Annotated in this window: 56 protein-coding genes and 1 riboswitch (1 of these 57 running past the window's edge); of the genes, 12 read left to right on the top strand and 44 right to left on the bottom strand. The window is 61.7% G+C overall.

Annotated features, from left to right (window positions below; all coding sequences use genetic code 11):
• The 10 genes from LQK83_RS02830 to ccoN all read right to left on the bottom strand — a co-directional run.
• Positions 1 to 838, bottom strand: the 5' portion of a protein-coding gene (locus tag LQK83_RS02830; protein ID WP_230835763.1) for an MBL fold metallo-hydrolase. The gene continues 14 nt to the left of window position 1, outside the view; the window shows 838 of its 852 coding nt (coding positions 1-838); it begins with the start codon at positions 836 to 838; its stop codon lies off the left edge, out of view.
• Positions 831 to 2,252, bottom strand: a complete 1,422-nt coding sequence (gndA, locus tag LQK83_RS02825; RefSeq protein WP_230835762.1) for an NADP-dependent phosphogluconate dehydrogenase — start codon at positions 2,250 to 2,252, stop codon at positions 831 to 833. The genes LQK83_RS02830 and gndA overlap by 8 nt, the downstream gene beginning before the upstream one ends.
• Before the next feature lie 77 nt (positions 2,253 to 2,329).
• Positions 2,330 to 2,485, bottom strand: coding sequence for a cbb3-type cytochrome oxidase assembly protein CcoS (ccoS, locus tag LQK83_RS02820; RefSeq protein WP_230835761.1), 156 nt, complete (start codon positions 2,483 to 2,485; stop codon positions 2,330 to 2,332).
• Positions 2,482 to 4,776, bottom strand: a complete 2,295-nt coding sequence (locus LQK83_RS02815; RefSeq protein WP_230835760.1) for a cation-translocating P-type ATPase — start codon at positions 4,774 to 4,776, stop codon at positions 2,482 to 2,484. The genes ccoS and LQK83_RS02815 overlap by 4 nt, the downstream gene beginning before the upstream one ends.
• A 24-nt stretch (positions 4,777 to 4,800) precedes the next feature.
• A complete protein-coding gene (locus tag LQK83_RS02810) occupies positions 4,801 to 5,292 on the bottom strand; it encodes a FixH family protein (protein WP_230835759.1) in 492 nt (163 codons plus the stop codon).
• Positions 5,292 to 6,908, bottom strand: coding sequence for a cytochrome c oxidase accessory protein CcoG (gene ccoG / locus LQK83_RS02805; protein WP_230835758.1), 1,617 nt, complete (start codon positions 6,906 to 6,908; stop codon positions 5,292 to 5,294). Before ccoG ends, LQK83_RS02810 begins: the two co-directional genes overlap by 1 nt.
• A 209-nt stretch (positions 6,909 to 7,117) precedes the next feature.
• Complete coding sequence (ccoP, locus tag LQK83_RS02800; protein WP_230835757.1) at positions 7,118 to 7,981, bottom strand: cytochrome-c oxidase, cbb3-type subunit III; 864 nt, start codon at positions 7,979 to 7,981, stop codon at positions 7,118 to 7,120.
• Between the two features lie 3 nt (positions 7,982 to 7,984).
• On the bottom strand, positions 7,985 to 8,137 hold the full coding sequence (locus LQK83_RS02795; protein WP_112629338.1) for a cbb3-type cytochrome c oxidase subunit 3: 153 nt from the start codon (positions 8,135 to 8,137) through the stop codon (positions 7,985 to 7,987).
• Between the two features lie 12 nt (positions 8,138 to 8,149).
• On the bottom strand, positions 8,150 to 8,881 hold the full coding sequence (gene ccoO, locus LQK83_RS02790; protein WP_230835756.1) for a cytochrome-c oxidase, cbb3-type subunit II: 732 nt from the start codon (positions 8,879 to 8,881) through the stop codon (positions 8,150 to 8,152).
• Positions 8,882 to 8,893: 12 nt separating this feature from the next.
• Positions 8,894 to 10,516: a cytochrome-c oxidase, cbb3-type subunit I gene (gene ccoN / locus LQK83_RS02785; protein WP_230835755.1), complete on the bottom strand. Its 1,623-nt coding sequence runs from the start codon at positions 10,514 to 10,516 to the stop codon at positions 8,894 to 8,896.
• A gap of 197 nt (positions 10,517 to 10,713) precedes the next feature.
• Between ccoN and LQK83_RS02780 the strand changes: the two genes are divergently transcribed.
• A complete protein-coding gene (locus tag LQK83_RS02780; RefSeq protein WP_230835754.1) occupies positions 10,714 to 11,214 on the top strand; it encodes a hemerythrin domain-containing protein in 501 nt (166 codons plus the stop codon).
• A 129-nt stretch (positions 11,215 to 11,343) separates the two neighbouring features.
• Here LQK83_RS02780 and LQK83_RS02775 read toward each other — a convergent pair whose 3' ends face one another.
• The 8 genes from LQK83_RS02775 to hemN form a co-directional block, all read right to left on the bottom strand.
• Entirely contained in the window at positions 11,344 to 12,267 is a 924-nt protein-coding gene (locus LQK83_RS02775) for a glutaminase (RefSeq protein WP_230835753.1), read from the bottom strand.
• Between the two features lie 136 nt (positions 12,268 to 12,403).
• Positions 12,404 to 13,354, bottom strand: coding sequence for a lipid A biosynthesis lauroyl acyltransferase (locus LQK83_RS02770; protein WP_230835752.1), 951 nt, complete (start codon positions 13,352 to 13,354; stop codon positions 12,404 to 12,406).
• 4 nt (positions 13,355 to 13,358) lie between these two features.
• Positions 13,359 to 14,387: a zinc-binding dehydrogenase gene (locus LQK83_RS02765; protein ID WP_230835751.1), complete on the bottom strand. Its 1,029-nt coding sequence runs from the start codon at positions 14,385 to 14,387 to the stop codon at positions 13,359 to 13,361.
• Between the two features lie 52 nt (positions 14,388 to 14,439).
• The gene (locus LQK83_RS02760) at positions 14,440 to 15,723 is read right to left on the bottom strand and encodes a beta-ketoacyl-ACP synthase (protein WP_230835750.1); all 1,284 of its coding nucleotides are present in this window, start codon (positions 15,721 to 15,723) and stop codon (positions 14,440 to 14,442) included.
• An 11-nt stretch (positions 15,724 to 15,734) separates the two neighbouring features.
• Positions 15,735 to 16,925, bottom strand: a complete 1,191-nt coding sequence (locus tag LQK83_RS02755; RefSeq protein ID WP_230835749.1) for a beta-ketoacyl-ACP synthase — start codon at positions 16,923 to 16,925, stop codon at positions 15,735 to 15,737.
• A gap of 11 nt (positions 16,926 to 16,936) precedes the next feature.
• Positions 16,937 to 17,413 (bottom strand): 3-hydroxyacyl-ACP dehydratase FabZ family protein, encoded by a 477-nt coding sequence (locus LQK83_RS02750; protein ID WP_230835748.1) that lies wholly within the window; start codon positions 17,411 to 17,413, stop codon positions 16,937 to 16,939.
• A 58-nt stretch (positions 17,414 to 17,471) separates the two neighbouring features.
• Positions 17,472 to 17,756 carry an acyl carrier protein gene (locus LQK83_RS02745; protein WP_181366801.1) on the bottom strand — a complete coding sequence of 95 codons (285 nt, stop codon included), beginning with the start codon at positions 17,754 to 17,756 and terminating at the stop codon, positions 17,472 to 17,474.
• 106 nt (positions 17,757 to 17,862) lie between these two features.
• Complete coding sequence (hemN, locus tag LQK83_RS02740; protein WP_230835747.1) at positions 17,863 to 19,227, bottom strand: oxygen-independent coproporphyrinogen III oxidase; 1,365 nt, start codon at positions 19,225 to 19,227, stop codon at positions 17,863 to 17,865.
• Between the two features lie 220 nt (positions 19,228 to 19,447).
• On the opposite strand from hemN, the gene LQK83_RS02735 reads away from it, so the two are divergent.
• Positions 19,448 to 20,173, top strand: a complete 726-nt coding sequence (locus LQK83_RS02735) for a Crp/Fnr family transcriptional regulator (protein WP_230836268.1) — start codon at positions 19,448 to 19,450, stop codon at positions 20,171 to 20,173.
• Positions 20,174 to 20,203: 30 nt separating this feature from the next.
• Here LQK83_RS02735 and LQK83_RS02730 read toward each other — a convergent pair whose 3' ends face one another.
• The 5 genes from LQK83_RS02730 to cobA form a co-directional block, all read right to left on the bottom strand.
• A complete protein-coding gene (locus LQK83_RS02730) occupies positions 20,204 to 20,635 on the bottom strand; it encodes a L,D-transpeptidase (protein WP_230835746.1) in 432 nt (143 codons plus the stop codon).
• A 124-nt stretch (positions 20,636 to 20,759) separates the two neighbouring features.
• Complete coding sequence (gene cbiB, locus LQK83_RS02725; protein ID WP_230835745.1) at positions 20,760 to 21,740, bottom strand: adenosylcobinamide-phosphate synthase CbiB; 981 nt, start codon at positions 21,738 to 21,740, stop codon at positions 20,760 to 20,762.
• Entirely contained in the window at positions 21,737 to 22,735 is a 999-nt protein-coding gene (gene cobD, locus LQK83_RS02720; RefSeq protein ID WP_230835744.1) for a threonine-phosphate decarboxylase CobD, read from the bottom strand. The genes cbiB and cobD overlap by 4 nt, the downstream gene beginning before the upstream one ends.
• Positions 22,732 to 24,045, bottom strand: a complete 1,314-nt coding sequence (locus LQK83_RS02715) for a cobyrinate a,c-diamide synthase (RefSeq protein WP_230835743.1) — start codon at positions 24,043 to 24,045, stop codon at positions 22,732 to 22,734. Before LQK83_RS02715 ends, cobD begins: the two co-directional genes overlap by 4 nt.
• Complete coding sequence (gene cobA / locus LQK83_RS02710) at positions 24,042 to 24,881, bottom strand: uroporphyrinogen-III C-methyltransferase (protein ID WP_230835742.1); 840 nt, start codon at positions 24,879 to 24,881, stop codon at positions 24,042 to 24,044. The genes LQK83_RS02715 and cobA overlap by 4 nt, the downstream gene beginning before the upstream one ends.
• Positions 24,882 to 24,974: 93 nt before the next feature.
• On the opposite strand from cobA, the gene LQK83_RS02705 reads away from it, so the two are divergent.
• Positions 24,975 to 26,078 (top strand): cobalt-precorrin-5B (C(1))-methyltransferase, encoded by a 1,104-nt coding sequence (locus LQK83_RS02705; RefSeq protein WP_230835741.1) that lies wholly within the window; start codon positions 24,975 to 24,977, stop codon positions 26,076 to 26,078.
• Positions 26,068 to 26,760 (top strand): cobalt-precorrin-6A reductase, encoded by a 693-nt coding sequence (locus tag LQK83_RS02700; protein WP_230835740.1) that lies wholly within the window; start codon positions 26,068 to 26,070, stop codon positions 26,758 to 26,760. Before LQK83_RS02705 ends, LQK83_RS02700 begins: the two co-directional genes overlap by 11 nt.
• Before the next feature lie 100 nt (positions 26,761 to 26,860).
• On the opposite strand, the gene LQK83_RS02695 is transcribed toward LQK83_RS02700, so the two are convergent.
• From LQK83_RS02695 to LQK83_RS02655, 9 genes are all read right to left on the bottom strand, one after another.
• The gene (locus LQK83_RS02695; RefSeq protein WP_230835739.1) at positions 26,861 to 27,241 is read right to left on the bottom strand and encodes a helix-turn-helix domain-containing protein; all 381 of its coding nucleotides are present in this window, start codon (positions 27,239 to 27,241) and stop codon (positions 26,861 to 26,863) included.
• 11 nt (positions 27,242 to 27,252) lie between these two features.
• Positions 27,253 to 27,564 (bottom strand): type II toxin-antitoxin system HigB family toxin, encoded by a 312-nt coding sequence (locus LQK83_RS02690; RefSeq protein WP_230835738.1) that lies wholly within the window; start codon positions 27,562 to 27,564, stop codon positions 27,253 to 27,255.
• A gap of 69 nt (positions 27,565 to 27,633) precedes the next feature.
• Positions 27,634 to 28,593 (bottom strand): nucleoside hydrolase, encoded by a 960-nt coding sequence (locus LQK83_RS02685; RefSeq protein ID WP_230835737.1) that lies wholly within the window; start codon positions 28,591 to 28,593, stop codon positions 27,634 to 27,636.
• Between the two features lie 94 nt (positions 28,594 to 28,687).
• Positions 28,688 to 29,473, bottom strand: a complete 786-nt coding sequence (gene cobM, locus LQK83_RS02680) for a precorrin-4 C(11)-methyltransferase (protein WP_230835736.1) — start codon at positions 29,471 to 29,473, stop codon at positions 28,688 to 28,690.
• Complete coding sequence (gene cobJ, locus LQK83_RS02675; RefSeq protein ID WP_230835735.1) at positions 29,470 to 31,404, bottom strand: precorrin-3B C(17)-methyltransferase; 1,935 nt, start codon at positions 31,402 to 31,404, stop codon at positions 29,470 to 29,472. The genes cobM and cobJ overlap by 4 nt, the downstream gene beginning before the upstream one ends.
• Positions 31,401 to 32,141 (bottom strand): precorrin-2 C(20)-methyltransferase, encoded by a 741-nt coding sequence (gene cobI / locus LQK83_RS02670; RefSeq protein WP_230835734.1) that lies wholly within the window; start codon positions 32,139 to 32,141, stop codon positions 31,401 to 31,403. The genes cobJ and cobI overlap by 4 nt, the downstream gene beginning before the upstream one ends.
• A gap of 300 nt (positions 32,142 to 32,441) precedes the next feature.
• The gene (cbiE, locus tag LQK83_RS02665) at positions 32,442 to 33,683 is read right to left on the bottom strand and encodes a precorrin-6y C5,15-methyltransferase (decarboxylating) subunit CbiE (RefSeq protein ID WP_230835733.1); all 1,242 of its coding nucleotides are present in this window, start codon (positions 33,681 to 33,683) and stop codon (positions 32,442 to 32,444) included.
• Entirely contained in the window at positions 33,676 to 34,320 is a 645-nt protein-coding gene (locus LQK83_RS02660) for a precorrin-8X methylmutase (RefSeq protein ID WP_230835732.1), read from the bottom strand. Before LQK83_RS02660 ends, cbiE begins: the two co-directional genes overlap by 8 nt.
• Positions 34,321 to 34,322: 2 nt before the next feature.
• Positions 34,323 to 35,702, bottom strand: coding sequence for a sirohydrochlorin chelatase (locus LQK83_RS02655; RefSeq protein WP_230835731.1), 1,380 nt, complete (start codon positions 35,700 to 35,702; stop codon positions 34,323 to 34,325).
• Between the two features lie 335 nt (positions 35,703 to 36,037).
• Here LQK83_RS02655 and LQK83_RS02650 point away from each other — a divergent pair, with 335 nt between their 5' ends.
• From LQK83_RS02650 to LQK83_RS02640, 3 genes are all read left to right on the top strand, one after another.
• Positions 36,038 to 36,823, top strand: a complete 786-nt coding sequence (locus LQK83_RS02650; protein WP_230835730.1) for a TSUP family transporter — start codon at positions 36,038 to 36,040, stop codon at positions 36,821 to 36,823.
• A gap of 62 nt (positions 36,824 to 36,885) precedes the next feature.
• Positions 36,886 to 37,125, top strand: a complete 240-nt coding sequence (locus tag LQK83_RS02645) for a CopG family ribbon-helix-helix protein (RefSeq protein WP_230835729.1) — start codon at positions 36,886 to 36,888, stop codon at positions 37,123 to 37,125.
• Positions 37,126 to 37,130: 5 nt separating this feature from the next.
• Entirely contained in the window at positions 37,131 to 37,421 is a 291-nt protein-coding gene (locus tag LQK83_RS02640; protein ID WP_230835728.1) for a type II toxin-antitoxin system RelE/ParE family toxin, read from the top strand.
• Positions 37,422 to 37,449: 28 nt separating this feature from the next.
• Here the strand turns inward: LQK83_RS02640 and LQK83_RS02635 are convergent, their stop codons facing one another.
• Positions 37,450 to 37,875 (bottom strand): EamA family transporter, encoded by a 426-nt coding sequence (locus LQK83_RS02635; protein WP_230835727.1) that lies wholly within the window; start codon positions 37,873 to 37,875, stop codon positions 37,450 to 37,452.
• Positions 37,875 to 38,504: a cob(I)yrinic acid a,c-diamide adenosyltransferase gene (cobO, locus tag LQK83_RS02630; RefSeq protein ID WP_230835726.1), complete on the bottom strand. Its 630-nt coding sequence runs from the start codon at positions 38,502 to 38,504 to the stop codon at positions 37,875 to 37,877. Before cobO ends, LQK83_RS02635 begins: the two co-directional genes overlap by 1 nt.
• A 60-nt stretch (positions 38,505 to 38,564) precedes the next feature.
• On the opposite strand from cobO, the gene LQK83_RS02625 reads away from it, so the two are divergent.
• Together LQK83_RS02625 and LQK83_RS02620 are read left to right on the top strand one after the other, a co-directional pair.
• Positions 38,565 to 38,777 carry an AbrB/MazE/SpoVT family DNA-binding domain-containing protein gene (locus LQK83_RS02625; protein WP_230835725.1) on the top strand — a complete coding sequence of 71 codons (213 nt, stop codon included), beginning with the start codon at positions 38,565 to 38,567 and terminating at the stop codon, positions 38,775 to 38,777.
• Positions 38,777 to 39,151 carry a type II toxin-antitoxin system VapC family toxin gene (locus LQK83_RS02620; RefSeq protein ID WP_269065151.1) on the top strand — a complete coding sequence of 125 codons (375 nt, stop codon included), beginning with the start codon at positions 38,777 to 38,779 and terminating at the stop codon, positions 39,149 to 39,151. The genes LQK83_RS02625 and LQK83_RS02620 overlap by 1 nt, the downstream gene beginning before the upstream one ends.
• Positions 39,152 to 39,153: 2 nt before the next feature.
• On the opposite strand, the gene cobN is transcribed toward LQK83_RS02620, so the two are convergent.
• The 6 genes from cobN to LQK83_RS02590 all read right to left on the bottom strand — a co-directional run bounded on the left by cobN (position 39,154) and on the right by LQK83_RS02590 (position 47,344).
• The gene (gene cobN, locus LQK83_RS02615) at positions 39,154 to 43,239 is read right to left on the bottom strand and encodes a cobaltochelatase subunit CobN (protein WP_230835723.1); all 4,086 of its coding nucleotides are present in this window, start codon (positions 43,237 to 43,239) and stop codon (positions 39,154 to 39,156) included.
• Positions 43,240 to 43,249: 10 nt separating this feature from the next.
• Positions 43,250 to 43,558 (bottom strand): HigA family addiction module antitoxin, encoded by a 309-nt coding sequence (locus LQK83_RS02610; RefSeq protein WP_230835722.1) that lies wholly within the window; start codon positions 43,556 to 43,558, stop codon positions 43,250 to 43,252.
• A 5-nt stretch (positions 43,559 to 43,563) separates the two neighbouring features.
• The gene (locus LQK83_RS02605; protein WP_230835721.1) at positions 43,564 to 43,851 is read right to left on the bottom strand and encodes a type II toxin-antitoxin system RelE/ParE family toxin; all 288 of its coding nucleotides are present in this window, start codon (positions 43,849 to 43,851) and stop codon (positions 43,564 to 43,566) included.
• A 36-nt stretch (positions 43,852 to 43,887) separates the two neighbouring features.
• Complete coding sequence (gene cobW / locus LQK83_RS02600) at positions 43,888 to 44,934, bottom strand: cobalamin biosynthesis protein CobW (RefSeq protein ID WP_230835720.1); 1,047 nt, start codon at positions 44,932 to 44,934, stop codon at positions 43,888 to 43,890.
• A 5-nt stretch (positions 44,935 to 44,939) separates the two neighbouring features.
• Positions 44,940 to 45,452, bottom strand: a complete 513-nt coding sequence (gene cobU, locus LQK83_RS02595) for a bifunctional adenosylcobinamide kinase/adenosylcobinamide-phosphate guanylyltransferase (protein WP_230835719.1) — start codon at positions 45,450 to 45,452, stop codon at positions 44,940 to 44,942.
• A gap of 62 nt (positions 45,453 to 45,514) precedes the next feature.
• A riboswitch (cobalamin riboswitch) is annotated at positions 45,515 to 45,864 on the bottom strand.
• Positions 45,865 to 45,889: 25 nt separating this feature from the next.
• Positions 45,890 to 47,344 carry a cobyric acid synthase gene (locus LQK83_RS02590; protein ID WP_230835718.1) on the bottom strand — a complete coding sequence of 485 codons (1,455 nt, stop codon included), beginning with the start codon at positions 47,342 to 47,344 and terminating at the stop codon, positions 45,890 to 45,892.
• A gap of 517 nt (positions 47,345 to 47,861) precedes the next feature.
• On the opposite strand from LQK83_RS02590, the gene bmt reads away from it, so the two are divergent.
• A complete protein-coding gene (gene bmt / locus LQK83_RS02585; protein WP_230835717.1) occupies positions 47,862 to 48,869 on the top strand; it encodes a betaine--homocysteine S-methyltransferase in 1,008 nt (335 codons plus the stop codon).
• Between the two features lie 13 nt (positions 48,870 to 48,882).
• Here the strand turns inward: bmt and LQK83_RS02580 are convergent, their stop codons facing one another.
• Positions 48,883 to 49,878, bottom strand: coding sequence for a glycosyltransferase (locus tag LQK83_RS02580; protein ID WP_230835716.1), 996 nt, complete (start codon positions 49,876 to 49,878; stop codon positions 48,883 to 48,885).
• A 103-nt stretch (positions 49,879 to 49,981) separates the two neighbouring features.
• Positions 49,982 to 50,998: a hypothetical protein gene (locus LQK83_RS02575; protein ID WP_230835715.1), complete on the bottom strand. Its 1,017-nt coding sequence runs from the start codon at positions 50,996 to 50,998 to the stop codon at positions 49,982 to 49,984.
• 151 nt (positions 50,999 to 51,149) lie between these two features.
• On the opposite strand from LQK83_RS02575, the gene LQK83_RS02570 reads away from it, so the two are divergent.
• Positions 51,150 to 51,494, top strand: a complete 345-nt coding sequence (locus LQK83_RS02570) for a hypothetical protein (RefSeq protein ID WP_230835714.1) — start codon at positions 51,150 to 51,152, stop codon at positions 51,492 to 51,494.
• Positions 51,495 to 51,498: 4 nt separating this feature from the next.
• Here the strand turns inward: LQK83_RS02570 and LQK83_RS02565 are convergent, their stop codons facing one another.
• Positions 51,499 to 52,176 carry a ferredoxin gene (locus LQK83_RS02565; protein ID WP_230835713.1) on the bottom strand — a complete coding sequence of 226 codons (678 nt, stop codon included), beginning with the start codon at positions 52,174 to 52,176 and terminating at the stop codon, positions 51,499 to 51,501.
• 143 nt (positions 52,177 to 52,319) lie between these two features.
• Positions 52,320 to 53,903: a trimethylamine methyltransferase family protein gene (locus tag LQK83_RS02560; RefSeq protein ID WP_230835712.1), complete on the bottom strand. Its 1,584-nt coding sequence runs from the start codon at positions 53,901 to 53,903 to the stop codon at positions 52,320 to 52,322.
• 217 nt (positions 53,904 to 54,120) lie between these two features.
• Between LQK83_RS02560 and LQK83_RS02555 the strand changes: the two genes are divergently transcribed.
• Entirely contained in the window at positions 54,121 to 55,191 is a 1,071-nt protein-coding gene (locus LQK83_RS02555; RefSeq protein WP_230835711.1) for an AbrB family transcriptional regulator, read from the top strand.
• Positions 55,192 to 55,322: the final 131 nt, after the last annotated feature.

The raw sequence follows: 55,322 nt of genomic DNA, 5'->3' as shown, positions 1-55,322 counted from the left end.
CCAGCCCGTCACGCCCGACGATCAATGCGCCGACATAGGTCTCCGCCACGGCAGCCCGCCAATGCAGCTCCGTAAAATCCGGATCGTCGGCGGGGATCATGTGGTTCAGCGCGAGGCGCTTGACCCCGGCCATTGTCGCAATCCGCCCGACATCGGCGGCAAAGGTGTGAGACGCAATGAGGTGCTCCCGCAACCGTGAGCCGTTGCCGGTCCGGCGGATAATGCTCTCCAGCCCCTCCGGCAGCATCGCCTCGTGAATGAGAAGATCCGCGTCTCTGGCGAAATCCGCAAGCGGCGGATGAAAGGCCGTGTCACCGGAAAAAACGGCGACGCCGGAAGGCATCTCCACCCGGAAAGCGAAGCAATCGGCCAGCGGAGGATGCGGCACGCGCAGCGCCGTGACACGGAAACCGGGCTCATCGAGAACCGGCCCCTCGTCGATCTCCGTGATCCTGACCAGATCGGCAAGAACCGGCCTGCCCTCATCAACGATCCGCGTCGCGATATCGACCGTCAGCGATGCAAGGAAACCATGCCAGACATCGGCCGTGCCCTTCGGCCCATAGACTTTCACAGGCGTCGAAAGACCTGATGTCCAGGCGGTGTGGATGAGCCCGCCCAGCTCCAGCACATGATCGGAATGAAGGTGGGTCACCAGGATGTGACTGAGCCCCTTCAGCGACACGCCGGCATTGACGATGCCGCGCGAAACGCCGAGCGCGCAATCGACTGCGATCACGCGCCCGCCCGTCTCGATCAGGCTGGACGTCGGCGAAGGGCCGCCGGGTCGGATTGCCGGACCGCCCTTGGTGCCAAGGAGAACGATCCGCTCATTCATTCAGGCCGCTACCCCAGGGACCATGGTGGAAGTCCTTGCCGTCGAGACGATCGAAGCCATGCGCCCCGAAGAAGTCGCGCTGTGCCTGGATGAGGTTCGCCGTGCCGCGCGCCTGTCGGTAGCTGTCGAAATAGGACAGCGCCGAGGAGAGCGCAGGCACCGGAAGCCCGGCCGTGACGGCAGCGGCGACCACGCGGCGGAGCGACGGAAGCGCTTCCGTCAACATCGTCGAGAAGGCCGGCGTCATGATGAGGTTCTCGACATCCGGCATGTCCGTGAACGCGCTGGTGATCTCATCGAGGAACTGCGAGCGGATGATGCAGCCAGCGCGCCAGATCTTGGCGATTACCGGCATCGGCAGCGACCAGCCGAATTCCTTCGAGGCTTCCGCCATCACGGCAAACCCTTGAGCATAGGCGCCGATCTTGGCGGCAAACAGCGCCAGTTCCAGATCGTTCAATCCTGCGCCGTCCGCGTCGATCTTGCCTGGAGCCGAGCCGAAGATCTTCTCGGCGGCGACGCGCTGCGACCTCATGGAGGAGAGGACGCGGGCGGCCACTGCCGCCTCGATCGCCGTTGCCGGCACGCCGAGCTGCTGCGCCTCGATAACCGACCACTTGCCCGTGCCCTTCTGTCCGGCCTGGTCGAGGATCATGTCGACCATTGGGCCGTCGCCATGGGGGTCTTTCGCTGCCAGAACCTTTTCGCTGATCTCAATGAGATAAGAGTTGAGACGACCCTTGTTCCAGCCGCCGAAGATATTGCCGATCTCGGAGGCGGACTTGCCGGCGCCGTCGCGCAGCAGGCCATAAATTTCCCCGATCATCTGCATGTCGGCATATTCGATGCCGTTATGGATCGTCTTGACGAAATGGCCCGCACCATCCGCGCCGAGCCACGCGCAGCAGTCCTCGCCGTTGAACTTGGCGGAGATGGAGGTCAGGACCTTCTCGACACGCGCATAGCTTTCCGGCGTCCCGCCGACCATGATCGAGGGCCCATGGCGCGCGCCCTCCTCACCGCCCGAGACACCCATGCCGATGAAGGTCAGGCCCGTGCCGTCCAGCTCCTTGAAACGACGTCGCGTGTCGTGGAAATTGGCATTGCCGGCGTCGATGACGATATCGCCATTCGTCAGATACGGCTTCAGCGCCTCGATCTGGTCATCCACAGGCTGGCCGGCCTTGATCATGATGATGATCGGACGGGGCGGACGGATCGCCGCGATGAATTCTTCCATCGTGTGGCAGGGAATGATGCGCTCGGCGAGTGCGCCGGCCTCGGCGAAAAATTCGTCGGTCTTCTCGGTGGTGCGGTTGAACACCGCAATCTGGTTGCCTTTTTCGGCGATGTTGAGAGCGAGATTCGCCCCCATTACGCCCAGCCCGATGAGACCGATTTCTGCCTTTTCCATGGGGATCACTCCAATGTTTTTATTGGAGCCTTTTTTGGCACTCGATACCGCCCTGGGCAAGAGCAAATCGATTAAGTCTATGCCTCCGGTCGATCGTCGCCGTCGTCGAGCACGCGCCACGATGAGCCTTCGAGATCGTCGTATTGGCCGCTTTTCAGCGACCAGAGGAAGGTCGCGAGGCCCAATCCGCCCATCGCGAGCGCAATGGGGATGAGGTAGATCAACACATTCATGAGGCCACCGCCGGTGTCATGGGTGTCTCCTGTTGCGTCGGGGCGGTTGCCTTCACCCCGCTCAGCGACAGGCGCATGGCGTTGACCACGACAATGATCGAAGACGTCGACATGGCGATCGCGGCAATCAGCGGCGAAGCATAGCCCAGCAGCGCCAACGGCACGAAGACCACGTTATAGGCGATCGCCAGTGCGAAATTCTCCATGATCAGCCGCCCTGCCCGCTTCGAGACCTCAATGGCCAGCGACACGGCCGACAGGCTTTCATGCAGAAAGACGAAGTCGGCAGCCTGACGGCCGACATCGGAGGCCGTCGCGGGCGCCATGGAAACATGCGCCTCTGCCAGCGCCGGAGCATCATTGATGCCGTCGCCCACCATCAGCACCTTGTGGCCGTGTGCCGAGGCAGCCCTGATCTCCGCGACCTTGCCCTTCGGCGTCAGGGCCGAGCGCCAGAAGCCGATACCGAGACGTCTGCAAAGCGCCGCCACGACCCCCTCGCGATCACCGGAGAGGACCGCCGTCTTGAAGCCCCGCGCGGCGAGGTTCGTGATCAGGCCCTGGGCGTCGCGCCGCGTCTGGTCCTCGAACTGGAAGACCGCCATCAGCTGGCCATCCAGCGACAGAACCGTTTCCGGCCCGGCCAAATTGTCTTCGCGGACATCCTGCGCCGCCACGTTCAACGCGAAGGCGCGATGGCCGAGCCGCCAAACGCCCTCCGCATCCGAGGCCTCGACGCCGGAGCCCGGAATCTCGCTGACGGCCGCAAAGCGTGTTACGTCACCCCCGCCCGCTTCTGCCAGCGCCAGCGACAGCGGATGGCGTGAATGCAGCGCCAGCGAAGCGGCCGTCGACAGCACCCTCGCCGGCACCGCGCCCTTGTTGACCAGCTTCGGCTTGCCCAGCGTCAGTGTGCCGGTCTTGTCGAAGACAACGGTATCGATCTCCGTCAGCCGTTCCATGGCGGAACCGTCCTTGACCATGATCCCGTCGCGGAAGAGCCGTCCGGCCGCCACCACCTGCACCACCGGCACGGCAAGGCCGAGTGCGCAGGGGCATGTAATGATCAGAACCGCGATCGCAATCGTCAGCGCATGTTTCCAGTCGCCGCCGAACACGCCCCAGAAGAGAAAGGCGGCGAGCGCCAGAATATGCACCGCCGGCGCATAGATTTCCGCCGCCCGGTCTGCAATACGCCGATAGCGCGCCTTGCCGCCTTCCGCCGCCTCCATCAAGCCGATGATCTCGGCGACGAAAGAGTTGCGCGCCGCAGCCGTCGCCTGCACGACGAGCGCGCCGGTGAGGTTCAGCCCGCCAGCCTGCAGCGCCGAGCCCGTGGCTACAGCCACCGGCAGGCTCTCGCCGCTGACGATGGAAAGATCAAGTTCGCTCGCCCCCGACATCACGACGCAATCGACCGGCACCCGTTCGCCGGCCGCCATCAGCAACCGATCGCCGGGGACGATCTCGTCGATGTTGCGATATTCGCGCCCGCCATCCGTCGTCAGCACGGTCGCTCCACGCGGGCTGAGCCGCGCCAGACCGCTGATCGCCGAACGGGCGCGGTCGCGCATGATGTGATCGAGCGTACGGCCGATCAGCAGGAAGAAGAGCAACGACACGGAGGCATCGAAATAGGCCTCCTTGCCGTGGTTCATCGTCTCGTGAAGCGACATGGCATAGGACAGCGTGATGGCCAGCGCGATCGGCACATCCATGTTCATGCGGCCGTGGCGCAACGCATTATAGGCAGAGACATAGAATGGCCGGCCGGAATAGATCAGCGTCGGCCCGGCAATCGCCGCCGAAATCCAGTGGAACATGTCGCGCGTCGCCGCATCCGCCCCCGACCAGACAGAGACCGAGAGCAGCATGATGTTCATCGCCGCAAAGCCCGCGACCGCCATGGCGCGGATGAGGCCGTTGCGGGTCTGATCCTGCTCCTCGGCAGAAACCGAAAACAGATGGGATTCGTAACCCGCTGCCTCAATGGCCTTGGCAATGACCGAAGGATCGGTGCGCCGGCCGTCAACCTCTTCCCGCCAGACACAGGTGACGCGCCGGGTGGAGAGATTGACCCGGGCGCGTTCCACTTCCGGCAACGCCTTAAGTGCCTTTTCCAGCGTCGTGATGCAGGCGCCGCAATGCACTCCCGGAACAGCCAGATCGGTCTGGCGCAAACCGCCGTCGAGCGGGCGGCTGGCGAGCCAGAGTTCGTCGGTCGGCGGCAAATCGTGGAGCGCCTTTTCGGCATCCAGCGCCGCTTCGGTGCCTGCTGCGCAGCAACTCATGATCTCAAACCTACCTGAATGATGTCACTGACCGGGGAAAACATGAACCCGGATGGCTTCGTGATAGACGACCTCGCCATTGTCATTGGTCTTCAGGTCGACAATCCATTCGCCCACCGGCACGACGTGATCGGTGGTAAAGACCCCGTCGCCCTCGTGCTTGAGGGTGACGGTGAAATCCTGCTTCGTGCCCACCGGACGGTGGAACGACGCCACCACCTCGTCGGCCGGAACCGGCCCGCGTTGCGGATGCGTCAGCACGTAACGGATCCCCTGATGATTGGCCGTCAGCTCGCCGCGAATGCCGGTCGCCGCCATCTCGCGCATATGCTCGGCCTTGGCGTTGAATTCCTGGCTGGCGACGAAGGTATTCTCGGCAACCAGCCCGCTCCACGAATGGGTTGCATACCAGGCCATTGTGAAGTTGACCGCGATGACGGTTCCGAAGAAGGCGATCATGATCGCCAGGAAATGCCAGCCGGTAAATGTCCCGGTCTTGTCGGTTGCGGATGCCATCAGTGATGCTCCCTGTTCTTGACGTCCGCCGGCGCGTTGAAGACCGCCTTGTAGACGTCATGTTCATTGCTGGACTTGTCTTCCGCGACGAAACGGAAATGCTGCTCGTCGTCATGCAGCTGGTTGCGCGGCACGGTCACATAGACCTTCAGCGTCACAGCCTTGTCGGGATCGGCCGGAATGTCGAAGCTGCGGCTATCCGGTTGATCCATGCCGTTGATCTTCATCGTCGCGCCCTCCAGCCCGTCGATGGACAGATTGATGACGCGCGGCTCGGGGATCATGTTGAGGATGCGCACGGTAAACCCGTTGCGGATCGATCCGTCCGATTCCATCACGAACTGCGGATTGCGGTCATGCAGAACATTGACCTCCAGCCGGTCACGCGACAGCAGCGCAACGAGGAGTCCAATGCCGACCGCAGCCCAGACGCCCATGTAGAGCAGCGTGCGGGCGCGGAAGATGATCTTCCAGTTGAAATGCTTGACCTTGTCGTGGAAATGCCCGTCCGCATCGCGCACGATATTCGGATTGATCGCATGCGCACCGTTACCGGTGGCCAGCGCCATATTGGCGTTGTAGTCGGCGAGCGTCGCGTAGGAGATCAGTCCCTTGTCGCGGCCGAGCTTGTCCATGACGCCGTCGCAGGCGTCGATGCAGAGCGCGCAGGTGATGCATTCGAGCTGCTGCCCGTCGCGAATGTCGATACCCATCGGACAGACGACGACGCAGGCATTGCAGTCGACGCAGTCGCCGGCAACCTTGCCTTCTGAAGCAGCCTTTTTGGTACCATGGGTGCGCGGCTCGCCGCGCCAGTCGTTATAGGTGACGGTCAGCGAGTTCTCGTCCAGCATCGCGCCCTGGATGCGTGGCCAGGGGCACATATAGGTGCAGACCTGCTCGCGCATCAGCCCGCCGAAAACATAGGTCGTGCCGGTGAGAATGCCGATCGTCATGTAGGCGACGGCCGGAGCCTGGAAGGTCCAGAGGTCGAGCAGCAATTGCGGCGCATCGGCGAAATAGAAAATCCAGGCACCGCCGGTCGAAACGCCGATCGCCAGCCAGATCGCGTGCTTGGAAACGCGCTTCCAGACCTTCTCGAAGCTCCAGGGAGCCTTGTCGAGTTTGATGCGCTGATTGCGATCCCCTTCGATGAAGCGCTCAACAACGAGGAAGAGATCGACCCAGACCGTCTGGGGACAGGTATAACCGCACCAGGCGCGCCCAACGGCGGACGTGATCAGGAAGAGACCGAAGCCTGCCATCACCAGCAGTCCTGCCACGAAGAAGAACTCCTGCGGCCAGATTTCGATGAAGAAGAAATAGAAGCGGCGATGGGCCAGATCGATCAGAATTGCCTGATCGGGCGCGAACGATCCGCGATCCCAGCGGATCCAGGGGCCGAGATAGTAGATGCCCAGCGTGACAAGCATCACAATCCATTTGAACTGCCGGAAACGCCCTTCCGCGCGCTTCGGGAAGATCTTCTTGCGCGCTTCGTAAAGCGGCTTCCTGATCTTCGCAGAATTGACCGGCTCGGCGTCATGTCGAACAACGTCTTCAGCCGGTGCGTTGCGGGCCTCCTTCTTGGTCTCGTCGGCAGTATAAATGTTCATCGCTGGAATCCCGATTCTGATATGTGCCTTTTCACATCCAGAGCCGAAAGGGACCTTGACTTAAGTCAAGCATGGACAAACTGCCGCATTGATCCCGCAGATGGACACGAAAAAGCCGCGCCTCTTGTGAAGGCGCGGCAAGCGGCATGACAACGAATTATCATGCTGGAGAGATCGTATCTCGCCAGGACGGGCCCGGCGGAGAAAGCTTATTCGCCGCCGCCGAGCGAGTGAACGAACACGGCCAGTTCCTTGACCGTCGTGTCGCCGAGGCGGACCTTCCAGGCGGGCATGACGCCATGCCGGGGCTTCGTCGCCTGAGCGATGATCGCAGCCTCGCCAGAACCATAGAGCCAGATGGCGTCCGTCAGGTTCGGTGCGCCGAGATCGCGATTGCCCTGCGCCTGATCGCCGTGGCAGGCGGCGCAGTTGTTGGCAAAGACCTCCTTGCCGGCAGCCGGGTTGCCAGTGGTGACCGGCTGCTTCGACTGTTCGGCGACATAGGCCGCAACGTTCTGGATTTCCTCGGGCTTGAGGATTTCACCGAAGTTCGGCATCTGCGAGACCCGGGTGTCCGGATCCTGCGGATCGCGAATACCGTGCGAGATCGTCGTGTAGATCTGGTCGGCGGAACCGCCCCACAGCCAGTCATTGTCGTTGAGGTTCGGGTAGCCGATGCCCCCTTGCGCGCCCGAGCCGTGGCAGGGTGTGCAGTTGACCTTGAAGGCGGCGGCACCTGCGGCGGTCGCAAACTCGCTCAGGGACTTGTCCTTGATGATGTCGGCGACCGGCATGGCGGCGATCTTGTCCACATAGATCTTCTGTGCGCCCTTGGCGGCCGTCAGCTCGTCCTTGAGGACGGAGCGGTTGGTGACGTTGAGAACACCCTTGGTGTTGGTCGTGAGCAGCGGCCAGGCTGGATAGAAGACCGTGTAGCCGATGGCCCACAGAATGCAGGCATAGAAGGTCCACACCCACCATCTCGGCAGCGGATTGTTGAGCTCGCGAATGCCGTCCCAGACATGGCCGGTGGTCTCGACGCCGCTCAGTTCGTCAACATGTTTGTCTGCCATTTTTCAATCCTCCTTGAGAGGTATGGATGCGGCCTCGTCGGCCATCTTTTTCGAACCGGGCCGGAGCGCGAAGAAAATCGCGCCCACGAAGAAGAGGGTGAAGCCCAGGAGCCCCCAGCTGTCGGCGAATTGCCGCATCATGGTGTAGGTTTCCATTGTCTTCCCTCCTCACCGGTAGCCGGATGCGTCGTCATAGGTCGAGAAATCGACCAGCGTGCCGAGCATCTGGAGATAGGCGACCAGCGCATCCATTTCGGTGACCTTCGTCGGGTCGCCGTCGAAATCGCCGACCTTGGCCTTCGGATAGCGCTTGACGAGATCGGTCGTATCCGCATTCGGATCGGCCTGCGCCATCAGATCGGTTTCCGCCTTGGCAATGTCGTCGTCCGTATAAGGAACGCCGACGATGCGGTTGGTCTTGAGGTGACCGGCCACATTCTCGAACTTGAGAGGCGTGTTCTTCAGGAATGCATAGGTCGGCATGACCGATTCCGGAACGACCGAGCGCGGATTGGTCAGGTGCTGGACGTGCCACTCGTTCGAGTAGCGGCCGCCGACACGGGCCAGATCCGGACCCGTGCGCTTGGAGCCCCACTGGAACGGATGGTCGTACATCGATTCCGCAGCCAGCGAGTAATGGCCGTAGCGCTCCACTTCGTCGCGGAACGGACGGATCATCTGGCTGTGGCAGAGGTAACAGCCTTCGCGGATATAGATGTCGCGGCCGGCGAGTTCCAGCGGGGTGTAGGGGCGCATCCCCTCCACCTTCTCGATCGTATTCTGCAGGTAGAAGAGCGGCGCGATCTCGACGATGCCGCCGATGGTGACGACAAGCAGCGAGCCTACCAGGAGGAGCGACGCGTTCTTCTCGAGCAATTCGTGTTTTGCAAGAATGGACATGATTGCCTCTCCTTATTCTGCCGGCTGAAGCTGCGGGACGGCGCCACCGATCGGGGCTTCGTCGCGCTGGTGGCCAAGGATGGTCATCGTGACGTTGTAGGCCATGATGAGACCGCCCAGCAGGTACATGCCGCCGCCGACTGCACGCAGAACATAGTAGGGGAACATGGCCCGGACTGATTCCGCGAACGAGTAGACGAGGAAGCCCTGGTCATCATATTCGCGCCACATCAGACCCTGCTGGATACCGGCAACCCACATGACGGCGGCGTAGACAACGATGCCGAGGGTTGCGAGCCAGAAGTGCCAGTTGACCAGACGCAGCGAATAGAGACGTTCCCTGCCCCACAGCTTCGGAGCGAGGTAGTAGACGGCGCCGAAGGTGATCATGCCGACCCAGCCGAGTGCGCCCGAGTGAACGTGACCGATGGTCCAGTCCGTATAGTGGCTGAGCGAGTTGACCGTCTTGATCGACATCATCGGGCCCTCGAAGGTCGACATGCCGTAGAAGGCGATGGCCATGACCATCATGCGGATGATCGGGTCGGTGCGGATCTTGTCCCATGCGCCGGACAGCGTCATCAGACCGTTGATCATGCCGCCCCACGAAGGCATCCAGAGCATGATGGAGAAGACCATGCCGAGCGTCTGCGCCCAGTCCGGCAGAGCCGTGTAGTGCAGATGATGCGGGCCGGCCCAGATATAGAGGAAGATCAGCGCCCAGAAGTGGATGATCGACAGACGGTAGGAATAGACCGGACGATTGGCCTGCTTGGGAACGAAGTAATACATCATGCCCAGGAAGCCGGCCGTCAGGAAGAAGCCTACGGCATTATGGCCGTACCACCACTGCGTCAGCGCATCCTGTACGCCCGAGAAGGTCGAATAGCTCTTCGAGCCCAGGAACGAGACCGGCACGGCCGCATTGTTGACCAGATGCAGCATGGCGATGGTGACGATGAAGGACAGGTAGAACCAGTTGGCCACATAGATATGGGTTTCCTTGCGCGTCATGATCGTGCCGAGGAAGACCAGCAGATAAGCCACCCAGACGACGGTCAGCCAGATATCGACATACCATTCCGGCTCGGCATATTCGCGCCCCTGCGTAATGCCCAGCAGATAGCCGGTGGCGGCCATGACGATGAACAGCTGGTAGCCCCAGAAGACGAACCAGGCGAGATCGCCGCCGAAGAGGCGGACGCGCGAGGTGCGCTGCACGACATAGAACGACGTCATGATCAGCGCATTGCCCCCAAAGGCGAAGATGACGGCGGATGTGTGCAGAGGGCGCATGCGGCCGAAGTTGAACCACGGCTCGATGTTCAGATGGGGGAAGGCAAGCTGCAACGCGATGACGACGCCGACGAGAAAGCCGACCACACCCCAGAAAACCGTGGCGATCAGGCCGTAGCGGATGACTTCGTCAAAATACTCTGAACTGCGCTGCTCGGCGGAGACTGTCGAAACCGGCGCAAAGGAGACGCGACGGATCAACGCCACGCTGAAAATGAGAAGGACAGTGAACAGGACCCACATATGGGCCTTGAACAGGCTGTCCTGGGCAAAGGCTGCCCCGAGCAAGGCGATGAAGGCGAAAAGCCCAACACCCACCGTTTGTGAAATTTTCGTCATTGTTGGTATCCCCCAACGATTGCTGATCATGCGGCAAGCAGCGCCGGAATCGCCTTCCGACCGTCTTTGCGGCTGATGCAGCAATCGCATTTGGGGGGCATGCCATCCTTGATATAGATCAATGCAAAAAGGCGGCCGCCGCGCGACATATGAGCCTATGATGGGGCTCCATACCCTGCATTCAGACAGGTGAAAAAATGAAGACGCTGGATACGCACGACCGGGAGGAATTCGAGAAGCGCTATCGCCCGCCGCAGGGTGTCGGCGCCATCGACTGGCTGAAGACAATCCATGGCGAACAGCTCGAACTCTGCCGCGAACTGGAAGAGATTGCCGACAGCCTGCCCGCAGAGGTCAACCGCCAGAAATGCATCTATGCCGCCAAGGCGATCGGCCCTCTGACCATGGGCGCGCACCGGTTTGAGGAGGACATCCTCTTCCCCTGGGTCGAGCAGACCGTCACGGGCCATCCGGAACTTGCATCCACGCTGGAACGGCTGAAGTTCGAACATTTTGAAGACGAGTGCTTTATCGAGGAGCTCATCGACGCCCTGCTCCGCCTCGGCGCCGCCGATCCCACGCTGAACCCCGAAACCATCGGCTACATGCTGCGCGGCTATTTTGTCAGCATGCGCCGCCATATCGCCTTCGAGCAGGAACATCTGCTGGCCATGGTGAGCGAGCGAAAGGCGGCTTGAAAAAAATCGCCTGCGTTCCGAAAAGACGACGGACCGTTCCGGAAATTACCACGCGGACGGACACAGCTCTTCCGCGTCGCAGGCGCATTTCAATCTAAAAACTTCCGCCGGCTTATGGCAAGTTTGAAATTACCCGAAGACCGACCACCCGGTCTTTTTCGCGAACAGTTCAAGCGCCCGCGTGCCGGCAGCCGAATTGCCGTTGGCGTTCAGCCCCGGCGACCAGACGGCGATCGAGGCATTGCCGGGCGCGATCGCCAGAATGCCGCCACCGACCCCGCTCTTGCCGGGCAGACCGACACGGAAGGCGAAATCGCCGGACGCATCGTAATGGCCGCAGGTCAGCATCAGCGCATTGATGCGCCGCGCCCGCTCGCGCGTGACGACCGTCTGCCCCGACACCGGATTGCGCCCGCCATTGGCCAGAAACAGTCCCGCCCTGGCAAGCTGCTGGCAACTCATCGCCACCGAGCACTGGTGATAATAGACGCCGAGCGTCTTTTCGACGGGATTGTGAATATTGCCGAAGGCGCGCATGTAATTGCCAAGTGCGGCATTGCGGAAACCCGTCGCCTGCTCGGAGCGCGCCACATCCTCATCGATATAGACCGTGTCGTCGCCGGAGAGGTAGCGGAAGAATTGCAGGATTTCGCCCAGCGTCTCGCGTGGCTCATGACCGGCCAGCAGCACGTCGGCCACCACGATGGCACCGGCGTTGATGAAAGGATTGCGCGGGATTCCGTGCTCATGCTCGAGCTGAACGATTGAATTGAACGCGGTGCCCGAAGGCTCGCGCCCGACCCGCGACCACAGCCCAGCTCCGATTCGCCCCAGAGCCAGCGTCAGCGTGAAGACCTTGGACACGCTCTGGATGGAGAACGGTTCGGCCGCATCGCCGACGGTCAGAACCTCGCCCTCGGTCGTCACAACGGCCATGCCGAACTTTTTGGGGTCGACGCGCGCCAGTGCGGGAATGTAATCCGCCACCTTGCCATCGCCGATATGCGGCTGCATCTCGTGATAGACCTCGTGCAGAATATCCTGAAGTGGCATGAAGGGCTCCTGTCTGTCGCGTCGCGCGGGCCGCTCGAAAATACCGCAACCGTACCTTCAGGATTTCCTATGCGGAGATAGACAATTTTTGAAGGGCGAAATCGGAATTGCCGCCTTGCATAGGCGGCATTGCATGTCAGACGGTGAAATTCTTGAAGTCTTCCGAAAACTTGATGTCCCAGCGGTCGTGGTACCAGAGCCACTGGCCGGGATATTCTCGGACCCAGCGCTCCACCGTATCGTTGAGCAGCTGGGCGGTGGCATTCACGTCCACATCGCCATTCTCCTTGCGGGGGATCGTCAGCGCCGGCTCAAGCTCCAGCCGGTAGCGATTGCCGGGCAGCCGGATGCAGCGCGCAGGATAGACCGGGCAGTTGAACTGCCGCACCAGTTTCGCCAGCAAGGGATTGGTTTTCACAGGTACGCCGAAAAGTGTCGTATCGGCGCCCTTGGAGAACTTCTGATCCACCAGCACACCGACGCCGCCGCCGCTTTCGAGCTGGCGTGCCAGTGCAAAGGACGACCCGGCATGCGAGGGCACGAGCGCGCCCATGCGGTCCGCCCGGAAGCCATGGACCATGTCGGCCATGTAAGGATTGTTCGGCGGGCGAAAAAGCACGGTGACATCGAGACCAAAGGCGTTTCCGGCGACCGGCAGCATCTCGAAATTCGCCGTATGGGCGGTAAAAACGATGAACGGTCCCTTCAGATCGCGGATCTCAAGAAAAAGCGGGATGCCGGACACCTCCACCCTGCCCCGGCCCGGCCGTTCGGGATCGAAGTCGAAGAGCTTGTCGAGATAGACATATTCGGCCGCCATGCGCCCCATGGAGCCCCATGAATCCATGGCGATCTTCAGGCGTTCCTCATCCGTTTTCTCAGGAAACGCGCGCTTCAGATTGTAAAGCATCAGCCGATGCCGCTTCTGCTTCGGCCCCAGCCAGCGCGCGACGCGATCGATGAGATTGAGCGCGAAATCAGCGGGCAACAGCTTGAGCAACATGAGGGCGGCCAGCACCAGCCTGGCGAGCAGCCAAGGCCAGGCCTTGCGCAGGTTCGCACCGATGCGCCTAAGAAGGCCCTTCATGGCCTCAATCCATCCGCAGGATGATCTTGCCGAAGATGGAGCGCTCTTCCATCCGCTTCAGCGCCACGTCGATCTCGCCGAAGCCCACTTCGGTGTCGATGACCGGATGCACGATGCCCTGCGCCATCTTCTGCATGGCATTGGCCATATTCTCCATCCGGCAGCCGAAAGAGCCGAGCAGCTTGAGCTGCTGCTGGAACAGCATCATCAGGTTCATCTCGGTCGAAACACCCGAGGTCGAACCGCAGGTGACGAGCCGTCCGCCGCGCTTCATGGAGAGAATAGAACCGGCCCAGGTGTCCTTGCCGACATGTTCGAAGACGACATCGACGCCCTTCTTCTTGGTCAGCTTGCGCACCACACCCTCGAAACGATCGACGCGATAGTTGATGACGTGATCGGCGCCGAGCGCCTTCGCCTTCTCGATCTTGTCGTCCGAACCGACCGTCGTGATCACCGTGCAGCCCATGCGCTTGGCGAGCTGGATCGCCGCCGAGCCGATGCCCGAGCCGCCGGCATGAACGAGGATCGTTTCGCCCGGCTGAAGCTTCGCATTGTCGAACAGCATGTGCTCGACCGTACCGAAGGTCACGGGTGCCAGCGCTGCTGCCACCGCATCGATGCCGGGAGGCGCGACGACGAGCTGGCGGGCCGGAATGTTGATCTTCTCCTGCGCGAAGCCATCAAGGTGGAAGCCATGCACACCGCCGACATGTTCGCAGAGATTGTCGCGACCTTCGCGACAGGCCTTGCAGTAACCGCAGACCCGCGCGCCATAGACCGACACGAGCTGGCCTGGCAGGACATTCGAGACGCCCGGCCCGATGGCCTCGACCACGCCGGAAGCTTCCGCGCCGATGGTCAGCGGCATCTTGCGCTTGGCAAACGCCATGCCGCGCCAGCCCCAGACGTCGATATGGTTCAGCGCAACCGCCTTGACGCGCAGCGTCACCTCGCCCGGAGCCGGAGCCTCCGGTTCGGGAAGCTCGACGGCTTCAAGTCTGCGATCTTCGATGAGTTGCAATGCGCGCATGATCATACCTTCCGCTTTCGCGGGTCAAATACGTGTTCTTGTTGTGTGCGGTTTACCGGGGTTCCGCCGCCAGCACAAGGCTGGCATTCTGACCACCAAACCCGAAGGAGTTGGAGAGCACGGCCGAAACCTGCTGTGCCCGCTTCACGTTCGGCACGACATCGAGTTCGATACTCGGGTCGGGGTTCTGGTAGTTGATCGTCGGCGGCAATGTGCCGGTGAGGATCGTCTGCAGCGAGAACACCGCCTCGACCGCGCCAGCCGCCGTCAGCGTATGGCCGATCATCGACTTGTTGGACGAAACCGGGATGGACTTCAGCCGCTCGCCGAAGACGGAGAGCATCGCGCCATATTCCATCTTGTCGTTTTCCGGCGTCGAGGTGCCATGCGCGTTGATATAGCCGATCGCCTCTTCGCCGACGCCCGCATCTTCGAGTGCTGCGCGGATCGTCGCAATCACCGGTCCGCCATCCGGCGAGGAGCGCGTACGGTGGAAACTATCCGCCTTTTCGCCGCAGCCCTTCACGATGCCATACACCCTCGCGCCGCGGGCAATCGCCGATTCCAGCGATTCGAGAACGAGCGTCGCAGCCCCTTCCGCAATCACGAATCCGTCGCGGTCCTTGGTAAAGGGCTTGGAGGCCTTTTCCGGCGGATCGTTCTGCGTGGAGAGTGCCGAAAGCAGCGAAAAGCGAATGAGCGCTTCGGCCGAAACCGAACCATCGGTTGCCACCGTCAGCGCGCGCTCCGTGCGGCCCTGACGGATCGCCTCTACGCCGAGCTGAATTGCGGTGGCACCAGACGCACAAGCCGTGGACAGAGTCACGGGAAGCCCGCGCGTCCCAAATTTGTCGGCCAGACGCTCCGAGATCGAGCCGAAGAGCACCGCCTCATGGAAGGCCGGATCGGGACGCTCGCGCATGGCGGCGAGGAAACGGTCATAGGCATCGCCCGGCTCTTCCGCAGGACCCGCACGGTCGGCGAGTTCGAAACGGGCAGACCATTCCGGTTCGACCGGCGGTGCGGCCAGAAACAGCGGCCCGTTGAAATCGCCCGAAAGCCCGGCCTGCGCCAGCGCTTCAACCGTCGTTTCGCGCGCCATGGCATAGGAGCGCTCGACGGCATTCGCCACCGGCAGATCGATGAAATCCACAGTGCCGGCGATGCGCGTCGACAGCTCGTTGACCGGGAAGCGGGTGATGTCGTGAATGCCAGAACGGCCGCCCGTCAGCGCCGCCCAGTTGTCCTCAAGCCCCTGACCGAGCGAAGTGATGACGCCCATGCCGGTGACGGCAACAATGGGACGGCCGAGATGATCGCGAAACTGATTGCTCATGACCTTTTGCCTCACGCATTGGCGGCAAGAAGGGCAACCCCCTCGCCGCGCTGATGGCCAATCGTGGTGACGAGCGCGGTCTTTGCCGGCTCCGTCATCGCCTTTTCATGATCCTTGTCGAAGGGCGCGACCGGCTTTCCAGCCCCGAGCGCCATCGCGGCAAGTCCGATACCTGCGGTGAACTGCGCCTCGACCGAATGGCCGATCAGCCCGCCGAAGCCGCGGATCGCTGCCGCCGGGAATACCTTTTCAAAGAACGCCTTTTCGCGGGCAGCCAAGTCGTGGAAGCCCGTCGTGCCGGATAGGACAAGCTCGGGCTTCGCACCTTCGACCATCCGCTCCAGCCGCTTCTCAAGCCGACCCTCGGCGCGATTGCCGCGGTCGCCCTCAACCATCTCTATGGTCGCATAGATGCGAGCGCCGCGCGCTTCTGCATGACCGCGCGATTCGAGCACGAGGAACGCCCCGACCGAACCCATAATCATGCCGCCGCCATGATCCTTGTCGCGCGCCCAGATTGGCGACCAGTCGCCGGTCTGATGCCCCTTGATCCCTTCGACCATCAGAATGATGTCGAGACGCTCCGCAATGAAGGCGCCGCCGACGAGCGCGTGGGTGGACTGGCCGGCGCGAATGCGCGCCGCTGCCGTTTCCACGGCCGAAACGCCAGCCCCCTCTTCGCCCATGAAGGTGCGCGAGGAGCCGGTGACCTTGTGAACGATGGAGATATTGCCGGCAAGAAGATTGGAAAGCTGCGCCAGGAATAGCGTCGGCCGCAGTTCCGTCGTCAGCTTCTGGTTCAGCAGCACCTCACGGTCGTTGCGCTTCAGCGCTTCGTCCACGATCATCGAATCAACATTGATATCGCGCTCGCCGCCACCGGCCGCCACGATCATGTCCATCGAGGCGCAGGCCTCCGCGTCGTCCTTGAAGCCGGCATCGTCCAGCGCAAGGCCGGCGGCGAAGACGCCGAGCCGCTGCCAGTTTTCCATCTGGCGCTGGTCGCCGCGCTTCGGGATCTGCTGCGACCAGTCGATGGCCGGCAGCGGATGGACCGGATAGGGCGCGAAACGCTCGGTCTCGACAATCGGAGAAGGCGTGCTGTCGCCGAGGATCAGCGCCTCGTGCGCCTCGCGTCCGACGCCCAGCGACGACACGAGACCGATGCCGGTAATCACCACATCCTGATCAGACTTGGCCATGATTTCAGTCCTTATGACACGTTGGCCGCGATGGCATCGTAAAGCCCGATTTCGCGGGCGCGGTTCTTCACGATATCGCCGATGGGAACCTGGTCGAAGGGAATGGTGCGCAGCTTCAATTGCGCATCACAGACCTTCTTGCCGCCGGAAGTGATCTTCGCCTTCGTCACCGCATAACCGGAACCGAGATGTACAAGATCGGCCTCGACATCGAGTTCCGCAAGGGGTTCCACAAAAGTGCGAAGCTTCGCCTCGTCCACCGCCATCAGCAGCGGCATGGAGGAAAACTCGTTGACCGCCAGCAGCATCAGACCGGAAGCCTGCGCCATCGTCTCGATGAGGAGAACGCCGGGCACCAGCGGCATGCCGGGAAAATGCCCCTCGAAGACCGGGCTCTTTTCGGGAACGACGGAACGCGCGACGAGATGCCCCGACTTGAGGTCGAGGTCCGTCACGCGGTCGATCATCTGGAAATATTCAAGAAGCATGGGATCGCACCTGTCGCGCGGGGCCGCAGGATACGGCCCCGGAGAAAGCCGTCAGGCCTCAGCCCTTGGCGGCGCGCAGTTCGTCGATCTTGGCACAGAGGTTCTTCAGAACGAAATACTCGTCCGTCGCGACCTTGCCGTCATTGACTTCCTGGGTCCACTTTTCCAGCGGAATCTTGATGCCGAATTCCTTGTCGATCGCAAAAACGATGTCGAGGAAGTCCAGGCTGTCGATGCCCAGATCGTCGATCGTGTGGCTCTCGGGCGTAATCTTCTCGCGGTCGATTTCGCTGGTTTCGGAAATAATGTCGGCTACCTTATCAAACGTCGTCGTCACGCCGATACCTCTCAATGTCAAAGCTGTTGCGCGATGCTATAGGCAAATCGATTTCAAAAGCCAATGGCTTGCAACAGTCAAATGACATAAATGGGGGGCATATGTTGCGCGTTTACACTGCAATCGAATGCCGCCCCTTGCCGTTTCCGAGATAGGCATCGAACTGCGAGGCAACCGTGCGGGCGAAAAGCCGGCCTGTTTCCGTCAACAGAAATCGACCATCGGCAATCTCCGCGAGCCCATCCGTATTCTGCCAGACAAACAGCTTGGCCTCGGCAATGACCTCGTCGGCCGCCGCGCCAAAGCGGCTCTTAAGATCGGCAAAAGAGAAGGCAAAGTCGCACATGATCTTCTCGATGGCATAGCCGCGCAGCTTATCTTCCTCGCTGAAGACAAGACCGCGCACGACGGCGAGCCCCCCGGCCTCCGCCATGCGCTGAAATTCGCCGGTCGCTACCATGTTTTGCACGAAACCCTGACGAAATTGCCCGATGGAGGATGCGCCGAAACCGATCAGCGTCTCGGCACTGTCATCGGTATAGCCCTGGAAATTGCGCCGAAGCCGGCCTTCCCGCTCCGCAATCGCCATCGAATCGCCGGGCTTGGCGAAATGGTCGATGCCGATCTGCTGGTATCCGGCGGCAATCAGCATGGAGGCCGCCATGCGTGACTGCTCAAAGCGCTGATCGACATCCGGTAACACCTCTTCCTTGATCATCGTCTGATGCTTCTTCATCCACGGCACATGCGCATAGCCGAAAAGCGCAATGCGGTCAGGATCAAGCGTCAGGATCTGCTTGACGGTCTCCGACAGCGTTTCCAGCGTCTGGTGCGGCAGACCATAAAGAAGGTCGCAATTGACCGAATGTACGCCCCGCGCCCTGACCGCATCGACGACGGACCTGGTCTGCTCGAAAGTCTGGATGCGGTTGATCGCCTTCTGAACCTCAGCCTGAAAATCCTGTACACCGAGGCTCGCCCGGGTCATGCCGATGTCGGCAAGCGCATCGTAGCGTGCCTCATCCATGTCGTTCGGATCCATCTCGACGCTGATCTCGGCATCGGGTGCAAAGTTGAAGGCCGAGCGAAAGAGCGCGCCGATGCGTCGGATATCGTCCGGCTTCATCAGCGTCGGCGAACCGCCACCGAAATGCAGCGCCGTCACTACTGCCTTGCGGCTGACGAGCCGCGCCACGGCCTCGACTTCGAGCTCCAGCGCATTCAGATATTCGGCGACAGGCTCATAGCGCAGCGTATGCTTCGTATGGCAGGCGCAGAACCAGCAGAGCCGGTCGCAATAGGGAATATGGACATACAGCGACAGCTTGTCGCCCTCTCCGAGCGCTTGCAGCCATTGGCTGTATTCCGTTCTTGTAATATGAGGACCGAAGTGAGGCGCTGTCGGATAGCTCGTATAGCGCGGCACGGGTGCGGAATATTTGCCGGTCAGGGACTTGTAGCTGGGGATCGTGTGCATCTTGGTTCTCCTGCCGGAATTGAGTAAAGGCAAAAATCCGCGCTGTGCTTGATCTTGATCAAACAGAGGGTGTCAAATCTTTGCGACACTCCGAACGTTGACGATTGCCAACTATGGCAAGGCCGACGAACGTTGCGTAGACGGCAGGGGGACTCACCGATAGAGGTCGGGAGTAAAGAGAGAAATGCAAGTCATTCAATTCAGTCAGGCCAAGGCTTCGATGGAACCGCAACGCAAGGACATTCATAACTCGGAGATACCGGCGGTCTGCATTTCCTGCGAGGCACGGCACGGCGGAATTTGCGGCACCCTCTCCCCGTCACAACTGACGGAGCTGAGCCGCCACACCAAGCGCCGCAAGGTGACGGGTGGTTCTGAAGTGATCGGCCAGGGCGAGCAGCTGAATGCCTATTCGAATATCCTGAGCGGTGTCGTCAAACTCTCGAAGATGATGGCTGACGGCCGTCAGCAGATCGTCGGCCTGCAATTCGCCCCCGACTTCATGGGCCGCCCCTTCCTGCGCGAAAGCCAGGTCGCCGCCGAAGCCGCCGTCGATATCGAAGTCTGCTCCATGCCCAAGGCGATCATCGATCGCATGATTGCCGATACGCCGGAGCTTGAGCATAAGATTCACGAGCAGACACTGAAGGAACTGGACGAAGCGCGCGACTGGATGCTGACGCTTGGCCGCAAGACCGCACAGGAAAAGGTCGCCAGCTTCCTGCACATGATCGCCATGCATATCGATCCGGAAAACGCCGACAAGCGCAGCTTCGACCTTCCGTTGACCCGCGCCGATATCGCCGATTTTCTGGGGCTGACGATCGAAACCGTCAGCCGTCAGATGACGAAGCTTCGCCACGAAGGCATCATCCGCATCGAAAACAACCGCCATGTCACCTGCCCCGACATGGAACGGCTTCGCCGCGCCGCCGGCAACGACTGACGGCGCTGGCGTCTCAACACTATCGCCGCATCACTGTGAAATGACGATCCGCGTGTTGGAAAGGCCGGCATTCTTCACCAGCGAGAAAAAGGTCGCGGCATTTTCCGGATGCAGGCGGATACAGCCATGTGAGGCCGGACGACCCAGATTGCGCACTTCATAGGTCCCATGCACCGCATAGCCTCCCTTGAAGAAGACGGAATAGGGCATCGGCGAATTGTGGTATTTGCGCGACCGGTGGTTGGCATCCAGCGACTTGGCGGAATAATTGCCGACCGGGGTCGAATAGCCGCGACGCGCCGTCGAGACCTTCCACTGATACCGGACCGATCCGTTCTCGGTAATGGTCATTGTCTGTTTCGAAAGATTGACCTGCGCCACAAGGCTTGACGCGTGCGACGAGGTCGCGGATATGGCGAAAGAGGCAAATACAGCCGCGCCTGCAAGAATATAGCTTTTCATGAAAAATCCCCAGGTTGAACCGGAGCGTCCCAACTCCGCTGATATATGAGGATATTCGAATTCCTGTGGATTAAAAGATATTGCCAAAAAAACTATTGCACATCGTTAAAATGCCGCAATCGAATCAGGAAAGTTGCAACACGAGGAGTGCACACGTTACGCCAGCCAGCCAGTTGCAGGCGTGATCGAAGACCTTGATGGCACGATCGATATGCAGTGGCGAGGCATTGCGGGAGCCGCCAACATTCAGCATGTCCTCGTTCACCACGACGCCGTGATAGACCCGCGGTCCGGCCAGTTGCACATCGATGGCCCCCGCCATGGCCGCCTCGGGCCAGCCGGAATTGGGCGAGCGATGTTTGCCATGATCGGCAAGCGCAATCTTCAGCGAGCGCTTCATCGCCGCGAAGCCCCCCGCCGTCCACGCGCCGAGCGCGATGAACAGCACGGACAAGCGCGCCGGCAGAAGATTGACGAGGTCGTCCCATCGCGCAGAAGCCCAGCCGAAATAGAGATACTTTTCCGATTTGTGGCCGACCATCGAGTCGGCCGTATTGATCATCTTGTAGGCAAAGATCCCCGGCAGACCGAGGAACACATACCAGAAGGCCGGAGCCACGACGCCATCGGAATAGTTCTCCGCAAGGCTCTCGATGGCCGCGCGGCTGACCGCAGGCCCGTCCAGCGTCTGCGGATCGCGTCCGACAATCATCGACACCGCCTGCCTCCCGCCCGTCAGCCCCTCCTCCCGCAACGCGAAGGAAACCGCGCCGACATGATCGGCCAGGCTCTTCTGCGCCAGCAGAATGGCGACGACGACGATTTCCATCGCCGCTCCCAGCAGCCAGAGACCCGAGAACAGCGCCGAGGCAAGAAGGCCGCAGCCCACCGCCAGAAGGGTGAGCATTACCGCCGCCAAGACCCCGCGCGATTTCGCCGCCGCCGGTGAAAGGCCCGCCACGTTCAGCCGCCGATCGGCCGCCCCGACCGCCTTGCCGAAGAGTACGACGGGATGCGGCACACGCGCCCAAAGCCGCGGCGGATCGCCGACCACCTTGTCGATCAGCAGCGCCAGAAAGAGAAACGCCAGCCGAAACGCGATCATCGCTCGCTCCAGTTCTGCAACGCCGCCCGCAGGCGCTCCTGGCCCTCGGCATCAGCCGGCAGCCCGATGCGCATCCAGTCCTTTCGATAATCAAAGATCCGCGTGAGGATGGCATGGCGGCACAGATGCGCATGCAGCGCGGCCGCTTGCTGCTCCTCGATCAGCAGGAAAAGTCCGGCATTGGCGGCGACCCGCAGGCCCGCAGCCGACAGAATGTCCTCCAGTTGAAGCGCCCGCGTCTCAATATCCCGGCGGATCGCATCCCGATCAAGATCGAAACAATGCCGCGCGATCGCCATCGCTGGTCCCGACACCGGCCATGGCCCAAGCCCTGTCTCCAGCGCAGCCGCATGATCTTCGCCGGCAATGGCGAAGGAGAGCCTGACGCCCGCAAAGCCGAAGAACTTCCCGAAGGATTTCAGCACCACCAGATGCGGCTGATGCGCGACGGCACCCGCAAGGCTCGCCTCCGGATGCATTTCGCCGAAGGCCTCGTCAACGATCAGGGTTGCGCCCTGCTGCCTGAGGTCGAGGCAGAGCGCAAGAAGATCGGCGCGCGAATAGAGCCTCCCGTCGGGATTGTTGGGATTGACCACGACGACCACGCGATGCGCGCGCGTCACGCCGGACAGTTCGGCGATTTCATCCAGGCCATAGCCTGCTTCAGCAAAGACGGCGCGATATTCGCCATAGGTCGGCGAGACGATCGCCACCCTCGCCTTTTCGCCGGTCCGGGCCAGCAGACGGATCAGCGGCTGCGTACCCGCCGCGGCGACAGGCAGCACCGTGCCGCTGCCATAGAACTCGGCTGCAGCGCGGCGAAGCACTTCAAGAAGATCGGCATCCGGCAGCCTGTGAAAAAGCCTGGGCTCAATCGCGGGCAGCACTGGAGGAACCGGATTGATGCCGGTCGAAAGATCGAGCCAGATCCCGGGCGCGCCGCCATAAGCGCGCGCCGCGGCGGCAATCCCGCCACCGTGAAAGATGCCGCTCATGAACGATCCCCGTCAATATCCGGGGCGAGATCGATCAGATGCAGATAGGATCCCGCGACGCGTCCGCGCTTCATGCCCATCGGCCCGAGATCGGCGCCCAGCGCATCCTCGGCTCGGAACAGCGGCTCGGCCTTGCCGGCCTGCGCAATGGTGGAATAGTGAAACTCATGCGCCCGCATCGGGGCCTGGAAGATCGAATCGTCCGCCGGCCGGGCCACGCGCAGGCCCAGATGCCGCTGCCGCTTTGCAAACGTGGTCGTCACCGGCAGAAGGCCAAGCATGGCATGCACCACGCCCGCCGCATCCACCAGCGCCTCGCCGAGCACCATATAGCCGCCGCATTCGCCATAGACGAGCGCGCCGCGCTTCACCGCGTCCCGCATGCCGGCAAAGAAGGGCTCGGCGGCGGCAATGCGGCCCGCATGAAGCTCCGGATAACCGCCCGGCAGATAGATCGCATCGGCCCGCCCGTTCGGCGCTTCGCCGTTAAGCGGTGAGAAGAAGGAAAGCTCCGCCCCTTGGCCGCGCCAGCCCTGCAGGAGGTGCGGATAGGAAAAGGCAAAGGCCGCGTCGCGCGCCACCGCAATGCGCTGCCCAAGCGGCGGCAACAGCGCCGGCACGTCAAGCGCATCGGCCGCGTCGCGTCGCGCAAGCTTCAGCAGCGCCGGCACATCGCAATGTTTCTCGACCCGCGCCGCCGCATGCTCGATAAAGTCTTCCAGCGCCTCATGCTCGGTGGCCTGCACGAGCCCGAGATGCCGCTCCGGCAGCTTCAGCGCCTCGTCACTCGGCAGCGCACCGAGAATCGTGAAGCCCACCCGCTCCAGCGAAACCCGCAGCATCGCCTCATGCCGCACGCTGCCGACCCGGTTGAGAATGACACCGGCAACCCGCACATCCTTGCGGAAATCGCGGTAGCCCGATGCCAGCGCCGCCACGGAATGCGACATGCGGGCGCAATCGATCACCAGCACGATCGAGAGATCGAGTTGTGCCGCGAGGTCCGCCGGAGAGCCCGAACCGTCGCTTGCGCCGTCGAACAGGCCCATCATGGCCTCGACGACAAAATGCCGCCCGCCACCATGGCCGCCGGCCATGACGGCCAGAAGCTCCGGCCGCATGCCCCAGGGATCAAAATTGAAGCAGACTTCGCCCGACGCCGCCGTGTGAAAGGCCGGGTCGATATAATCCGGCCCTGCCTTGCCCGGCGCGATCTTGAGCCCGGCATTTTTCAGCGCGCGCAACAGGCCGAGCGTGACGGTCGTCTTGCCGGAACCGGAAGAAGGGGCAGCAATCAGCAATCCACTCATTCTGCCGCTTTCGGATAATCGGGCATCAGGCCCTCAGTCGTCAGCTGCCGCCCGGAGAGAGCGCCCAGCCAGTCCATGCCCTTGCGGAAACGGACTACCTCGCCGATGACGACGATTGCCGGCGGCTGCAGGCCAGAGGCTTCGACATCAGCCTCGGCACGACCGAGCACTGTCTCCAGCACCTGCTGTTCAGGGGTCGCCGCATTGCAGACAAAGGCAACCGGCTCTTCGGGCGAGCGCCCGGCAGCAATCAGATTCGCCGAAATCTGTCCGATATGCTTCATCGCCATATACATGACGAGAACCGGAGACCCGCGCCCCAGCGCCTCCCAGTCGATCCGGTCCGGTACGATACCGGACGAATCGTGACCGGTGAGAAATGTCACGGCATGATTGATCTCGCGATGAGTGACCGGAATACCGGCATAGGCTAGCCCGCCGATCCCGGCCGTAATCCCCGGCACGATACGGAACGGAATATCATGCTGAACGAGCGTCAGCGCCTCTTCGCCACCGCGCCCGAACACGAAGGGATCGCCGCCCTTGAGCCGCAACACGCGATGCCCCTGGCGCGCCAGTTCGACCAGCCGCAGCGAGATATCGCGTTGTTTGACGGACGGCTTGCCTCCGCGCTTGCCGGCATATTCGAGAAGGGCATCGGGCCGCGCGAGCTTCAGGCACTCGTCATTGACCAGCGCGTCATAAACGATGACATCCGCCTCGCTCAGCGCCTTTGCGACGAGCAGCGTCAGCAAACCCGGATCGCCCGGCCCCGCACCTGCGAGCCAGACGCTTCCTTTCTCGATCTGCGGCAATGTCGAAAAAAGCATGTCCATGTTCTACTGTCCTATGAGCGGCGCTCAAAAAATGCAACGGCGGAATGAAACGACGCCTTTCCTGCCCACCACCGCCCGCCTATACTTGCACCCATGACAGAAGCATCAGAAACCGCCCGCATCGACAAGCCGGACGCCGCCTTGCGCACGGGCTGGACCACCGGCGCCTGCGCAACGGCAGCAACGAAGGCGGCGCTGACGGCACTGATCACCGGCGAATTCCCCGACCCCGTCGAAATCACCCTGCCGCGCGGCGAAACGCCAGCCTTCCCGCTCGCCTTCGAGACGCTGGGCGATGGCTATGCCATGGCCGGCATCGTCAAGGACGCCGGCGACGACCCCGACGTCACCCACGGCGCGACTGTAGTCGCGGCCATTCGCCCGCTCCCGCCTGAAAGCGGCATCCGCTTCCGCGCCGGCGAAGGCGTCGGCACCGTCACCAAGCCCGGCCTGCCAGTCGAGGTTGGTGAGCCGGCGATCAACCCCGTGCCGCGCTCCATGATGATGGCTGAAGCGTTGGCGCTTTGCGAAGAGGCCGGCCTTCCCGCAGATCTGGAAATCACCATTTCCATACCGGGTGGGCAGGCACTGGCCGAGAAAACCTGGAACCCCCGCCTCGGCATTGTCGGCGGCCTCTCGATCCTCGGCACCACCGGCATCGTGCACCCCTTCTCCTGCGCCGCCTGGATACATTCCATCCATCGCGGTATCGATGTCGCCCGCGCCGAAGGGCTGACGCATCTTCTGGGCTCCACCGGCTCGACGTCGGAGAAAGCGGGCCAAGATTTCCATCACTTGCCGCTCGGTGCGCTGATCGACATGGGCGACTTCGCCGGCGCGCTGCTCAAATATCTCCGCGCCCACCCGGTCGAGCGCCTCACCATCGCGGGCGGCTTTGCCAAGATGACGAAGCTGGCGCAAGGCGCGCTCGACCTCCATTCCGGCCGCAGCCAGGTGGATATGGACTTCTACCTCTCGTTGCTTCCCGCCTGCGGCGAGGAGCTTGCAAAGCGGATTCAATCTGCCAACACCGCGCTGGAAGTTCTGGAATTGACTCGCGAAAACGGCATCGACCTCGCGAGCCTTATCGCCGTGCAAGCGCGCGAAAAGGCGGCGGAGACCTTGCGGGGAGCACCGGTGAAGATCGACATCCTGATCACCGACCGGCAGGGAACCATCATCGCCCATGCCGAGTGATTCAGCCCCCGAAAAGCCGGAAAAAATTCTGATCCTCGGCGGCACGAAAGAAGCGGGCGAACTGGCACGAGACCTCGTGTCCAAAGGCCGCGACGTCACCACCTCGCTTGCTGGACGGACGAAAGAACCGGCACCCGTCGAAGGCAAGCTCCGCATCGGCGGTTTCGGCGGCGCGGAAGGCCTCGCCGCCTACCTCAAAGCCGAAGGCATCACCCGCGTCATCGACGCCACGCATCCCTTCGCAAAAACCATTTCGGCAAACGCCGTCAAAGCCTGCGAGCTCGCGGCCGTCCCGCTCGACATCAGCACCCGCGCACCGTGGCAAAAGCAGCCCGGCGACCTCTGGATAGAGGTCGCGACACTCGAAGAGGCTGCCGCCGCCCTGCCCGAGAAAGCCCGCGTGCTCCTGGCGCTCGGCCGCCAACATCTCGACGCCTTCTCAGGCCGCACCGGCTGCCACTTCGTCATCCGAATGATCGACCCGCCGGAAACCCCGCTCGCCTTCGGGAGCTACGACGTCATCACCGCGAAACCATCCCCGGACCCCGATGAGGAAGCTGCCCTGTTCCGCGAACATGCGATTACCCACATCGTCGCCCGCAATTCGGGCGGCGAAGGGGCCTATGCCAAAATCGTGGCCGCGAGGGCGATGGGATTGCCGGTTGTGATGGTGGGGCGCTAGAGCAATTTCAGGAAAAGTGGAAACCGGTTTTACGTCCGAAATTGCGTAAAAACAAAAAAAGATAGAGCGTTTCAGTGTTTCCATGAAACGGTGAAACGCTCTAGGCCGCCAGATCTCCCACCAGCGCGCCGGCGGGAATGCCCCACGCTTTGCTGAGCTTGCGGATCTGATCGAGATTGATATCCCGCCGACCGTTCAGAAGATCGGCCGCACGGGACTTGGAGCCGATGACTTCAATGAGATCGGCTCGACTGTAATTGTTCGCCGCCATCACGGACTTGATCACATCGACTGGACTTGCCCGCGGAATTTCGAAGTGCCGCCGCTCATATTCTTCAATCAGCAGGACCAGTGCATCGAAATGCGCGACAGCGGGCGTCCCTTCATCAGGCTCGTTCTCGAAATAGGGACGCACGGCCTTCAGCGCTGCCCGATATTCCTCATCGGTCTGCAATGTGCGCAATTCTTCAAGCCTGATCATCTTCACCGCCCTCACAAAGCCCTGACATCGATCCGGTCGTATTCGCCATGCGTTCCGACAAACAGGACGAAAATGCGTTTCGTCCGATAAGCAACGAGCCCGACAATCCGATACTTGTTGCCGCCGACATCGAAGACGACCTTGCCATCCGCAACATAGTCCGCCGAATTGAAAGTCTTCTTCAGGTCGTCAAAGTGATCCCACCGTGCATCAGACGCCGTTGTGTACCATTCCATCATCGCCGCACGCGCCGTCTTCTGCGGCAACCCCGACGGCTGGCGGTTCCAGAACTCGACCAGCGCAGACTTGGCGATCACATTCATAGGTAAGGGCTATAACAGGTTTCCGGATTGGAAACAAGAAATTCCCAATCCGGAAACGCCTGAAAGACCTCAATCCTCCTTCACCGACACAATCGCATCGTGGATCAGCTTCAGCACGGCCTTGTCATCAATCCCGACCGCAATCTTCTGGCTGGGCAGATTATCCCAGTCGGACGGCCCGAAGCCGCGGCCGTCAGGTTTCTGGATCGTCTTGCCATCAGCAATCCCGCAACAGACGACGCGGACGGTGCCGGAGCGGGTGGTGAAGAGTTCGGGCGCGACAACATAGGCGCAGGCGCAGCTGTCGTGAACGACCATGCCGTCATCCACGAGGCCTTCGTAGAAGTCGATATAGAACTGCGACAGGTCGAAGAGCAGTTTGCCTCGGCGGCCGGCGGCATCCGCAATATCCTTGAGCTGAGAGCGCGTCATGACGGTCTGCATGGTCACGTCCAGACCGATCCAGACGACCGGCCATGTGGCTGTCGCCACGATATCGGCAGCTTCCGGGTCGCCATGGATATTGGCCTCCGCCGCGGGCGTCACATTGCCGGGCACCTCGAAGGCACCGCCCATGATCACGACTTCCTTGACCAGCGAAACGATCTCCGGATCCTGCTTCAGCGCATTGGCGAGGTTCGTCATGCGGCCGACCGCCACCAGCGTCACCTCGCCCGGATACTTGCGCACCATGTCGATGATGAACTGCGCGGCAGGACGCGGATCGGTCGCGATATCGACCGTTTCCGGCACGCCGATATTGCCGAGCCCGTCATCGCCATGGATCCAGGCCGGCGGCTCATGCGTCACGCGATGCGGAATGAAGGTCTCGCCCGCGCCTTGTGCGACCGGCGCCTCGATCTTCCATTCGCGCTTCAGAAACAGCGCATTGCGCGTCGTCACCTCGATCCGGGCATTGCCGAACACGGTCGTCACGCCCAGCAGATCGATGTCCTTGTGATGATGCAGAAAGAGGAGCGCCATGGCGTCGTCAACGCCGGGATCAGTGTCGAAAATGACTTTATGCATAGTCTTTTTACCTTTTGATAATCGAAATATCGGCGCTGCCCCACGCGGTCGGTTTCAGACCGCCCCTTGAAGATGAGAACAGCTTAGCAGCCCCTCATGACGCGTCTACAGAAGTCTTCTTCTTTCCCTTGTTCCTCAGAACATGGCTGAAGGAGGCATTGTAGAGATCGCTGTCGCGGAACTCGACCTCGCCGAAGACCTTGCCGACGAAGATCAGCGCGGTGCGGGTGATCTTCGCCTTGCGCACATCTTCCTTCATGGCTGACAGCGTCGTGCGGATATATTGCTCGTCCGGCCATGTCGCGCGATAGGCAATGATGACCGGGCAATCTTCGCCATAATAGGGCACGAGCGCATCGTGAACATAGGTGAGATTGCGGATCGAGAGGTGGATAGCAAGCGTCGCGCGTGACTTGCCCAGAATCTCCAGCGTCTCGAATTCCGGCATGGAGGAAGCCTTCATGCCGGTGCGGGTGATGATGATCGTCTGGGCGATCTCAGGCAGCGTCAGCTCCGCCTTCATCTTCGCCGCCGCAGCCGCAAAGGCCGGCACGCCCGGCACGACCTCATACGGAATGTCGAGCGCATCCAGCCGCCGCATCTGCTCGGCAATCGCCCCATAGATCGAGGGATCGCCGGAATGGACGCGCGCGACATCCTGACCCCTCTCATGCGCCGCCTTCATGTCCGCGACGATCTCGTCGAGATGCATCGGCGCGGTGTCCTTGACGATCGCCCCTTCCGGCGCACATTTCACCGTCTCCTCCGGAACCAGCGAGCCGGCATAGAGGCAGACCGGGCAGCTTTCGATGAGGCGAAGACCGCGCACGGTGATGAGATCGGGCGCGCCGGGACCGGCGCCGATAAAATAGACTGTCATGCTTCCACTTTCTTCATGCCGCTATCCGTCTTTCCGGAATAGCCGCGTGGCGTGTAAACCCAGGTCTTGCCGTCGCCCGTCTTCACCGTCCTGCTCTCGGACGAACCGACGACGACCACGGTCAGCATATCAACCTCTTCGATATTGAGTTCACCCAGCGGCACCGTGCGCACCGTCTCGCCCGGCCGACCGAGATTGGTGGCCAGCACGACAGGCGTTGAAGCCGGGCGGTATTTCAGCAGTTCGTCTCGCGCATAGGCGAGCTGCGTCCGCCGCTTCATCGAGACAGGATTATAGAAGGCGATGACGAAATCACCCTCGCCCGCCGCCTTCACGCGCCGCTTGATGTCTTCCCAGGGCGTCAGCAGATCGGAGAGCGAGATGGTGCAGAAATCATGCCCCAGCGGCGCGCCGATGCGGGCGGCCGCCCCCTGCAGCGCCGAGATGCCGGGCGAGCATTGCACCTCGATCCGCGAGGCCGCATCGGAAATGCCGCCCTTGTCGAAAAGCTCGAAAACCAGCGTCGCCATGGCATAGATGCCGGCGTCACCCGAGCAGACCAGCGCGACATCGCGGCCCTGTCCTGCCAGTTCCATGGCATGCACGACGCGGGCCTCTTCCTTGCCGAGATCGAAATCATGCCGCGCCTTGCCCTTGGCCAGCGGCCCGAGCAGATCGAGATAGAGCGAATAGCCGACGAGATCGCTAGACTTGGCCACCATCTCCGTCACCTCCGGCGAGCGCCAGCCCTCCGAACCCGGCCCGATGCCGACGACGAAGAGCCGTCCGCGCGCCCGGCCGCACTTAGCCGGGTCGATCATGTCAGCGGACCTCGCAATCGCCGCCGTAGCTCCCTTGGACTTGATCTTGGGAAACACGAGTTCGCCGGATGCCCCGGCGGCAGCCAGCGCCGCCCCTTCCGCCACGCCATGGCAACCCACCTCGGCAAAGACAATATCGGACGGGTTCCTCAAACGCGGGGTTTCCCGCTCCAGCGTCGCCGCATCGAAGAACCGCGCCGGCACGCCGAGATGCGCCGCGACCGCATGGATCGCGGACTCGTCGGCCTTCAGGTCCAGCGACACGACGACCGCGATGGATTGGCGGGCGTAGCCGCTCTCGGCAATCGCCCGCTCCGCCAGCGCAATTGCTTCCGCCGGGTTGCAGCCACGCTCGCAGCCCATGCCAAGCGCTAGTGTGGCCGGATGGTACACGAGTTCGAGCGGGCCGGCGATGTGAGGTTTATCGGTGATGGTGAGTTTGACGGCTCCGTCTTCCGAGAACGGAAGTTTGGAGTCGGTGAGCCACCCGCGATCGCCACTCTCCCCCCTCGAGGGGGAGATGTCGACGTAGCCGACAGAGAGGGGGCCGGCGGCCGCAGAGGTCCGGAGCATACCCCCCTCTGCCCTGCCGGGCATCTCCCCCTCAAGGGGGGAGATTGGCAGAACGGTAGCGCCCGCCACAAGCTCCGCCATAACAGCCTTCGCAGCTTCCGGGTTCGCCAGCTTCAAACCCGCCGGCGGCGCATCGAGCGCAATGCCAAACCGCAAATCCCCCGCCGTCGTGATCGCCGCATGCCCCTGCAAAGCCGCCGCAATCACCCGCGCCAGATCGTTCGCCCCATGATGCCCGCCCAGAAGCGGCACGACGGACGACCCATCCTCGGCGACCGCGATCACCGGCGGCTCCGCCATCTTGTCGGCGAGAAGCGGCGCGACCAGCCGGATCAGCGCGCCGGACGCCATGACCGCGACAATCGGACGGCCAGCCGCAAACAGAGCCTGAACCTCCGTCCGCACCTCATCAAACACCCAATCCGCCGAAGTGACACGCGCCCGCGCACCGACAAGCTCGCCGCCGATGGCGTCCGCGACGGCGCGGCCAGTCGCAGCGGCCTGTTCGCTCAGGATGATGACGGCAGGTCTGGTCATGCGGGATGGTCTTTCGTGAGAATGGGCAGGCGGGAAATCCAGTCCTCCTGCCCCTTGTAGATCAGGATCAGCGAGAAATAGGGCGCGGCATCCTCAAGCACATCGGCAAGCGGAAACACCCGTTCATTGTCGAGCGACACGCGCTCCAGGTAGCCGGCGCGGTCGATCAGGCCCATGTCGCGGATGAGGTCGCGGATTCGCGCAAAATGCCGCCCAACCTTCATGATCGCGACTGCATCCGAGGTTTCGATACGCGCGCGCATCACCTCAGTCTCGATCGGTCCGGGGATCACGGCCAGGATATCGTTACGTGCCGTCAGCGGTCTTCTCAACGCCGCCGCGCCCGCCATGATCGAGGACACGCCCGGCACGATCTCGACTTCATAGTCCGCTTCAAGACGCTCGAAGAGATACATGAAGGAGCCAAAGAAAAACGGATCGCCTTCACACAGAACTGCCACATCGCGGCCCGCATCAAGATGCGCGGCAATATCTCTCGCAGCCGCATCATAGACATCCTGCGCCGGATAGCGCTCGACGCGCATCGGCATGACGACGGGAATTTCCACCTGTTCGGGCTTGAGGTAACGCTCGGCAATCTGCCGCGCGAAGCTCGGTCCGGTGTCGGGGGCCGGATAGGCGATGACGGGGGCGGATGTGATGATCCGATGCGCCTTCAGTGTGATCAGTTCCGGATCGCCGGGGCCGAGGCCGAGGCCAAAGAGTTTACCGGGCATGCGACCTCCAATCCTCTCCCCTCGTGGGAGAGGATAGTAAGCCCGTGCGAGCCGAAGGCGAGTGCTGGGCGCACTTGGTGAGGGGGAAAACACGACCATGCGGCATTCGATCTCCCCCCTTGAGGGGGGTAGGCAGCGGTTCGCGCAGCGAAGCAATCGATCCAGTGAATCGATTGCAGTGACGAACGCCGGCAGGCCAGAGGGGGGTGGCCGCAACCATCGGAGGGTGCCAAGCACCCCCCTCTGTCGGCTGCGCCGACATCTCCCCCTCAAGGGGGGAGATTGGAGCATGACGCACCATCACTCCCACCCCTTCTGAACCGACCACAACGTCACCGGCATCATCGGCTTGAATGCCGAAAACCGCCCGACAGGCTCGGCGCGCGAAACGGACATGCGAACGAGTTCGCCGCCGAGCTGCGCCTGAAGCGACGTGAGTGCCATCTCGCCCTCGACCGTCACCGCATTGGCCACCAGCCGGCCACCGGGCTTCAGAGCTTCCCAGCAGGCCTCGAACACGCCCTCACCCGTCACACCGCCGCCGATGAAGATGGCGTCCGGGGCCTTCAGCCCCTCCAGCGCTGCCGGCGCATCGCCCTCGACGATCTGCAGGGCCGGCACGCCGAGTTCGGCGGCGTTCTGCTGGATCATAGCGATCCGTTCGGCCTTCTGCTCAATCGCCACCGCACGTCCGCCGGCGCGCATCCATTCCACCGAGATCGAACCGGAGCCCGCCCCAACGTCCCAGAGCAGCGCATTGCGATAGGGCATGAGATAGGCGAGCGTCACGGCGCGAATCTCGCGCTTGGTGATCTGCCCGTCATGCACGAAAGCGTCGTCGGAAAGCCCCGGCACCAGCGGCAGGAATTCCGGCGCGCGCACCAAATGGATGCCGATCGTGTTGAAGTCCGCAAACTCGGGGGCGCCGTCCAGAATATCCTCGACGGTGAAGAGGCTGACCCGCTCGCGATCGCCCCCCATATGCTCCAGCACATGGATATGCGACCCGGTATAGCCGCGCGCGATGACAAGTTCTGCGACTTCGCGGATGGTCGCAGCATCGGAGGTCAGCGCCAGAAGGCGCGCCGCCGGTTGCAGATGCCGGATCAGTGTTTCGACCGGCCGGCCATGCAGCGAAATCTGCTCGACATCCTGCAGCGCCCAGCCGAGCCGCGCAGCGGCGAGCGAAAAGGCCGATGGCGACGGCATGACGCGCATTTCATGCGGCTCGAAATGCCGGCGCAGCGTCGAGCCGATGCCGAAATGCATGGGATCGCCGGTCGCCAGGATCGTCACCGGCGTTCCGCGCAGCGAAACGATGCGGTCGATCACATCGCGATAGCCCTCCGCCCAGTTGATCACCGTCTTCGGCGGCAGGCCTTCGAGCACCGTGTCGAGCCGTTCGGCCACGACAATGGTCTCCGCCTGCCAGACATAGGGCAGCGCTTCCGGCGTCACGCTGGAAAGCCCGTTGTCGCCGATACCGACAATCGTCAGCCAGGGTTCGTCGCCGTTCGAGGGCTCATCAATTTTGTTAGTCATTCGCCCCCAATCCCCCAGCCAGCGCATTCACCGCCGCCGCGGCCATGGCCGATCCGCCACGCCGCCCCCGCACCGCAATGAAAGGAACGATTGAACTGTCCCCGATAAGTGACTCTTTTGATTCAGCCGCCCCGACAAACCCGACCGGAAAGCCTAGGATGATCGCGGGCCTTGGTCCACCCGCCGTGATCAATTCCAGCAGCCGGAACAGCGCCGTCGGCGCGTTGCCGATCGCGACAACCGCTCCCTCCAGCCGCTCGCCCCAGAGATCGACCTGCGCCGCCGAGCGCGTATTGCCAATCTCGCTCGCCAGCGGCCGCACGCGCGGATCATTGAGCAGGCAGATCACCTCATTGGTCTTCGGCAGCAGGCGCCGAATGATCCCATGCGCCACCATTTCCGCATCCACGAAAATCGGCGCGCCAGTGGCCAAAGCCGCTTGGCCGATCTCGAATGCCCCATCCGAAAACGCAATGTCACCGGCCAGATCGACCATCCCGCAGGCATGAATCAACCGGATAGCCAGCGCATCCATCCCCTTGGGAAACCGCAACAAATCCGCTTCCGCGCGGATCGTCTCGAAGGACTTGGCGTAAATGGCGGCGGGATCGCGGATATAGGTGAGGTCCGGCGCCATCCTCACCCCTTCTTCAAGCTCTTCGGCCCGAGCGGGTGATCGGCATGGGGATAAGGCGCGTGGTGGTGATCATGGTCGTGGCTATGTCCATGATCATGATGATGATGATGTCCATGATCATGCGAGTGACCGTGGTCATGATCATGATGGTGGTCGTGGCCATGGTGCTCATGCCCATGGTGCTCATGCCCATGATGGTCGTGATCGTGATGGTCGTGCGAATGATCATGCCCGCAGCCGCAATCCGGCCCATGGACATGGCTGGTGCGCTCGTAATCCGCCTCGTCCAGCTTCTCCGCCACGACGTTCTCAAGCTTGGCGTATTTGCCGCCAAGCGTAATCGAGGGCGTGTAGTCAAAGGCGGGTTCGAGCGGTGCCGGGCTCGCATGGCTATGCACCGGCGTCCATGGCAGGCCGTGTTCGCGGCAGAAGGATTCCTCGCGGCAGGAGGCATCGCAATCGCCGTTGCAGGGACAGTTTTCCAGACCGCCGCCAATGCCTTCGACATGATGGTGATGGCTTTCCTGCGGCTGGCCAACGGAGGCTTCGAAGCCGAGCACCTGTTCGCGATACTTGCACATCTGGCAATTCATCAGCGCCTGGCCTTCGAGAATTTCGGTCACGCGATCCTGGAAGGCATCGAGCACCAGCGGATGGTCGTTGAGATAAGGCGCCTTGATGAACTGGATGTCCGGATGGCGCGCCGCCACCTCGTCGGTCGAGGAATAGATGCGTTTCACCAGAACGCCGGTGAAGAGGAAATACGGGAAGACGATGATTCGCTTGTAGCCAAGGCGAGAGACGTGCTCCAGCGCCGGCTCGACCAGCGGGAAGGTTACTCCTGAATAGGCCGTCTCGCCCCAGCCAAAGCCCATACCTTCCCACAGCATGCGCATGACCTTGGCGACATTGGAATTGGCATCCGGATCGGAAGCACCGCGCCCGACGACCATCAACATCGTGTCATGCAGCGACATCTCGCCATGCTCGCGGTTGGCCGCATCGACGGCTTCCTTGATGCGGTCGCCGGCGGCGCGGATCATCTTCAGGTCAATGCCGAGTTCCCGGCCGTAATTGACCGTCACGCCCGGATTTTGTGCGGCCCACGTGTTGAGCACGGAGGGAATGTCATTCTTGGCATGGCCGGCGGCAAAGAGCATGCCTGGAACGGCGAGAATGCGCGTCACGCCGGCATCGCGCAGCGCGTCAAGACCGTGTGAGAGGACGGGATTGCAGAATTCGAGATAGCCGTATTCGACGGGCAGATCGGGATAGCGCTTGCGCAGCTCTTCGGCGATGACGGAGAATTCGCGCGCCGCGTTCTGGTTCCGGCTGCCATGGCCGCAGACCATGATTCCGAGCTTTTCCGTGTGCTGAAGCATGACAGTCTCCCGTTTCGCGTTGTCCCAATGCACGAAACGGCGCGAGCACTTGCGCGTGGCAAGGCCCCACCTCCCCGACAGCCCCGGATCCAAGCCCCCTGTTTGGGTCAGCCGCACCGAACTCGCTTCAGTCCTTCAAAAGGACGCCGCCGTACATTTTGTCAGACCGGTGTTAGCCGAAGCGCGCGCCGGGGTCAAACCGGTTTGCGCCCGCAGCAGGCGCGTTTGCGCCAGCGCCCTTTCCCGCCTGCAGAATTGTCATGAAGACGAAATGACATTTGCCTTTTTTGACAGCCGGTGCGACATCTCGGCTCTCATCTTTTGAAAGCCTGCACGTGCTCGAAATCACCCTCCATCTCCTCGCCTTCCTGTTCCTCGCCGCCTTCGTGGCGGGCTTCATCGATTCCATTGCCGGCGGCGGCGGTTTGATCACCGTTCCCGCCCTGCTGATCGCCGGCGTGCCACCGCTCGAAACACTGGGCACCAACAAGTTGCAATCGCTGTTCGGTTCGGGTTCGGCAACGCTTGCCTACGCCGCAAAGGGGCATGTAAAGCTCAAAGAACAGTTGCCGATGGCGGTCATGTCGGCGCTGGGTTCGATGATCGGCGCGATCGCAACGACCTACATTCCCGGCGACGTGCTGAAGGCCTTTCTGCCGCTGCTGCTCATCGCCGTGGCGCTCTATTTCGGCCTCAAGCGCAACATGGGTGACGACGACCGCCACGCCCGCATGCGCCCCTTCGTCTTCGGCCTGACCTTCGTGCCACTCATCGGCTTCTACGACGGTATGTTCGGCCCCGGCACGGGCTCCTTCTTCATGCTGGCCTTCGTCACCATGGCCGGCTTCGGCATGCTGAAGGCGACGGCGCACACGAAGCTCCTGAACTTCGCGTCCAATATCGGCGCCTTCATCGTCTTCATCATTTCCGGCGTCATCCTCTGGAAGGTCGGCCTCGTCATGGCCGCCGGCCAGTTCCTGGGCGCACAGACGGGTTCAAGGCTCGCCATGCGGAACGGCGCAAAGATCATCCGCCCGCTCCTCGTCGTCACCTGCATGGCGCTGGCGGTGAAGTTGCTGGCCGATCCGGCAAACCCGGTCAGGGTGTGGCTGGGGCTGTGATTGCCGGAGCCCTGCGGTTCTTCTATATTGAGCCTCAACAGGAGCGGTAGAAGGAAACATGAATGTCTGCCCTTACCATCAGACTGTCGGACGAAACGGCCGAACAGCTCGATACCCTAGCCAAGGTTCAAGAAAGCTCTCGATCCTCGCTTGTCTCAAGAGCCATTGAAGAGTTTATCGCAAAGGAAAACTGGCAAATTGCGGAAATCCAAGCCGGCCTAGAAGAAGCCGAAAGAGCCGATTTTGCCAAGGACGAAGATTTGAGGCTCGTCTTGGATCGATATCGCGCATCCGGACGCTGATTTAGATGGCTCGGAGGATCCGCTGGACACGCCGAGCCCTACGTCGATTGGAGGAAATTGGTGCTTACATTTCCGCCAATAATCCTAACGCAGCCGCCAAAGTCCTGAACCGCATCGTTACCGCCGCGGATACCCTCGCAAGCCAGCCTCAAATGGGCCGCGAAGGCCGCGTCAAAGGCACCCGGGAACTGGTCTTGCCCGACGTCTCCTACGTCATCGCATACCGTGTAACGGAAAATTCAATCGATATTTTGACTGTCGTTCACACCGCCCGTCGCTGGCCGACATTTCTTTGAAATGCATTGAGCTTCGGCTGAGGCGGCGTCACAGGACGGCCAGCATGACAGCCCCGGCCGTCATCATGGCAATCGCGAGCCAGTGCAGCAAGCTGAGCTTCTCACTGAGAAAGACGACGCCGAAAACGGCGACAAGAACGATCGAAAGCTTGTCTACCGGAGCGACGCGGGCGGCATCGCCGAGCTTCAGCGCACGGAAATAGCACAGCCATGAAGCTCCCGTGCCGAGACCCGAAAGCGCGAGAAAAAACCACGTCTTCGCCGAGATGTCGCGCAACGGCTGGAATTGCCCCGTCGCTCCGACAATCGCGGTCAGGACGACGATCACAACGCAGGTCCGGATGAGCGTCGCGAAATCGGAGTTCACGCCCTCGACCCCGATCTTCGCGAAGATTGCGGTCAGCGCCGCGAAGCCGGCGGACAAAAGTGCCCAGACCTGCCAGCCGAGCGCCATCAGAATTCGACCCCCTTCTGTGCCTTGATGCCCGACCGGAACGGATGCTTCACCAGTTCCATCTCCGTCACCAGATCGGCTATCTCGATCAGCTCCTCGCGCGCATTGCGCCCCGTCAGCACGACATGCGTCATAGGTGGCTTCTCGGTCTTCAGAAATTCGACGACTTCATGGATGTCGATATAGTCATAGCGGATCGCGATATTGATCTCGTCGAGCAGCACCATCGACTTATCACCCGATGCAATCAGCTCCTTCGCCTTGGACCAGGCGGCCTGCGCTGCCGCCACATCGCGCGCACGGTCCTGCGTTTCCCAGGTAAAGCCTTCGCCCATCGTGTGGAATTCGCAAAGGTCGGAAAAGCGCGCCAGGATCAGGTCGCGCTCGCCCGTTGACATGCCGCCCTTGATGAACTGCACGACGGCCGATGGCATCCCGTGTGCGATATGCCGGAAGATCATGCCGAAGGCCGCCGTCGACTTCCCCTTGCCCTTGCCGGTATGGACGACGATCAGCCCCTTCTCGTCGGTCTTCGTCGCCATGATCTTGTCGCGCGCGGCCTTCTTCTTGGCCATCTTTTCGGCGTGGCGCGCATCGTCCTTGGGGGCGGTCTCTTCGGCTTCGGTCACTTTGCAGGCTCCTCGATTTGCGCTATTCTTACATCTACCGATCGATAGGGAAACGTAAAAATGAGCGATACGGCAACGCTCTCTTCAAAATTTCAGATTTCTGTTCCGAAAGCTGTTCGGGACAAGGAAGATTGGCAGCCGGGGCAGAAATTTGCCTTCGTGCCGGGCGATGGTGGCTATCTCCTCGTGCCGGTTCCATCGGCGGCAGACCTTCGCGGCCTAGCCAAGGGTGCGGACCGATCCGTCCCCCGCGACCGGAATGACCGCGTCTGATGCGCGTTATCGACTCCTCCGTTTGGATCGAAATTCTGGCAGACGGACCACGAGCAGACACCCTGTTGGCGGAGCTGCCAGCGGTGAACGACATCGTCATGCCCACGATGATCGAGCTTGAGCTCGCCAAATGGATCGAGCGCGAAGCAGACACCGCGACGCTACGGAAGTTTCTCGCCTTCTCAAGCCAATGCATATCCGCTCCCCTCGACACGAACCGGGCACTCATGGCGGCCCGCGTGCATCGTGACTTCAAGCTGGCCACTGCCGACGCCATCGTCTACGCCGCAGCGCTTGAATTCGAGGCAGAGCTTGTCACCTGCGACAGGCATTTCGAGGGACTGCCGCATGTTATCTACATCCCCAACAAGTAGCGTCACCGACCATTGACCAGCCGCTCCAGTTCGAACCGCGCCGAATTCGACCGCGCCTCCCAGAGCCCACGATCGAGCGCCTCGATGAACCGCTCCGCGAGTTCCCTGAGCGCCGGCGCGTTTTTCTCGGCCATGAAATCGCGCACGGCTTCATCGGCGATAAAGGCCTGATAGGCCGCCTCGAAATGGTGGCTTTTCACGGCGCCCGTCGTCGCCGAGAAGGCGAACATGTAGTCCACCGTCGCGGTGATCTCGAATGCACCCTTGTAACCGTGGCGCATGACGCCGGCGATCCATTTCGGGTTGACGACGCGGCCGCGCACGACGCGGGAAATTTCCTCCTCCAGCGAGCGGATCACCGGCTTTTCCGGCCGCGAATGGTCGTTGTGATAAACTGCCGGCTGTCTGCCCTTAAGGTGCTCCACGGCCGCCGACATGCCGCCTTCGAACTGGTAATAGTCGTCGGAATCGAGCAGGTCGTGCTCGCGATTGTCCTGGTTCTGGATGACCGCTTCCACGCTCGAAAGCCGGGTCTCCAAGAGCGCCCGCTCTGCTGCCCCCTCCTCGCCCGCGCCATAGGCATAGGAACCCCAGACCAGATAGCTTTCCGCCAGATCGCCGCGCCGGTCCCAACCCTTCTCGTCGATCAGCGCCTGAAGACCCGCGCCATAAGCGCCGGGCTTGGAGCCGAAGACGCGGAAACCCGCCTTGCGCGCCGCCTCCGATACGCTCATGCCGGAGGCTATCAGCGCCGCCTGCTCGGCCCGCATCCGCGCCGCGACAGGATTGTCGCCTTCGTCCTCGTCCAGCACGCCAACCGCCCGCACGGCCTTGTCAAACAGAGCAATCTGCTCCGGAAATGCATCGCGGAAAAAGCCGGAAATGCGCAAGGTCACATCGACTCGCGGCCGCCCGAGTTGTGCGACGGGAATGACTTCATAGCCCGTCACCCGCAGCGACGCCGTATCCCAAACAGGCTTCACCCCGATCAGCGCCAGACCTTGAGCGATATCGTCGCCGCCGGTGCGCATGTTCGAGGTGCCCCAGGCGGTGAGCGCGAAACTCTTCGGCCAGTCGCCGTGGTCCTGCACATAACGTGTCACGAGCAATTCGGCGGACTTGCGACCGAGTTCCCAGGCTGTCTGCGTCGGCACCGCGCGGCTGTCGACCGAATAGAAATTCCGCCCCGTCGCCAACACATCGGGCCGCCCCCGCGTCGGCGCGCCGGAAGGGCCTGGCGGCACGAAGCGGCCGTCGAGGCCGGTGAGCAAGCCTTTGATTTCGGCTGGGCCGCAGGCGATGACGGAAGGTTTCAGGCGGGTTTCGATCTCGGTGAGGACAGCGCGCGTGGCAGCCCATTCTTCGGGACAGGATTGTTCGCCGGAGACTAACTGCGCAGCCAGAAGCTCGATCCGCTCCACCGTGTCCCCATTCGTCCGCCACGGGTCGACGGAGAGATCGGTGAGGATTGCGGGCTTAGGGCCAGTCCACTGATCAGACATGGCACAATTGAGAGGATCGAAAACGCTTACCGTCAATCTCCCCCCTTGAGGGGGAGATGTCCCGATAGGGACAGAGGGGGGAGCCGCACCGTCGTAGCCGGGAGCCAAAGAACCCCCTCTGGCCTGCCGGCCATCTCCCCCACAAGGGGGGAGACGACTCGTGGCACCGGCCTCGTCCACAGTTCCAGAAACTTGCTCACGCTCCTCTGTAAGGGGAGCACGGCGGTCACTCTCCCTCCCCCTTGTGGGGAGGGTTGGGGAGGGGTTTTTCGCAAACGCATCCAGCGCAATCGCCCGCTGCAAACTCTGGTTCCCGCCCTCGCCCAGCCCGCGCGGCACACGCGCAAGCGCCACGCAGAGATCGGTCAGCAAGCGCCCCTCCGGCGCAACGCCGAAGACATGCAGCCCATCGCGGATCTGCATTTCCTTGAGATCGCAGAGCCAGGCATCGAGCTTGGTGAGCGCTGCATCCGCATCGTCTGCCTTCCCGATGCCCGCATCGTGATCGAGCCCGAGATCAGCAACCAGATCGAGGATCTTCTTCCTGAGCACTGTCAGCCGGCGCGGATCGCCGCCGGCCGCCTGATAATATTCGTCCACCAGCGCTTCGAGGTCCTTCAGCGGCCCGTAGCTCTCCGCCCGCGTCAACGGCGGTGTCAGATGATCGATGATGACTGCGGAGGTGCGCCGCTTGGCCTGCGTGCCCTCGCCCGGATCGTTGACGATGAAGGGATAGAGCTGCGGCAGCGGCCCGAATACGGCTTCGGGATAGCAGGTCTCTGAAAGGGCCAGCGCCTTGCCGGGCAGCCATTCGAGATTGCCATGCTTGCCCATATGAACGACGGCATCCGCCTCGAAGGCCTCGCGCAGCCAGGCATAGAAGGCGAAATAGCCATGCGGCGGCACGAGGTCCGGCGAATGATAGGTCTCTTTCGGATCGATATTGTAGCCGCGCGCCGGCTGGATGCCGATCGCGACATCACCGAGCCGCGACACTGGCAACGCAAACACGTCGCCGACGATATAGGGGTCACGCTCCGGCTCACCCCATTTCGCCGTCACAGCAACTTGAATCGCTTTGGGAAGTTTCGCGAAGAAGGCCTTGTAGTGACTCAAGGAAAGCGTCTCGCGGATTTCGCGCCCGTCATTCCCCGCATTGGTCGGCCCACCCATCAGGAAATCCATCAGCGCATCGCCATCGGCCGGTACATCCGCGACCGGATAGCCCGCCGCCGCCATCGCTTTCAAAACCTCGACCGTCCCGGCCGGCGTATCGAGCCCCACGCCATTGCCGAGACGCCCGTCGCGGTTCGGATAATTGGCGAGCACGATGGCCACCCGGCGCTCCGCCGCAGCCTTTCGCCTCAGCCGCACCCAATTGGCCGCGAGATCAGCGACAAAGCCGACTCGCCCAGCCTCCGGCACATGCGAGACGATATTGGCCTGAACCCGCTCGTCGAACCGCGCCGCCGCCTTGAAGGAAACAGCCCGCGTAATGACGCGCCCATCGGTCTCGGTGAGCGACACATGCATGGCAAGATCGCGTGCCGAAAGGCCCTGCGGTGAGGCTTCCCATGCCTCCTTCGACGATGAGGAAAACACCGCCTGCAGCACGACCGCCCCGCCCTCATCCAGCACGCCGGATTGATATTCAGCCCCCGGCGGCGACACGGCAAAGCCTGTCACATTGATGACGACGGCGGGCTGAACCTCCCCGAAAATATGCCGCACCGTTTCCTGGCTGACCGCATGCTTGAGGCTGGAAACGAAGACCGGCAGCGCTTTCAGCCCCCGTGCCGTCAAGGCCTCGACAAGCGCAGCGACCGGCGCGGTCTCGCCGGATTGCACCAGCGCCCGGTAGAAGCAGATCGCGACGGTGCCGCGGTCTCCGCCCACTCTCCCCCCTTGAGGGGGAGATGTCGGCGCAGCCGACAGAGAGGGGTCTTCCAAGGCAGATCGGGACGATCCCCACTTCTGTCCCTGCCGGAACACCGCCCCCTCAAGGGGGGAGAGTGACCGCCACGCCTCAACCCCGATCACACCCCGCCCCGGCCACCAGAGCCCCGCCTTCAGAAGCGGCGTAGCCGGTGCCGGCTTTTCGGCGGAGGCGAGCATTGCCGCGCAGTAATCCAGGAACCCGCGCGCATTCGCGTCGCCGCCTTCAACGAGATAGGAATGCAGCGCCGCATAATCGGCAAGCGTCACGTTGGAATAATCGGCCAGCGCCGGGTCCGGCCTATCGTCGCCAGGCAGTGCAGCAATCAGCGCGCCGGAGCGGGAGGCCGCTGCATGAAACGCCTCGAGCAGATAATGAAAATACCCCGCCCCGCCGAGCGCCCGCACGACAACGAGCTTCGCATGCTTCAGCGTCCGCTCGACATAGGTATCGACCGACATCGGGTGCCGCAGGCTCATCAAGCTCGCCAGCCTCAGCGAGGGTCCACTCCAACCCTCCGCCGCCGCAGCAATGGCCGCAAGCTCGGTATCCGCCGCCGACAGAAACAGGATATCCCCCGGCGACTGCCCGAGATCAACCGCCTCGCCGCCATCGGCAATAGAACCCTTTTGTGCAAGAAGAAGGTGCATTTCGGAGCAATCAGGCTGCTTCGAGCGGTTCGATAGCGGCTATGGCATCCGCCTTTTCGGTACGCGCAACCGCCAGCTCGTATCCGACCTGCATGTTCATCCAGAAATCGGGCGTGGTGCGGAAAAAGCGCGCGAGGCGCAGCGCGGTATCTGTCGTGATCCCGGTTTCTTCGGCCACGATCCGCTCAATGCGCGTACGCGGTACCTGCAAACGGCGCGCCAAAGCGCCAGCGCTCAGGTTCAGCGGCACAAGATATTCCTCCCGCAGGATTTCCCCGGGGTGAATGGCTGGCAGTTCAACAGCAAGCATGTTCGTCATCGCATTCAACCCTTGTGATAATCAACGATCTCTACGTCGGCCGGCCCTGCTTCCGTCCAAAGAAAGCAAATCCTCCATTGATCGTTGATCCGAATAGACCACTGCCCGGACCTGTCGCCTTTCAGTTTCTCCAGCCGGTTGCCGGGCGGGGACCGCAAGTCATCCAGCGCCCTGGCAAAACCGAGCAACGCAAATTTGCGTTGGACGACACGCAGGAGATCGGGTGGAAAGCCCTTCGGCAATCGCCCCTGCGCAATTCCCTCAGCAAAAGAGCCCTTCAGAGAGACGATCATTAAACGGAATGTATCACCAGGTGATACATTTGTCTATCAAATCCCCTTGATCGCCTCGATGATTGCCGCATCGTCCATCTCGTCATGCAGCCCGATCACGACAAGCTTCGTCGCCCGCACCTCGCCTGGCTTCCATGGCCGGTCGAAATAGGTCTCGATGCGGTTGCCCACGGCCTGGATGACGAGGCGCATGGGCTTGCCGGGGACATCGGCGAAACCCTTGAGGCGCAGGATGTCATGCGTCTCGATAATCCCCTTCAGCGCATCCGCGAAGGTGGCCGGGTCGGCAACCGGGCCGTAATCGACGACGAAGCTCTCGAACTCGTCGTGATCGTGGTCATGTGGCGCGCCTTCGTGCTCAAGCTCATGATGCGACTTGCGGTTTTCGATATCGTCTTCCGTGCCGACGCCGAGACCAAGGAGAACTGAAGCCGGCACATCGCCGCCTCGACTGACGACCATCTTCGGCTTGCGCGCCGTGGCGTTCGAAATGGCGTCGCGCACGGCTTCCAGCCCGGCAGCATCCAGCAGATCGGCCTTGTTGAGGATCACGAGATCCGCGGCCGTCAACTGGTCTTCGAACAGCTCTTCCAGCGGGCTCTCATGGTCCAGCCCTTCATCTTCCGCGCGCTGCGCGTCGATCGCATCATGGTCGTCGGCAAAGCGCCCGGCGGCGACGGCGGCGCTGTCCACCACCGTCACGACGCCATCGACCGTCACCCGCGTCTTGATGCCGGGCCAGTTGAAGGCAGCGACCAGCGGCTGCGGCAGCGCGAGACCAGATGTCTCGATCACGATGTGGTCCGGACGGTTCGCGCGCTCCAGCAGTTTCTCCATCGTCGGGATGAAGTCGTCGGCAACCGTGCAGCAGATGCAGCCGTTATTGAGCTCGATGATATCGTCTTCTGTGCAGTTCTCGGCACCGCAGCCCTTCAGCACCTCACCATCGACGCCGAGATCGCCGAATTCGTTGATGATCAGCGCGATCTTCTTGCCGCCCGCATTGGACAGCAGGTTGCGGATCATCGTCGTCTTGCCCGCGCCCAGAAAGCCCGTGATCACGGTGGCCGGTATCTTCTGCATTCTCGTCAACCCTTCATCTTGAGCGGCAGCCCGGCCGCCACGAAATAAACTTCGTCGGCCACGGCCGCGATCTTCTGGTGCAGCCGGCCGGCATGGTCGCGAAAGGCGCGCGCCATGGCATTATCCGGCACGATGCCGAGACCGACTTCATTGGAAACGATGAAAATACGCGCCTTTGCGCCAGCTATGGCCGAGGCGAGGCGTTCAAAGGCCTCGTCCATGTCGCGCTCCGCCATCATCAGATTGGTGACCCAGAGCGTCAGGCAATCGATGAGAATGGCGTTCTCCTCGAAATCCAGCGGCGTGATCGCGCAGGTGAGTTCGATCGGCGCCTCGATGGTCGTCCATTCCGGCCCGCGCCGGCTCTGGTGCTGGCCGATGCGCTCGCGCATCTCGGCGTCCCAGGCCTGACCCGTCGCAATATAATGAAGCAGCAAGCCGCTCTCCCGCGCCAGCCTTTCGGCAAGCGCGGACTTGCCCGAGCGGGCGCCGCCAAGAATGAATGTGCTGCGCGTCATCGCGCCGCTCCGGAAGGAGCGTTTAAAACCTGCGCCAAGACAACCTCCGTGCTGCGAGCGCTTCAATTTAACGGAGAATGGCAGGTCTCCTGGCTCACGGCTCCCGATCAAGACGCTTGGATCTTGATCATCGGCGGCCCTCGCCTTCCCGGCATTATCGCGCATCTTGAGAGGAGGACGATTCGTAGAGAAAGAGGCGTCCGACCCCGGTTGTTCAAGACATGCATGCCAGTGGCTTTTCACGCCCTCCTAAAGCCCGCACCATTGCGGCTTTCGGATTTGCGCGACGGGCCGACCTCACCGTTCTACAGTCGCGGGGTCGGCTGCGATTGGAGATCCGCGTGAAGCGGCTTTCGTCGCATTCCCTCTTCGTCTCCGGTTACCCGGAGAAACCATTCAATTAACGCAACAAGGGTTAGGCGCGATGGACGCTCATGTCAATCAAGGAGACTGCCCAGCCAGTGTTTGTCCAGCACCGCCTCAAGTTCTTCCGCGACCTGATCGAGCGCCTGATCGACCGTCTGGCGATAGGACTGCGCACCCCCTTCGACGCCGAAACTCGCAAGCAGCGCGCGACGATAGGCATCCGAGCCGAAGAGCCCATGCAGATAGGTCCCCATGACCCGCCCATCCGCCGAAATCGCACCATCGGCCCGGTTGTCGATGGAGACCGAAGGACGATTACAATCCGCCCCCTTCGTCACACCGAGATGGATTTCATAGCCCGTCAGCGGCGCATCATATTCCAGCGAGCGCGCAGAGGAATTCCGCACCGTCTTTTCCGGCGCCATCTCCGTCTCTACATCGAGAAGCCCGAGCCCTGCGATCTCCCGATCCTCGCCTTCCAGCCCGAGCGGGTCCGTGATCCGGTTGCCGAGCATCTGGTAGCCACCGCAAATACCGATCACGCGTCCCCCGCGCCGGCGATGCGCCTGAAGATCGCGGTCCCAGCCATTCGCGCGCAGTACCTTCAGGTCGCCGATGGTCGATTTGGAACCGGGCAGCACGACAAGCCCGGCATCGGCGGGAAGCGCCTCGCCCGGCTTCACGAAGACAAGCTCCACCTGCTCCTCTGCCGCCAAAGGATCGAGATCATCGAAATTGGCAATACGGGGCAGCATCGGCACGGCGACCTTCAACGCCCCCGCGCCCTTCGAGACCAGGCGCTCCAGCACGACCGAATCCTCAGCCGGCAAGCGCCCTGCCGATTTCAGCCACGGGACGACGCCAAAGCACGGCCAGCCGGTGAACCCTTCGATCTGCCTGATCCCATCGTCGAACAGGCTGACATCGCCGCGAAACTTGTTGATGAGATAGCCAGTGATCATCGCGCGATCCTCGTCCGGCAGGATCGCATGTGTCCCGACCAGCGAGGCAATGACCCCGCCGCGATCGATGTCCCCGACCAGCACGACGGGTACCTTCGCGGCGGTGGCAAAGCCCATATTCGCGATATCGCCCGCGCGCAGATTGATCTCGGCCGGAGAACCAGCGCCCTCGACCACGACAAGGTCAGCGCCCGCCTTCACCGTCTCGAAGCTGTCAAGCACGGCGCCCAGCAATTGCGGCTTAAGGCGCTGATAATCGCGCCCCTTGGCCTGCCCGAACACCTTGCCCTGCACGATGATCTGGCTGCCGTTCTCTGACTGCGGCTTCAAAAGAACCGGGTTCATGTGAACAGAAGACGGTACCCTTGCGGCCATCGCCTGCAGCCATTGCGCGCGGCCGATCTCGCCGCCATCGTCAGAGACGGCCGCATTGTTGGACATGTTCTGCGGCTTGAAGGGCTTCACCTTCAGCCCGCGATTGGCCGCAATCCGGCAGAGCCCGGCGACAAGCACGGTTTTGCCGACATCGGAGCCGGTTCCCTGAAGCATGATGGTCTTGGTCATAAGGATGGGTGGTAGCATCGCCACCGGGGCTTTTAAAGCGCGAAAGCCGCCCAGATCGTCAAGCGACCTGAACGGCTTGCCTAAAACTCGTGGCCATCCCACACATACACTGCGAGATACGCTCACCTCCGGTACGCGAGACCTGATCCGGAAGCGTTGCTAGCGGTGTCCCCCGCTGCACGAAAACAATTAGCGGGACATTCTTACCGGACGGTTATCGAGAGCTTAAATATCTATGAACTGACGATTTATTTTAGCCTGCTTGCCGCTCAGTGGCGCAAACACGTCTTCATGAGACAAATAGTTGATTGAAACTGAACGATAATTGCGACTTATTGGACAGCCCGAGCAATCCCGGCGAAAGTGGAAACCGGTTTCGCGTCCGGAATTGCGTAAAACAAAGAGATAGAGTGATTCAGTGTCTCTCTGAAACGCTGAAACAATCTAAGCGGAAGATAGCGATTGAAAAGATATAAAGATATCTTTATATCCTCCGCATCAAATTGAGGATCCGACGATGACGAGCGCAAATCCGCTGCAGGCCCTGCTTTCCGAAAAAGGCGTACTCATGGCCGATGGAGCCACGGGCACCAATCTCTTCGCCATGGGGCTGGAGGCCGGCGAAGCGCCGGAACTCTGGAACGAGACAAAGCCAGAGAACATCACCAAGCTGCATCAGGACTTCGTGGATGCCGGCGCGGATATCATCCTCACCAACTCTTTCGGCGGTACGCGTCATCGCCTGAAGCTGCACCACGCACAGGATCGCGTCTTCGACCTGAACAGACAAGCCGCCGAGATCGCGCGCGCCGTCGCCGACAAGGCCGGTCGCAAGGTCATCGTTGCCGGCTCGGTCGGTCCGACCGGCGAGCTTCTGGTTCCGCTCGGCGCGATGACCTATGACGACGCGGTCTCCGCGTTCAAGGAACAGATGGAAGGCCTCAAGGCCGGCGGCATCGACATCGCCTGGATCGAGACCATGTCCTCGCCGGACGAAATCCGCGCAGCCGCCGAAGCGGCCATCGCGCTCGACCTGCCTTATGTTTACACCGGCTCCTTCGACACCGCCGGCAAGACGATGATGGGTCTCAACCCCAAGGACATGCCGCAGGTGGCTGACGGTCTCGCCGACAAGCCGGTCGCCTTCGGCGCCAATTGCGGCGTGGGCGCTGCCGACATTCTCTCGTCGCTCCTCGACATGACGGCGGCGGATCCGAATGCCGTCGTCGTCGTCAAGGGCAATTGCGGCATACCGGAATATCGCGGCGCGGAAATATACTATTCCGGCACGCCGGAACTGATGGCAGAATATGCTCATCTGGCGATCGACGCCGGCGCGCGCATCATTGGCGGCTGCTGCGGCACGTCCAGCGATCACCTGCGCTCGATCCGCGGCGCCATCGACAGCCACACGAAGGGCCCGCGTCCGACCATTGACGATGTCGTGACCCGCATCGGTCCGCTGCGCAACAAGATGGCGTCCGAAAGCGGCGGCAACGGCGAGCGTCGCCGTCGTCGCGGTTGAGAGCGATCAGTCCTCAAACGGATGCAGACTTGAGGAAGGCGATATATTTCGCCTTCAGGCCTGGCTGGAAACAGTCGAGCACGGTCGCTCCGTGCAGGAATTTGAGCATCGGGTTGCGTTCCTGTCCCCCCTTGCGCGCAGCCTCGGCGAGCAGCCTGTTGGCGTCGCCGACACGTTCGAGAACAGCAGCAAAGCCTTGATTGAAGAGGTCGCAAAGCTCGCCGGACTGAACCTCGGCGAGCGCGTCGCGCGTCAGTCCGCTGTTCTTGCGTGCTGAAAAGACGAAGAGATCCATGGCGCGCAGGATCAGACTGTAATCGTGAAAGTTCTCCGGCAGGCCGGCGCTTGCGTAAAGCCGCTTCTCGCTTTCATCAATCGCGTCCCGCGTGGCCCAGGCCTCCGCGTTGTAGCGAAAGACGATGGAGCGATCGAGAAGCAGCTTGCCGCTCATGAACAGCGCCATGCTCATGGGCCAGTCGCAATACCCGCCGCGCGTCGGATGGAATTCGAGAAAACAGGTGCGCAACGACATGTAAGGCGCAGTCCGGAAGATGCTGTAAAAGGCTGTATTGTCACCTTCATTGCGCTGGAAAAACTGCCGCAGACGCAGGCCGGGCGTCTGCGCATCAAGCTCAAAGGCCCGACGCACAGCGATATCGGTTCCCCCGATAAACAGTTCCGTCACCGGCTTCACGCCGATGACATCCGGTGCGAGCGCCGCCAGATCGACCGGCACATGCGCATCGTCTGCATGCAACTCGTCATCATCGCCGATCGGCATCAGGAAGGGCGTCTCGACCGCCGCAAACGTGTTCATCGCATTCGCGTTCGGCTCCAGAGGCGCGTCGGCGAGGTAACAAAGATGCCGCGAGCGGCCCTGCCAATAGGCGGCCTTCTCCGCATCGCGGGAATTGTCAGAAACAATGAGCATGGCATCGCGCGCCTCGCAGAAAGCCAGCGCAGTCTCGATGGCGCGGAACGATTTTTCAAAGCCGCGATTGCTCGGCATGCAAATGGAAATCTGCCTCATGAATCGCTTTTAAAGCGATTCTTCAACCACGGTATTAAATCTTGTTCATAGAGAAAAATCCGGCAGGAGGACTCGGCGGCGCTCAAACGGAGGCGGACTTGAGAAAAGCGATATATTTGGCCTTGAGACCCGGCTGGAAACAATCAAGTACGGCCGCACCATGAAGGAATTTCAGCACCGGGTTAAGCTCCTGCAACCCTTTTTGCGCCAGTTCCACGAGATTCGGCGTCTCTGGATTGGCTCGTTCCAGGACCGCCGAAAAGCCGTAATTGAGAAACTCCCAAAGCGCGCCGGTCTGAAGCTCGGCAAGCGCCTCGCGCGCCATGCCGCCGCCCTTGCGCCCGCAAAGAACAAACAGGTCCATCGCCCGCAAGAGCATATTATAATCCCGGAAATTGCCCGGAAGGCCAACGCGCGTGTAGAATTTCCGGGCATTCTCCTCGACCAGAGCCGGCGTGGACCACGCGGAGGCATTGTAGCGAAAGACAATCGACGGATCGAACAGGAGCTTGCCGGCCATGAACAGCGCCATGGCCAGCGCCCAGTCGCAGTAAAGGCCGCGCGTCGGATGCGAAGCCTGGAAATACTCACCCAGAGAAATATAGGGCGCGGTGCGGAAAACGCTGTAATAGGATGTGTTGTCGCCTTGATTGCGCTCCAAAAACTGCTGGAGCCGAAGACCTGCCGTTTCCCCATCCAGCGCGAAGGCGCGCCGCGCCGCCATTTCCGTCCCCGGTGAAAAGAGTTCTATCAGGGGCTTCACGCCGATGACATCCGGACCAAGCGTGGCAAGATCCACCGGCGTATGGGCATCGTCCGAATACAATTCATCATCATCGCCAAGCGGCATGAGAAACGGTGTTTCGACCGCCTTTATGGAGTTGAGCCCGTTGGCACTCGCTTCAAGCGGTGCGTCCGGAACATAGAGAAGGTGCTCAGAGCGCCCCTTCCAGTAAGCCGCCTTTTCCACATCACGGGAATTGTCAGACACGATGAGGATGGCGTTGCGCGCCTCACAAAAGGCAAGCGCGGTCTCGATGGCGCGAAACGACGTCTCAAAACCACGATTGCTCGGCATGCAGATCGAAAGCTGTTTCATGAACAGCTTTCTTAATAGGATTCTTACATAAAAACATTAGCGATTCTTAATGTGTTCTGATCAGCTGGTTCAAATGGGGGGGATGCGAAGCGGGCTCACTCAACATATGATGCGCGTCGTCCCATCGATTCGAAACGCGAGACAGCAGACAATGAATGCCAAGGCCAATTTTCCCGACAGCGAAACCGTATCGGGCAAGCTTTCCGGCCTCGATGATCAGGACAAGGTCTGGCTACAGTTGGTGCTTGAAAACTCGGCACAGGACGATGCGCTGCTCGACGGCATCACGCATTTCGTCAATGCGGCGGCCGAAGCGCGTTTTCTCAATTCGCTGAAACTGTCACGCGCCGGCGAATGGCTGGGGGCGAACGCACCCGCACGCCTGCAGATCCGTCTCATGGAAATCGCCCGCTCCAGCCAGCATCCAGCCTATGCGGCCTTCCGCGAAGGTCTCTCGAAATCCGGCGGACTGGACAAGGCCTGGCCGAAGGCTTGAGGAGTCAGGAAAACAGCGCGTCCATATGGAAGGCTAGCTGCTCTGGAGGGTAGCGATGGCCTGCACCGACCGGACAGGCATTGCGCGCTATGCAACCTGACGCCATGCAGCTCCACCGTCCCGCTTCGGACGCCAGATGGCTTCGGCACGGATCGACGGCAAATCCCGCCAGCGAAATGGCCTGCGCCGGACAGGCTGAGAGACAGGGCTTCTCAAGACACGTTTCGCAGGGTGACACAGCAGGCGTGAAGGCAGGCGCATCGCACCCCTCCCGGAAGGCAAGCGCCCCGCGATAGCCATGCCACAACCCATAGTCCGGATGAACAAGGATCCCGAGCGGTGAAGCTCTCAGACCTTCCGCACGCATCGCCCATTGCTGGAACGGCATATAGGGCTGATCGGACGGATAGAAGGCCGTCGCTCCAAACCTTGCAGCGACCGGGTCGATGATGGACTTCGACCAGGCATCCAGCGGATCCGCGCCTCGGTAAGACTTGCGCCACGCAGAAAAGGCCGGCCAGATCGAGCCGCCCACATTGCCGAGCAGGACCATGCTCCCCACCGGTCTTCCATCCGGCAGCGCCGGCCCCTCGCCTTCCGCGAATGTTACAACACCGCGCGTCCTGATCCCGGAGGGCTCAAGGTCGGCGTCAAGCGTCGTCAAAAGGCCGAAGGCGGACATCACTGCCCGCCCTCTTTAATCTTCCTCGCCTGATCGAGCAGCGCCCGATCGCGCAATTCCTGATAATGCGGCCGCCAGACGGCGCGCTGGATCATCTCCGTCACATGGGCCGCCGCGCCTTGCTCCCTGGCTGCGGGCTCGCTTCAGGTGAAGGCGTCAGGAACCGAGTCCTTCTTCTGCTGGATGAAGGCGAGCAGCGCCGCGTCGATGGCCGGATCAAGCGGCGGGGCTTCGTAAGCCTCAAGCCACGAACGGCAGAGCGCATTGGCTCGCTCCTCGATCCGCTTGGAACCTTCGATTTCCCACTGCTCGAACGAATTGTTGTCGGCCAGCGGCGAACGATAGAAAGCCGTCTGGAAATTCGCCTGCGTATGCGCACAGCCGAGATAGTGGCTGCCTGGACCGACCTCGCGGATGGCATCGAGCGCCTGCGCGTTTTCGGAGAGATCAAGGCCCTCGGCCATCTTCTGCATCATGCCGAGTTGGTCCTGGTCGATCATGAACTTCTCGTACGAGGAGACCAGACCGCCCTCAAGCCAGCCGGCGGCGTGCAGCACGAAATTCGTGCCGGCCAGCAGCGTCATGTTGAGCGTGTTGGCGCTCTCATGCGCGGCCTGCGCATCCGGAACCTTTGACGCACAGAGCGAGCCGCCGGTACGGAACGGAAGGCCGAGACGACGGGCAAGCTGCGCCGCACCGTAAGACACGAGCGACGGTTCCGGCGTCCCGAAGGTCGGCGCACCGGACTGCATCGAGATCGAGGCCGCAAACGTGCCGAACAGAACCGGCGAACCCTTGCGGATGAGCTGGGTGAAGGAAGCTCCGGCCAGAACTTCAGCGAGGATCTGCGTCAGCGTACCGGCGACCGTCACCGGGCTCATCGCGCCGGAGAGAATGAAGGGCGAGATCACCGAAGCCTGGTTGTGGCGGGCATAGACCTTCAGCGCGCCGACCATGGTTTCGTCGAAGACCATCGGCGAGTTGGCGTTGATGAGGTTCAGCGTCACGCAATTGTTTTCGACAAACTCGTCGCCGAAGACGAGCTTTGCCATGGCGATCGTGTCTTCCGCGCGTTCCGGCGCAGTCACCGAGCCCATGAACGGCTTGTCGCTATACTTGATATGGCTGTAGACCATGTCGAGATGGCGCTTGTTGACCGGGATGTCCACCGGCTCGCAGACCGTGCCGCCCGACGAATGCATCGACGGCGCCATGTAGGCAAGCTTCACGAAATTGCGGAAATCTTCGATCGTCGCATAGCGGCGGTTGCCTTCGAGATCGCGGACGAAGGGCGGGCCATAAACCGGCGCGAAGATCGTCGCCTTGCCGCCGACATGAACGCTGCGCTCCGGGTTGCGCGCATGCCAGGTAAACTCACGTGGTGCGGTCTTCAGCAGCTCACGACACAGGCCTTTCGGGAAATGCACGCGCTCGCCGCGCACATCTGCGCCGGCTTCCTTCCAGAGCGCCAGAGCTTCGGCGTCCTCACGGAACTCGATGCCGATTTCTTCCAGAACACGGTCTGCGTTGTTCTCGATCAGGCTCAGACCTTCCTCGTCCAGAACCTCGTATTCGCGGATCTTGCGGGTGATGTAGGGAAGCGAGGGACCCGGACCGCCACCCGTGCGGGCCGCGCGGCGCGCTGCGGCGCCCCGGCCGGCGCTACGGCTCCGCCGTCCGCCATCTCCCTCGGCGGCAGCACCTGCAAGTTCGATATCCTGATCCATGGTTCCCTCACCCGATATGACGGTCTTTTCGACCCATAAGAAACGATCTTAGATGATAGCCCTAGCCGGACATTCCTAAATGCGCCACTGACAACGCTGTTCGCGAAGCAAAATTCTGCGGGCGCCAGTGGCATTTTACGTCGCGGCGTCCTTGCGTGAGCCCGGTCGCTGCCCTAGAGGCGGACAGACCAGCCCTCCCCAGGACAATATACTGCTCATGTCCAAAAGCGACAGCATCAATAGTATTGGAAACTGGTGCCAGCTCATCGCGCTGACGTCCGTCGTGACGGGTGTGCTCTACGCTCTGGATCTTCCGGCCGTTTTCCTGCTGGGGCCGATGCTGTCGGGGCTGATCCTCGCATCGCGCGGCAGGAAGTTTTCCCTGCCCTCTCCGCTGGTTGCCTTCTGCCAGGGCATGATCGGCGTCATGATTGCCGGAGGCATGCCGCTCACGGTCTTTGCCGAAATCGCCAAGGACGGCCTATTTTTCATTGGGCTGGTCCTCGCGGTGATCGCCTTGAGCTACGGCTTCGGCTGGCTGCTGGCCAAATATCAGATCCTGCCCGGCACGACAGCCATATGGGGTTCCTCGCCGGGAGCAGCCAGCGCCATGGTGCTGATGGCCGAGGCAGCGGGTGCCGATTTCCGTCTGGTCGCCTTCATGCAATATCTGCGTGTCCTGATGGTGGCCGCGACCGCCTCGCTGATTGCCCGCCTTGTCATCGGGCAGACGGGTGAGTTGCCGCCTCCGGAACCATGGTTTCCCTCGGTCGACCCGCTGAACCTCGCCCTCACGATGGCGATCGCCGCCTGTGGCCCGATCTTGTCAAGGCTTCTCAGACGCCCGTCGATCAACATGCTGGCCCCGATCGTCATCGGCATCGCCTGCCATGCGACAGGTCTGGTGACAATCACCCTGCCGCTCTGGCTGCTCGCATCTGCCTATGTTCTCTTTGGCTGGAATGTCGGCTTCCGTTTCACGCGCGAAATCGTCATTCACGCGCTGAAGGCACTGCCTGTCCTGTTCATCTCGATCCTGTTGCTGATTTCTCTGTGCGGGTTGCTTGCCGTCGCCGTCGCCCATTTCGGCCACATGGACCTCCTGACCGCCTACCTTGCAACCAGCCCCGGCGGAGCCGATTCCGTCGCCATCATCGCAGCCTCGACACCGGTGGATAAACCCTTCGTCTTGGCCATGCAGATGACGAGGTTCATCTCTGTTCTTTTTCTGGGACCTATCGTTTCCCGTGTCGTGGCCGCGCAATTCGACCGCAGACGCGCCCGCTAAAGCGCTCGCCCGCGCCTTCCGTCGCAGATCGGCGCGACCGCTGTCGCTTTCGATTGCGCGTTACGCTAAGTTTAATCTAACACTGTATAAAAGGGTCCGGCGCAATCATGCCGAAGGCTTATCTCAAAGCG

This window comes from Rhizobium sp. C1 (genome assembly GCF_021026335.1).
Classification (GTDB): Bacteria; Pseudomonadota; Alphaproteobacteria; order Rhizobiales; family Rhizobiaceae; genus Ensifer_A.
This window is presented reverse-complemented; position numbering and strand designations above follow the sequence as displayed.

Excerpts from the sequence above, each read along its gene's own strand:
- LQK83_RS02765 (WP_230835751.1), bottom strand. The coding sequence starts at position 14,387 with ATGCGCGCATTGCAACTCATCGAAGATCGCAGACTTGAAGCCGTCGAG.
- cobW (WP_230835720.1), bottom strand. The coding sequence starts at position 44,934 with ATGCAGAAGATACCGGCCACCGTGATCACGGGCTTTCTGGGCGCGGGC.
- cobM (WP_230835736.1), bottom strand. The coding sequence starts at position 29,473 with ATGACAGTCTATTTTATCGGCGCCGGTCCCGGCGCGCCCGATCTCATC.
- LQK83_RS02775 (WP_230835753.1), bottom strand. The coding sequence starts at position 12,267 with ATGCCACTTCAGGATATTCTGCACGAGGTCTATCACGAGATGCAGCCG.
- LQK83_RS02555 (WP_230835711.1), top strand. The coding sequence starts at position 54,121 with ATGTCCAAAAGCGACAGCATCAATAGTATTGGAAACTGGTGCCAGCTC.
- bmt (WP_230835717.1), top strand. The coding sequence starts at position 47,862 with ATGACGAGCGCAAATCCGCTGCAGGCCCTGCTTTCCGAAAAAGGCGTA.
- cobJ (WP_230835735.1), bottom strand. The coding sequence starts at position 31,404 with ATGACCAGACCTGCCGTCATCATCCTGAGCGAACAGGCCGCTGCGACT.
- LQK83_RS02570 (WP_230835714.1), top strand. The coding sequence starts at position 51,150 with ATGAATGCCAAGGCCAATTTTCCCGACAGCGAAACCGTATCGGGCAAG.
- LQK83_RS02605 (WP_230835721.1), bottom strand. The coding sequence starts at position 43,851 with ATGATCGTCTCTCTGAAGGGCTCTTTTGCTGAGGGAATTGCGCAGGGG.
- ccoN (WP_230835755.1), bottom strand. The coding sequence starts at position 10,516 with ATGACGAAAATTTCACAAACGGTGGGTGTTGGGCTTTTCGCCTTCATC.
- LQK83_RS02810 (WP_230835759.1), bottom strand. The coding sequence starts at position 5,292 with ATGGCATCCGCAACCGACAAGACCGGGACATTTACCGGCTGGCATTTC.
- LQK83_RS02795 (WP_112629338.1), bottom strand. The coding sequence starts at position 8,137 with ATGGAAACCTACACCATGATGCGGCAATTCGCCGACAGCTGGGGGCTC.
- cbiE (WP_230835733.1), bottom strand. The coding sequence starts at position 33,683 with ATGACTAACAAAATTGATGAGCCCTCGAACGGCGACGAACCCTGGCTG.
- hemN (WP_230835747.1), bottom strand. The coding sequence starts at position 19,227 with ATGCACACGATCCCCAGCTACAAGTCCCTGACCGGCAAATATTCCGCA.
- cobN (WP_230835723.1), bottom strand. The coding sequence starts at position 43,239 with ATGCACCTTCTTCTTGCACAAAAGGGTTCTATTGCCGATGGCGGCGAG.
- LQK83_RS02625 (WP_230835725.1), top strand. The coding sequence starts at position 38,565 with ATGAGCGATACGGCAACGCTCTCTTCAAAATTTCAGATTTCTGTTCCG.
- cobA (WP_230835742.1), bottom strand. The coding sequence starts at position 24,881 with ATGGACATGCTTTTTTCGACATTGCCGCAGATCGAGAAAGGAAGCGTC.
- ccoO (WP_230835756.1), bottom strand. The coding sequence starts at position 8,881 with ATGTCCATTCTTGCAAAACACGAATTGCTCGAGAAGAACGCGTCGCTC.
- LQK83_RS02735 (WP_230836268.1), top strand. The coding sequence starts at position 19,448 with ATGGAACCGCAACGCAAGGACATTCATAACTCGGAGATACCGGCGGTC.
- LQK83_RS02660 (WP_230835732.1), bottom strand. The coding sequence starts at position 34,320 with ATGGCGCCGGACCTCACCTATATCCGCGATCCCGCCGCCATTTACGCC.
- LQK83_RS02780 (WP_230835754.1), top strand. The coding sequence starts at position 10,714 with ATGAAGACGCTGGATACGCACGACCGGGAGGAATTCGAGAAGCGCTAT.
- cobD (WP_230835744.1), bottom strand. The coding sequence starts at position 22,735 with ATGAGCGGCATCTTTCACGGTGGCGGGATTGCCGCCGCGGCGCGCGCT.
- LQK83_RS02755 (WP_230835749.1), bottom strand. The coding sequence starts at position 16,925 with ATGGCCAAGTCTGATCAGGATGTGGTGATTACCGGCATCGGTCTCGTG.
- LQK83_RS02620 (WP_269065151.1), top strand. The coding sequence starts at position 38,777 with ATGCGCGTTATCGACTCCTCCGTTTGGATCGAAATTCTGGCAGACGGA.
- LQK83_RS02590 (WP_230835718.1), bottom strand. The coding sequence starts at position 47,344 with ATGACCAAGACCATCATGCTTCAGGGAACCGGCTCCGATGTCGGCAAA.
- LQK83_RS02695 (WP_230835739.1), bottom strand. The coding sequence starts at position 27,241 with ATGATCAGGCTTGAAGAATTGCGCACATTGCAGACCGATGAGGAATAT.
- ccoP (WP_230835757.1), bottom strand. The coding sequence starts at position 7,981 with ATGGCAGACAAACATGTTGACGAACTGAGCGGCGTCGAGACCACCGGC.
- LQK83_RS02635 (WP_230835727.1), bottom strand. The coding sequence starts at position 37,875 with ATGGCGCTCGGCTGGCAGGTCTGGGCACTTTTGTCCGCCGGCTTCGCG.
- cobU (WP_230835719.1), bottom strand. The coding sequence starts at position 45,452 with ATGACGCGCAGCACATTCATTCTTGGCGGCGCCCGCTCGGGCAAGTCC.
- LQK83_RS02580 (WP_230835716.1), bottom strand. The coding sequence starts at position 49,878 with ATGCCGAGCAATCGCGGCTTTGAAAAATCGTTCCGCGCCATCGAGACT.
- LQK83_RS02760 (WP_230835750.1), bottom strand. The coding sequence starts at position 15,723 with ATGAGCAATCAGTTTCGCGATCATCTCGGCCGTCCCATTGTTGCCGTC.
- LQK83_RS02815 (WP_230835760.1), bottom strand. The coding sequence starts at position 4,776 with ATGAGTTGCTGCGCAGCAGGCACCGAAGCGGCGCTGGATGCCGAAAAG.
- LQK83_RS02645 (WP_230835729.1), top strand. The coding sequence starts at position 36,886 with ATGTCTGCCCTTACCATCAGACTGTCGGACGAAACGGCCGAACAGCTC.
- LQK83_RS02715 (WP_230835743.1), bottom strand. The coding sequence starts at position 24,045 with ATGAGTGGATTGCTGATTGCTGCCCCTTCTTCCGGTTCCGGCAAGACG.
- LQK83_RS02700 (WP_230835740.1), top strand. The coding sequence starts at position 26,068 with ATGCCGAGTGATTCAGCCCCCGAAAAGCCGGAAAAAATTCTGATCCTC.
- LQK83_RS02750 (WP_230835748.1), bottom strand. The coding sequence starts at position 17,413 with ATGCTTCTTGAATATTTCCAGATGATCGACCGCGTGACGGACCTCGAC.
- LQK83_RS02685 (WP_230835737.1), bottom strand. The coding sequence starts at position 28,593 with ATGCATAAAGTCATTTTCGACACTGATCCCGGCGTTGACGACGCCATG.
- cbiB (WP_230835745.1), bottom strand. The coding sequence starts at position 21,740 with ATGATCGCGTTTCGGCTGGCGTTTCTCTTTCTGGCGCTGCTGATCGAC.
- LQK83_RS02640 (WP_230835728.1), top strand. The coding sequence starts at position 37,131 with ATGGCTCGGAGGATCCGCTGGACACGCCGAGCCCTACGTCGATTGGAG.
- ccoS (WP_230835761.1), bottom strand. The coding sequence starts at position 2,485 with ATGAATGTGTTGATCTACCTCATCCCCATTGCGCTCGCGATGGGCGGA.
- LQK83_RS02690 (WP_230835738.1), bottom strand. The coding sequence starts at position 27,564 with ATGAATGTGATCGCCAAGTCTGCGCTGGTCGAGTTCTGGAACCGCCAG.
- LQK83_RS02610 (WP_230835722.1), bottom strand. The coding sequence starts at position 43,558 with ATGACGAACATGCTTGCTGTTGAACTGCCAGCCATTCACCCCGGGGAA.
- LQK83_RS02730 (WP_230835746.1), bottom strand. The coding sequence starts at position 20,635 with ATGAAAAGCTATATTCTTGCAGGCGCGGCTGTATTTGCCTCTTTCGCC.
- LQK83_RS02560 (WP_230835712.1), bottom strand. The coding sequence starts at position 53,903 with ATGGATCAGGATATCGAACTTGCAGGTGCTGCCGCCGAGGGAGATGGC.
- LQK83_RS02655 (WP_230835731.1), bottom strand. The coding sequence starts at position 35,702 with ATGCTTCAGCACACGGAAAAGCTCGGAATCATGGTCTGCGGCCATGGC.
- ccoG (WP_230835758.1), bottom strand. The coding sequence starts at position 6,908 with ATGAACATTTATACTGCCGACGAGACCAAGAAGGAGGCCCGCAACGCA.
- gndA (WP_230835762.1), bottom strand. The coding sequence starts at position 2,252 with ATGGAAAAGGCAGAAATCGGTCTCATCGGGCTGGGCGTAATGGGGGCG.
- LQK83_RS02565 (WP_230835713.1), bottom strand. The coding sequence starts at position 52,176 with ATGTCCGCCTTCGGCCTTTTGACGACGCTTGACGCCGACCTTGAGCCC.
- LQK83_RS02770 (WP_230835752.1), bottom strand. The coding sequence starts at position 13,354 with ATGAAGGGCCTTCTTAGGCGCATCGGTGCGAACCTGCGCAAGGCCTGG.
- cobI (WP_230835734.1), bottom strand. The coding sequence starts at position 32,141 with ATGCCCGGTAAACTCTTTGGCCTCGGCCTCGGCCCCGGCGATCCGGAA.
- LQK83_RS02705 (WP_230835741.1), top strand. The coding sequence starts at position 24,975 with ATGACAGAAGCATCAGAAACCGCCCGCATCGACAAGCCGGACGCCGCC.
- LQK83_RS02575 (WP_230835715.1), bottom strand. The coding sequence starts at position 50,998 with ATGAAACAGCTTTCGATCTGCATGCCGAGCAATCGTGGTTTTGAGACG.